This window comes from uncultured Fibrella sp. (assembly GCF_964250085.1).
In the GTDB taxonomy this organism is placed as follows: domain Bacteria; phylum Bacteroidota; class Bacteroidia; order Cytophagales; family Spirosomataceae; genus Fibrella.
Genome location: NZ_CAXUEC010000004.1, coordinates 403,474 through 461,144, shown reverse-complemented (window position 1 = coordinate 461,144; position 57,671 = coordinate 403,474). Strand labels below are relative to the sequence as shown.

Annotated in this window: 46 protein-coding genes (1 of these 46 running past the window's edge); 28 read left to right on the top strand and 18 right to left on the bottom strand. The window is 52.6% G+C overall.

Going from position 1 to position 57,671, the window contains the following annotated elements; translation table 11 throughout:
• Positions 1-344 precede the first annotated feature (344 nt).
• A complete protein-coding gene (locus ACFE8Q_RS15455; protein ID WP_375446308.1) occupies positions 345-959 on the top strand; it encodes an SGNH/GDSL hydrolase family protein in 615 nt (204 codons plus the stop codon).
• 96 nt (positions 960-1,055) lie between these two features.
• Here the strand turns inward: ACFE8Q_RS15455 and ACFE8Q_RS15450 are convergent, their stop codons facing one another.
• Positions 1,056-1,931 carry a transglutaminase-like domain-containing protein gene (locus tag ACFE8Q_RS15450; RefSeq protein ID WP_375446307.1) on the bottom strand — a complete coding sequence of 292 codons (876 nt, stop codon included), beginning with the start codon at positions 1,929-1,931 and terminating at the stop codon, positions 1,056-1,058.
• Positions 1,932-2,108: 177 nt separating this feature from the next.
• Here ACFE8Q_RS15450 and galE point away from each other — a divergent pair, with 177 nt between their 5' ends.
• The 6 genes from galE to ACFE8Q_RS15420 all read left to right on the top strand — a co-directional run bounded on the left by galE (position 2,109) and on the right by ACFE8Q_RS15420 (position 7,366).
• The gene (galE, locus tag ACFE8Q_RS15445) at positions 2,109-3,110 is read left to right on the top strand and encodes a UDP-glucose 4-epimerase GalE (protein ID WP_375446306.1); all 1,002 of its coding nucleotides are present in this window, start codon (positions 2,109-2,111) and stop codon (positions 3,108-3,110) included.
• Positions 3,111-3,196: 86 nt separating this feature from the next.
• On the top strand, positions 3,197-4,264 hold the full coding sequence (gene rfbB / locus ACFE8Q_RS15440) for a dTDP-glucose 4,6-dehydratase (protein ID WP_375446305.1): 1,068 nt from the start codon (positions 3,197-3,199) through the stop codon (positions 4,262-4,264).
• 81 nt (positions 4,265-4,345) lie between these two features.
• The gene (gene rfbA / locus ACFE8Q_RS15435; RefSeq protein ID WP_375446304.1) at positions 4,346-5,200 is read left to right on the top strand and encodes a glucose-1-phosphate thymidylyltransferase RfbA; all 855 of its coding nucleotides are present in this window, start codon (positions 4,346-4,348) and stop codon (positions 5,198-5,200) included.
• A gap of 388 nt (positions 5,201-5,588) precedes the next feature.
• Positions 5,589-5,999: a hypothetical protein gene (locus tag ACFE8Q_RS15430; RefSeq protein ID WP_375446303.1), complete on the top strand. Its 411-nt coding sequence runs from the start codon at positions 5,589-5,591 to the stop codon at positions 5,997-5,999.
• Positions 5,899-6,690 carry a hypothetical protein gene (locus tag ACFE8Q_RS15425; RefSeq protein ID WP_375446302.1) on the top strand — a complete coding sequence of 264 codons (792 nt, stop codon included), beginning with the start codon at positions 5,899-5,901 and terminating at the stop codon, positions 6,688-6,690. Before ACFE8Q_RS15430 ends, ACFE8Q_RS15425 begins: the two co-directional genes overlap by 101 nt.
• 100 nt (positions 6,691-6,790) lie before the next feature.
• Positions 6,791-7,366 carry an acyl-CoA thioesterase gene (locus tag ACFE8Q_RS15420; protein ID WP_375446301.1) on the top strand — a complete coding sequence of 192 codons (576 nt, stop codon included), beginning with the start codon at positions 6,791-6,793 and terminating at the stop codon, positions 7,364-7,366.
• Positions 7,367-7,445: 79 nt separating this feature from the next.
• Here ACFE8Q_RS15420 and ACFE8Q_RS15415 read toward each other — a convergent pair whose 3' ends face one another.
• Positions 7,446-9,032, bottom strand: a complete 1,587-nt coding sequence (locus tag ACFE8Q_RS15415) for a S8 family serine peptidase (protein WP_375446300.1) — start codon at positions 9,030-9,032, stop codon at positions 7,446-7,448.
• 171 nt (positions 9,033-9,203) lie between these two features.
• Between ACFE8Q_RS15415 and ACFE8Q_RS15410 the strand changes: the two genes are divergently transcribed.
• Entirely contained in the window at positions 9,204-9,443 is a 240-nt protein-coding gene (locus ACFE8Q_RS15410; RefSeq protein WP_375446299.1) for a hypothetical protein, read from the top strand.
• A gap of 17 nt (positions 9,444-9,460) precedes the next feature.
• Here ACFE8Q_RS15410 and ACFE8Q_RS15405 read toward each other — a convergent pair whose 3' ends face one another.
• Together ACFE8Q_RS15405 and ACFE8Q_RS15400 are read right to left on the bottom strand one after the other, a co-directional pair.
• Positions 9,461-9,895, bottom strand: a complete 435-nt coding sequence (locus tag ACFE8Q_RS15405; RefSeq protein ID WP_375446298.1) for a hypothetical protein — start codon at positions 9,893-9,895, stop codon at positions 9,461-9,463.
• 60 nt (positions 9,896-9,955) lie between these two features.
• Positions 9,956-11,284 (bottom strand): MATE family efflux transporter, encoded by a 1,329-nt coding sequence (locus ACFE8Q_RS15400; RefSeq protein ID WP_375446297.1) that lies wholly within the window; start codon positions 11,282-11,284, stop codon positions 9,956-9,958.
• Positions 11,285-11,429: 145 nt separating this feature from the next.
• Here ACFE8Q_RS15400 and ACFE8Q_RS15395 point away from each other — a divergent pair, with 145 nt between their 5' ends.
• The 8 genes from ACFE8Q_RS15395 to ACFE8Q_RS15360 all read left to right on the top strand — a co-directional run bounded on the left by ACFE8Q_RS15395 (position 11,430) and on the right by ACFE8Q_RS15360 (position 24,135).
• The gene (locus ACFE8Q_RS15395; RefSeq protein ID WP_375446296.1) at positions 11,430-12,200 is read left to right on the top strand and encodes a DUF4290 domain-containing protein; all 771 of its coding nucleotides are present in this window, start codon (positions 11,430-11,432) and stop codon (positions 12,198-12,200) included.
• A 136-nt stretch (positions 12,201-12,336) separates the two neighbouring features.
• Positions 12,337-13,635 (top strand): UDP-N-acetylglucosamine 1-carboxyvinyltransferase, encoded by a 1,299-nt coding sequence (gene murA, locus ACFE8Q_RS15390; protein WP_375446295.1) that lies wholly within the window; start codon positions 12,337-12,339, stop codon positions 13,633-13,635.
• Between the two features lie 66 nt (positions 13,636-13,701).
• Positions 13,702-14,523, top strand: a complete 822-nt coding sequence (locus ACFE8Q_RS15385; RefSeq protein WP_375446294.1) for an endonuclease/exonuclease/phosphatase family protein — start codon at positions 13,702-13,704, stop codon at positions 14,521-14,523.
• 4 nt (positions 14,524-14,527) lie between these two features.
• Positions 14,528-14,938 (top strand): hypothetical protein, encoded by a 411-nt coding sequence (locus tag ACFE8Q_RS15380; RefSeq protein WP_375446293.1) that lies wholly within the window; start codon positions 14,528-14,530, stop codon positions 14,936-14,938.
• A 200-nt stretch (positions 14,939-15,138) separates the two neighbouring features.
• A complete protein-coding gene (locus ACFE8Q_RS15375; RefSeq protein WP_375446292.1) occupies positions 15,139-18,939 on the top strand; it encodes a T9SS type A sorting domain-containing protein in 3,801 nt (1,266 codons plus the stop codon).
• A gap of 134 nt (positions 18,940-19,073) precedes the next feature.
• Positions 19,074-19,775: a DUF2306 domain-containing protein gene (locus ACFE8Q_RS15370; RefSeq protein ID WP_375446291.1), complete on the top strand. Its 702-nt coding sequence runs from the start codon at positions 19,074-19,076 to the stop codon at positions 19,773-19,775.
• A gap of 53 nt (positions 19,776-19,828) precedes the next feature.
• Positions 19,829-20,560: a metallophosphoesterase family protein gene (locus ACFE8Q_RS15365; RefSeq protein WP_375446290.1), complete on the top strand. Its 732-nt coding sequence runs from the start codon at positions 19,829-19,831 to the stop codon at positions 20,558-20,560.
• Between the two features lie 164 nt (positions 20,561-20,724).
• Positions 20,725-24,135 (top strand): M36 family metallopeptidase, encoded by a 3,411-nt coding sequence (locus ACFE8Q_RS15360; protein WP_375446289.1) that lies wholly within the window; start codon positions 20,725-20,727, stop codon positions 24,133-24,135.
• Positions 24,136-24,250: 115 nt separating this feature from the next.
• Here ACFE8Q_RS15360 and guaB read toward each other — a convergent pair whose 3' ends face one another.
• The 5 genes from guaB to ACFE8Q_RS15335 all read right to left on the bottom strand — a co-directional run bounded on the left by guaB (position 24,251) and on the right by ACFE8Q_RS15335 (position 29,716).
• Complete coding sequence (guaB, locus tag ACFE8Q_RS15355) at positions 24,251-25,723, bottom strand: IMP dehydrogenase (protein ID WP_375446288.1); 1,473 nt, start codon at positions 25,721-25,723, stop codon at positions 24,251-24,253.
• A gap of 113 nt (positions 25,724-25,836) precedes the next feature.
• Complete coding sequence (mnmE, locus tag ACFE8Q_RS15350; RefSeq protein WP_375446287.1) at positions 25,837-27,258, bottom strand: tRNA uridine-5-carboxymethylaminomethyl(34) synthesis GTPase MnmE; 1,422 nt, start codon at positions 27,256-27,258, stop codon at positions 25,837-25,839.
• Positions 27,259-27,364: 106 nt separating this feature from the next.
• Complete coding sequence (locus tag ACFE8Q_RS15345; RefSeq protein ID WP_375446286.1) at positions 27,365-28,372, bottom strand: oxygenase MpaB family protein; 1,008 nt, start codon at positions 28,370-28,372, stop codon at positions 27,365-27,367.
• A gap of 76 nt (positions 28,373-28,448) precedes the next feature.
• A complete protein-coding gene (locus ACFE8Q_RS15340) occupies positions 28,449-29,210 on the bottom strand; it encodes an MBL fold metallo-hydrolase (RefSeq protein ID WP_375446285.1) in 762 nt (253 codons plus the stop codon).
• Between the two features lie 125 nt (positions 29,211-29,335).
• The gene (locus tag ACFE8Q_RS15335; RefSeq protein WP_370730037.1) at positions 29,336-29,716 is read right to left on the bottom strand and encodes a response regulator; all 381 of its coding nucleotides are present in this window, start codon (positions 29,714-29,716) and stop codon (positions 29,336-29,338) included.
• A 234-nt stretch (positions 29,717-29,950) separates the two neighbouring features.
• On the opposite strand from ACFE8Q_RS15335, the gene ACFE8Q_RS15330 reads away from it, so the two are divergent.
• Positions 29,951-30,391 carry a hypothetical protein gene (locus ACFE8Q_RS15330; RefSeq protein WP_375446284.1) on the top strand — a complete coding sequence of 147 codons (441 nt, stop codon included), beginning with the start codon at positions 29,951-29,953 and terminating at the stop codon, positions 30,389-30,391.
• Positions 30,392-30,473: 82 nt separating this feature from the next.
• On the opposite strand, the gene ACFE8Q_RS15325 is transcribed toward ACFE8Q_RS15330, so the two are convergent.
• Both ACFE8Q_RS15325 and ACFE8Q_RS15320 read right to left on the bottom strand, forming a co-directional pair.
• Entirely contained in the window at positions 30,474-34,181 is a 3,708-nt protein-coding gene (locus ACFE8Q_RS15325) for a PAS domain S-box protein (RefSeq protein WP_375446283.1), read from the bottom strand.
• A 129-nt stretch (positions 34,182-34,310) separates the two neighbouring features.
• Positions 34,311-34,685: an MGMT family protein gene (locus tag ACFE8Q_RS15320; protein WP_375446282.1), complete on the bottom strand. Its 375-nt coding sequence runs from the start codon at positions 34,683-34,685 to the stop codon at positions 34,311-34,313.
• A gap of 260 nt (positions 34,686-34,945) precedes the next feature.
• Here ACFE8Q_RS15320 and ACFE8Q_RS15315 point away from each other — a divergent pair, with 260 nt between their 5' ends.
• Positions 34,946-36,208, top strand: coding sequence for a glycosyltransferase family 4 protein (locus tag ACFE8Q_RS15315; protein WP_375446281.1), 1,263 nt, complete (start codon positions 34,946-34,948; stop codon positions 36,206-36,208).
• Between the two features lie 32 nt (positions 36,209-36,240).
• Here ACFE8Q_RS15315 and ACFE8Q_RS15310 read toward each other — a convergent pair whose 3' ends face one another.
• A complete protein-coding gene (locus ACFE8Q_RS15310) occupies positions 36,241-38,079 on the bottom strand; it encodes an ABC transporter ATP-binding protein (protein WP_375446280.1) in 1,839 nt (612 codons plus the stop codon).
• A 76-nt stretch (positions 38,080-38,155) separates the two neighbouring features.
• Positions 38,156-39,211, bottom strand: coding sequence for a glycosyltransferase family 4 protein (locus ACFE8Q_RS15305; RefSeq protein ID WP_375446279.1), 1,056 nt, complete (start codon positions 39,209-39,211; stop codon positions 38,156-38,158).
• A gap of 252 nt (positions 39,212-39,463) precedes the next feature.
• Here ACFE8Q_RS15305 and ACFE8Q_RS15300 point away from each other — a divergent pair, with 252 nt between their 5' ends.
• The 4 genes from ACFE8Q_RS15300 to ACFE8Q_RS15285 all read left to right on the top strand — a co-directional run bounded on the left by ACFE8Q_RS15300 (position 39,464) and on the right by ACFE8Q_RS15285 (position 45,181).
• Positions 39,464-40,534: a glycosyltransferase family 4 protein gene (locus tag ACFE8Q_RS15300; protein WP_375446278.1), complete on the top strand. Its 1,071-nt coding sequence runs from the start codon at positions 39,464-39,466 to the stop codon at positions 40,532-40,534.
• An 88-nt stretch (positions 40,535-40,622) separates the two neighbouring features.
• The gene (locus ACFE8Q_RS15295) at positions 40,623-43,655 is read left to right on the top strand and encodes a glycoside hydrolase family 3 N-terminal domain-containing protein (protein WP_375446277.1); all 3,033 of its coding nucleotides are present in this window, start codon (positions 40,623-40,625) and stop codon (positions 43,653-43,655) included.
• A 222-nt stretch (positions 43,656-43,877) separates the two neighbouring features.
• The gene (locus tag ACFE8Q_RS15290) at positions 43,878-44,483 is read left to right on the top strand and encodes an RNA polymerase sigma factor (RefSeq protein ID WP_375446276.1); all 606 of its coding nucleotides are present in this window, start codon (positions 43,878-43,880) and stop codon (positions 44,481-44,483) included.
• A complete protein-coding gene (locus tag ACFE8Q_RS15285; RefSeq protein WP_375446275.1) occupies positions 44,480-45,181 on the top strand; it encodes a hypothetical protein in 702 nt (233 codons plus the stop codon). The genes ACFE8Q_RS15290 and ACFE8Q_RS15285 overlap by 4 nt, the downstream gene beginning before the upstream one ends.
• Positions 45,182-45,209: 28 nt before the next feature.
• On the opposite strand, the gene ACFE8Q_RS15280 is transcribed toward ACFE8Q_RS15285, so the two are convergent.
• Positions 45,210-46,388, bottom strand: a complete 1,179-nt coding sequence (locus tag ACFE8Q_RS15280; RefSeq protein ID WP_375446274.1) for an acyl-CoA dehydrogenase family protein — start codon at positions 46,386-46,388, stop codon at positions 45,210-45,212.
• A gap of 323 nt (positions 46,389-46,711) precedes the next feature.
• Between ACFE8Q_RS15280 and ACFE8Q_RS15275 the strand changes: the two genes are divergently transcribed.
• The 4 genes from ACFE8Q_RS15275 to ACFE8Q_RS15260 all read left to right on the top strand — a co-directional run bounded on the left by ACFE8Q_RS15275 (position 46,712) and on the right by ACFE8Q_RS15260 (position 52,042).
• Positions 46,712-47,440, top strand: a complete 729-nt coding sequence (locus tag ACFE8Q_RS15275) for a porin family protein (protein WP_375446273.1) — start codon at positions 46,712-46,714, stop codon at positions 47,438-47,440.
• Between the two features lie 103 nt (positions 47,441-47,543).
• Positions 47,544-48,260, top strand: a complete 717-nt coding sequence (locus ACFE8Q_RS15270; protein ID WP_375446272.1) for a porin family protein — start codon at positions 47,544-47,546, stop codon at positions 48,258-48,260.
• Between the two features lie 746 nt (positions 48,261-49,006).
• Positions 49,007-51,511, top strand: a complete 2,505-nt coding sequence (locus tag ACFE8Q_RS15265) for a hypothetical protein (protein ID WP_375446271.1) — start codon at positions 49,007-49,009, stop codon at positions 51,509-51,511.
• A 39-nt stretch (positions 51,512-51,550) separates the two neighbouring features.
• On the top strand, positions 51,551-52,042 hold the full coding sequence (locus tag ACFE8Q_RS15260; RefSeq protein ID WP_375446270.1) for a hypothetical protein: 492 nt from the start codon (positions 51,551-51,553) through the stop codon (positions 52,040-52,042).
• Between the two features lie 80 nt (positions 52,043-52,122).
• On the opposite strand, the gene ACFE8Q_RS15255 is transcribed toward ACFE8Q_RS15260, so the two are convergent.
• The 3 genes from ACFE8Q_RS15255 to ACFE8Q_RS15245 form a co-directional block, all read right to left on the bottom strand.
• Positions 52,123-52,704 carry a TetR/AcrR family transcriptional regulator gene (locus ACFE8Q_RS15255; protein WP_375446269.1) on the bottom strand — a complete coding sequence of 194 codons (582 nt, stop codon included), beginning with the start codon at positions 52,702-52,704 and terminating at the stop codon, positions 52,123-52,125.
• A 116-nt stretch (positions 52,705-52,820) separates the two neighbouring features.
• A complete protein-coding gene (gene ychF / locus ACFE8Q_RS15250; protein ID WP_375446268.1) occupies positions 52,821-53,921 on the bottom strand; it encodes a redox-regulated ATPase YchF in 1,101 nt (366 codons plus the stop codon).
• Between the two features lie 166 nt (positions 53,922-54,087).
• A complete protein-coding gene (locus ACFE8Q_RS15245) occupies positions 54,088-54,411 on the bottom strand; it encodes a DUF3276 family protein (protein ID WP_375446267.1) in 324 nt (107 codons plus the stop codon).
• A 271-nt stretch (positions 54,412-54,682) separates the two neighbouring features.
• Here ACFE8Q_RS15245 and ACFE8Q_RS15240 point away from each other — a divergent pair, with 271 nt between their 5' ends.
• Both ACFE8Q_RS15240 and ACFE8Q_RS15235 read left to right on the top strand, forming a co-directional pair.
• Entirely contained in the window at positions 54,683-55,129 is a 447-nt protein-coding gene (locus ACFE8Q_RS15240) for a septal ring lytic transglycosylase RlpA family protein (RefSeq protein WP_375446266.1), read from the top strand.
• Positions 55,130-55,393: 264 nt separating this feature from the next.
• On the top strand, positions 55,394-56,317 hold the full coding sequence (locus tag ACFE8Q_RS15235; protein ID WP_375446265.1) for a DUF58 domain-containing protein: 924 nt from the start codon (positions 55,394-55,396) through the stop codon (positions 56,315-56,317).
• Between the two features lie 137 nt (positions 56,318-56,454).
• Here the strand turns inward: ACFE8Q_RS15235 and ACFE8Q_RS15230 are convergent, their stop codons facing one another.
• Positions 56,455-57,671, bottom strand: partial view of an amidohydrolase gene (locus ACFE8Q_RS15230; RefSeq protein WP_375446264.1) — the 3' portion only. The gene runs 439 nt beyond the window's last position; the window shows 1,217 of its 1,656 coding nt (coding positions 440-1,656); its start codon lies off the right edge, out of view; the stop codon is at positions 56,455-56,457.

Genomic DNA, 57,671 nt, shown 5'->3' with positions numbered 1-57,671 from the left:
TTGGAGAAAGTACAGAGCTTAATTCGGCTGTTTGGTGTACCCAATGGGCAAAATCATCTATTGCTAGTCGGCCAACTAAATAGGCAATGAATTGAGAACTAATTTGGCGACTGGTAGCAATGGACTGATCAGGCATACGGTGAGTGGGGCTGTGTGAACAACATAAGTAGCATAAGGTTATACGTCCATCAAACGGTAACTACTGTTTGAGTGAGCCAACCAAAAGAAACGCTATGGTATCCAACCTTCACATAGAGCAAACACCCGGCCATTCTATACGACTTGGTCTTTTTTTTGTCGTTTTTCTTTTGTTTGGTGGTGCTTCCTCACCAATAAAACAACCTATGGCTCAAAGGCGTAACATTACTTTTCTATCACTAGGGGATTCGTATACAATTGGTGAAGGCGTAGACGAAAAAGACCGTTGGTCGGTGCAATTGGCAGGGTTATTGCTAGAAAGGGGGCTCGGAGCTGACAAGCCGACAATTATCGCCCGCACCGGTTGGACAACCGACGAGTTGATAAGTGCCATTGATGCCTCAGGTAACCGAAACCAGTATGACCTTGTATCACTGCTCATTGGCGTGAATAATCAGTACCGGGGACAGAGCGTTGAGCGGTACCGAACCGAATTCAGGCAGCTCGTACAGACGGCCATTCGGTATGGAAAGAACCAGCCGACTCATGTAGTGGTGCTATCTATTCCCGACTGGGGGGCGTCGCCGTTTGCGGCCAACCGTGACCGGCCAACCATCGCCAGGCAGATTGATAGTTTCAATGCGGTAGCCCGTCAGGAATGCGAGAAGGCTGGTGTCGCTTACATAGATATTACCCCCCTGACCCGCCAAGCGGTCAGCGATGCCACTCAGTTCGCGTCTGATGGCCTTCATTATTCAGGAAAACAGATGAAAAAATGGGCCGAAAAAGCCCTGCCCGTCGTAGAGGGGATTTTGAAGTGAGTGTCAAGTGTTCAATGTCTAAAGTTCAATGTTGCTCCGCTTAGTGGCTAGCTGGCGGAGCAACATTGAACTTTAGACATTGAACACTTGAGACACTTACCGCTGCGTAAAGTCGGAAAGCGGCAGGTTATCGGCTTCGTCGTTGAGCGAGTTAAGCATCTGCTCTACTTCCTGCATCCTGATCTTGTCGCCATTGCGATCGAAAGAGAGCATCAGGTTACGCAGCATCCGGCGGATGATGTCGACGTTGGAACAGGGCTGGTAGAAAATCGGCGCGGGTTTCAGGTTCAGTTGCCCAATATAATGGTCAATGTCTTTGGTCGAGAAGATCAGCCCCCGATTGAACACGTTGATGTAAAACTGCACGCCATTGGGCGCTTTGTAGGTTAGCACAAACAGGTTGGGCAGATTGACCCCGTAGATGGGCAGGCCCAGTTTCTGGGCGATCATCATGTAGATCAAACAAAGCGAAATTGTATTGCCCCGCCTGGTTTCCAACACCTGATTGATCATCGAGTTGGCGGGTGAATGAAAGTTTTTGGTGTTGGGCGCAAACTTCATTTCGTTATAAAACACGCCATTCAATCCCTTCACCTGATCGGCCGGGTGAACGTCGGTCTGCACTTTCAGCCAGGCATCGTAATAAAGCTGATCCAGGTCTTGCCGAAGTTTATCGATAGATAAATCAGGATACTGGTAGGTGGCTACAATCCAGAGCCCTTCGAGCAGGTCCATTGCCCCGCCTTCTTTCCAGCCGTAGAGCCGGTCGAGGACGGAGGTATATTGCAAATCATGGATGATTTCTTCGATCCTTTTCTGCAAAAGCGGGTTAAAACTGCCTTCCCACTCGGTTTCCAGAAAAGGAATAATTGAACTGCCCAGTTGCCGGATGCGCCCTTCCACATGCGTGGCTATTTCGGCGTCGTCATCATCGAGCAAAGAGATCAAGGCTTTGATTTCGTTGTCGTTCATAAGCGTTGTCACGTGAAGCGGCAGGTAATAAGCTAATTAATTGATTGAGAAACCAGACTGATTTGGTTAGTTTTGCCCGGTTTTTATGAGCCAGACTTTACAGGCCCTCTTTGCAAGTAACAACAAAAAATTACAAAAAACGATTTGGACGCGAACCCAATCACCCCCCTAAAAATATTGGTTACTGGAGGAGCCGGTTTCATTGGCTCACATACCGTTGTCGCCCTGGCAGAAGCGGGTTTTGAACCAGTCATCGTTGATGATTTTTCCAACTCTGAGCCAGGCGTACTCGACGGACTGAAAACGATACTGAACCGGGAGATACGTACCTACCAAATCGATTGCAACGACCACGCCGCCATGAGCGACGTATTCAGTCGGGAGCAGGTGGCGGGTATCATCCACTTTGCGGCGTCTAAAGCCGTGGGTGAATCGGTTGAGAAACCACTGAAATATTACCGCAATAACCTGGATTCGCTGATGCTACTGCTGGAACTGATGCCAGCCTTTGGCGTGAAGAATCTGGTGTTCTCGTCATCCTGCACGGTTTACGGGCAACCCGAGAAGCTTCCGGTCACAGAAGAAACGCCCCGCCTGCCCGCTATGTCGCCCTACGGGAACACAAAGGCGATCTGCGAAGATATTATTCGGGACTGTGTGACGGCGACCATGCCTGTTCGGGCTATTTCGCTGCGTTATTTTAACCCGATCGGTGCGCATCCGTCGGCGCTGATTGGTGAGTTGCCCCGTGGTGTGCCTGCCAATCTGGTGCCTTATCTATTACAGGTTGCCTCGGGCCAACGCGCCAGCCTGACCGTTCACGGCAACGATTATAACACGCCTGATGGAACCGCCATCCGCGACTACATCCACGTGATGGACCTGGCCGATGCGCACGTAAGCGCGGTTAAACTGCTGGTAGAGAAAACCGAAGCTTCGTTCTATGATGTATTTAATATCGGTACAGGGCATGGCGCTTCGGTGCTGGAACTGATCAATACCTTTGAAGAGGTCAACGGAATTAACCTTCCTTATACGCTCGGTGCCCGCCGGGCGGGCGATATCGAACAGATTTACGCCGACGTAACAAAGTCAACCCAGGGGCTGGGTTTTAAAACAAAGCGTACCCTCGCTGATGCCCTGCGCGATGCCTGGCGCTGGCAGCAGAAAATCAGTTAAAAAGTTTACTGCTCGCCGTTTTCTGTTGCACTACTTGGCTACCGTAACGTACCTGAGCAGCGAACGGCGAACAATAAAATTCCTCTATGAAAACCATCATCATTACTGGCGGGGCCGGATTTATTGGATCACACGTGGTCCGGTTGTTCGTAACTAAGTACCCCGACTACCGAATCATTAACCTTGATGCGCTCACCTATGCGGGTAACCTCGCCAACCTGACCGACATCGAAAATGCGCCAAACTACACATTTGTTCGGGGCGACATCACCGACGCCGCCTTCCTGGACGAGTTGTTCGCCGAGTACCAGCCGGAAGGTGTTATTCACCTGGCCGCTGAATCGCACGTTGACCGGTCTATTACCGATCCGATGTCGTTTGTGCTGACAAACGTAGTGGGTACGGTTAACCTGCTCAACGCGGCTAAAAAAAGCTGGCTGGCATCAGGTACGTCTGGTTTCGAGGGAAAACGATTCTACCACGTCTCGACCGACGAGGTGTATGGTTCGCTGCATAACCCCGATGAGTTTTTCACAGAAGATACTCCTTATGACCCGCAATCGCCTTATTCAGCGTCGAAGGCGGCATCCGATCATTTCGTTCGGGCGTATGGCAATACCTACAAAATGCCCGTTGTACTGAGCAACTGCTCGAATAATTACGGCCCTAATCATTTTCCGGAGAAGTTGATTCCGTTGATGATTCACAACATTCAGCAAAACAAACCGCTGCCCGTTTATGGCAAAGGTGAGAATGTGCGCGACTGGCTGTTTGTGGTCGATCACGCCCGCGCTATCGACACGGTGTTCCACAACGGAAGATTGGGCGAAACGTATAATATCGGCGGCTTCAATGAGTGGAAGAACATCGATATTGTGCATCTGCTTTGCCGCGTGATGGACGAAAAGCTGGGTCGCCCCGCAGGTACGTCGGCGCAACTGATTACTTACGTGACCGACCGCGCCGGGCATGATCTTCGCTACGCCATTGACGCCAACAAGATCATGAACGAACTGGGTTGGGAACCGTCGCTTCAGTTCGAGGAAGGCCTGAACAAAACTGTCGACTGGTTTTTAGCCAACCAGGAATGGCTTAATAATGTGACTTCAGGTGCCTACCAGGGTTATTATCAGGGTATGTACGCAAATAGATAATTAGTAAATGAGCGACTGAGTGAATGTTTGGCAAGACGTACAAATCGATCTAACTATTCGCTCATTCGCTCATTCCAAAATATGAAAGGAATTATACTCGCCGGGGGATCCGGTACCCGATTGCACCCGTTGACGCTGGCTGTGTCGAAGCAACTTATGCCGGTATATGACAAGCCGATGATTTATTATCCGCTGTCGATTTTGATGCTGGCTGGTATTCAGGATATTCTGATCATTTCCACGCCGCATGATCTGCCGCACTTCGAAAAGCTGCTTGGGGATGGATCTCGGATCGGTTGCCGGTTCACCTACGCTGTGCAACCAAGCCCCGACGGGCTGGCGCAGGCGTTTATCATCGGTGAAGAATTCATTGGCAATGATAAAGTAGCGCTGGTACTGGGCGATAATATTTTCTACGGTTCCGGCCTATCGAAATTGTTACAGGCCAACAACGACCCTGACGGGGGGGTTGTGTACGCTTACCAGGTGCAGGACCCCGAGCGGTATGGTGTGGTTGAGTTCGATGAGGCATTCAATGTGTTGTCGATCGAGGAGAAGCCGGAAAAGCCCAAATCACATTACGCAGTGCCGGGCCTTTATTTCTATGACAACGATGTGGTAGAGATTGCCAAGACCATTCCGCCGTCGCCCCGTGGTGAATTGGAAATCACCGACGTCAACCGGGTGTATCTGGAACGGGGCAAGCTGAAAGTAGGCGTGCTTGACCGGGGCACTGCCTGGCTCGATACAGGTACGTTCGCTTCGCTGATGCAGGCTGGCCAATTTGTGCAGGTAATTGAAGAGCGGCAGGGTCTGAAGATTGGCTGTATTGAAGAAATTGCTTATCGGATGAAGTTCATCACCAAAGACCAACTGATCGAGATCGCTAAACCATTGGTGAAGAGCGGGTACGGGCAGTATCTTTTAGGAATATGATAACAGGTTGGTTTACTAATACGTAGCCAGACGAAAATAAGCAGTTCATAAAAAAAGCCGGAGCAATGCTCCGGCTTTTTCTTACCTAACCTATGAGATGAGAAAACTTAATACGTTTGAAAACTTGTGTGTGAACACCGTCGGAAAACTAACCTGCGTTGATAGCCTCAAAGGTAGTGGCTGCATAGTAGGCTGGTAAGCGCAAAATCACCCTTTTTACAGCGCCTTTATTTAACAGGCGAAAACCCGTATCCGAATACGTAGAACTACGTATTTGATAGGTCAAAGGGCAATAAAGTTGCCGATAAATTAATACAAACGAGCAAGTGAGTGCTATGTAAAGCGCCTTTTAGTAGCTTTCCGGTCAAATTGAAACATTCCTTAATCAATGACTGACAAGAATAAATTCCACGGAGACGTGGGCCGTTTCCTGAGCGGGAGTGATGCCCGTTCCCGCACCGCCCGTTACAAACGATACAAACAGGAGCAGGGTCATAAACCAGACTCATTCACCCGGGGTGAGTTTTTCGGTATCAACCGCATCAACAAACTACTGGGCCGGAAAGACTGCGTGGGCATCCGTGTCTACTACGGCAAAACGTTTGAAGATGCCGACGGAAATATCATCGCCGATGAGCGCGGAGAACTGACATCGCGCCTGGTGATCGTTGGTGTGCGCGAAGATGGGACCGATATTTTTGACGATCCTACTGGCAGGAAAGACGCTGGCGACGGCGACGCACTGGGCGATGGGCTGTCATGCCCACGGCAATGTGGAAATCCACCCAGCACACTCTAAGCTAATGTGGGATGATATAAAGCGGTTGATACTAGCTTTTCCATTAGACTTTATTGCTTACCTCCTCTTACTTCTGCCTGTATTTATTTCTATCTACAGGCAGAAGTTCCTGACACGCAATCTTGTGGCAGTAAGCGCTCTCTTTCTTGCCCGGTTCCTGGAAGATACCGTTCTGAATTATTATGCAATGCTCAATAAATTCAACCTGGACCAGCAACGGGGTTTCTTTATCATAGACGTTATTTTACTTACTGTAATTTATTACCTATCGTTTTCAAGGAAAGATATGGTTACCCGATTTGTTCTATTTTTTGCTTTCGTTGCCGTTAGTTTTCTGACACTAAACTGTTTCTTTTACAAGTCGTTATCTGGTGGCTCTTTCTTTAGCAGACTTACGTACATTATTTTTTCATTGCTTTATTTTAATAATATATTAGCAGAGAACAGAATTAAGAATGTCCTTAAGCATCCTATGTTTTGGGTCAGCGCTGGTTTTCTTTTCTTCGGGATGGGCACGTTTATGACCACCCTGTTTACAGATTATTTGCTGGATGCATCGAAGACGCCATATGCCACCTATGAGTTGTTTATGAATATGAATCAGATCGTTATCTGGATTCAATGTATACTGGTTGCTGTAGGTTTATGGGTTAGCAAATGTGATAAGAACAACTATATACAGTTTACCTGATTCGTTTAATTCGTGAATCGATTACGAGAAAGGGTGCAATGACAGGAGCCGTTTAGCTTACTTTTGTATTGACCACCAATACAATACCCGTCACCACCGAATGGCTGAACTTTCTACCAACGTACCTGCAAAATCTGTAAGTTACTCGCGCACCACGTTAACCGAACTGATGATTCCCGCCTACGCCAATTTTGGCGGTAAAATCCACGGCGGCACGTTGCTGTCACTGATGGATAAAGTGGCCTACGCCTGCGCGGCCAGGCACGCAGGTGAATACTGTGTCACGGTGTCGGTCGATGGCGTCAATTTTCGGCAGCCGGTCGAGGTTGGCGAACTAGTGTCACTGATGGCGTCGGTTAATTATGTGGGTCGTACCTCGCTGGTGATTGGCATCAAAGTGATTGCCGAAAATGTGAAAACGGGAACCGTGAAGCACACCAACACGTCGTACATTACAATGGTGGCCAAGAATGAAGCGGGCGTGCCTGCGGAAGTGCCGCCACTGCTACTCGAAACGGCCGATGATGCCCGGCGTTTTCTGGAAGCGATCAAGCGTAAAGAACTCCGGGCGGCTTACAGCGAACATTTCGATAACGAACGTACCCGGATGCTGTTGGCTGAAAATATAGCTCAACTAAAAAATGAGCGTTGCGTGCTGGGAACAGGTATTCTCTAGGTACGTTATTTATGGATGCTGGCTACCAGATAGCAGACAAATCAGCACTCAACGTCTGCTATCCGGTAGCCAGCATCTACTAAACTGTTACCCCTAGTTTTGCGGCTAATTTTTGCCCGTCAACTACGCCAAGGCCAGTGCAGGCATCCCAGCCTGTTTTGGCTTTATACCCTTTATTGCCCGTTACCGTACTATTGTCGCCCTGGGTAATGTCGCGGCAAACCGTTGGATTAGCGTATAGAATTGGGTGCAGAAAACCTACCGGCTTACCGCGTTGCTGGTTGAGCAGGGCTACCAGACCAGCCATGAGCGGAGCCACCGCACTGGTGCCACCGATAACAAAGTTCTGCCCGTCGACCCGTACGTTGTAGCCCGTTGTGGGGTCGGCCACACCCGCCACATCAGGTACACCCCGCCCCACCCGTTTACCATCGTTGACCGACTTGGGTACGCTTGCATTGGTCTGGTAATCAGGCAAATCGAAAGCGTCACTGATGCCACCGCCGGTAGCGCTGTTGTTGTCGACATGCCATACCGTTTCTGACGTAATCTGATTGCCGTTCGCCTGCAGGCGTGTGCCACCGCAAGCCAGTACGTACGGGCTCGACGACGGAAAGTCAACATGCGCTTTGCCGTCGCCGATACTATCGCCCGACCCTGTATCGCCTGCTGCCGCGCAGATTGTAATGCCCAGCGCGGCGGCTCCCTGAAAGGCCTGATTGAAGGAAGCCAGTGACTGCGGCGTCCAGTTTTTTTCGGCCGATCCCCAACTGATCGAGATCACCGAGGGCTTGTTCACTGTGTCGTGCATAGCGGTGGTGATGGCATCCAGAAACCCTTTGTCGGTATTGGGGGCGAAGTACACGATGAGTTGCGCGCCCGGTGCCACTGCGCCGGCTACCTCAATGTCGAGCATCACTTCGCCATCGGCACTGTTGGCATTGCTGGGGCTGTTGGTGCCGCCATCGACTGATACTGCTTTCACAACGGGCGGCGTCAGGCCCAACCCTTTGAAATAAGCGGTGATATCAGCCGTACGAAAACCGCCACCCAGTTCGATAATGGCAATTCGCTGGCCTTTGCCCGTTACACCGGTTGGGTAATTATAAAGCCTGGCCAACTGGTTTGGATTGAACGATGTACTAACGGCTCGTGGGTCGGCAACACCACTTTTCGACGGTTTGTAAATCTGGAAATGGGTTCGGGCGACCGGGCGGTTATCAAGGCCAAAAACGCCTTCCAGCAGGTCGACCAGTTCGGTCGGTACCATCACCGGGCCGCTACGCCCCCGGAAAATGGTGCCGTTGGCGTCTTTGTAATTGGCCAGCACTACGCCGAAAGCGTCGCTAAACTGCTCAACGGTACCCCGAAAAATAAGGCTTCGCCGCGCCGGGCTGATCAAGACCGTGGTGAGGCCCTGACTGAGGCCGTAGGCTTCTACCTGCCGAAGCGAGGCCGGGTCGGCTCCGTACCGATTCTGGTACTGTTGTTGGGTGAGCGGCTCAATCGGGTCACCGGTGTTCACCAGCGGTTCAATGGGCTGGCGGCGCCGTACGCGCACGGTTATATCAAATGAATCAGTTGGTTTTAGGGTCTTGAGTGGCGTTGCATCCGGGGCGTCTTTTTCGCTGCCGGGGAGTGGAACAAGCGTGTCGAATCGGGCCATATCGTGTTGAAAAGAGCGTTAACGTTGCGTCACCAATATGCAACCGGAAACCGCTATTGGCCTAGTCCAGTAGATTAATTTTTACTTAATGATTGGGCTCAGTGGCTGCTGAATGAGCCTATTGGACTGGTTGGACGCCAACTAAACGACTCAATGACTGGTTACTGCACTATGTGGTATTTCATTCTCAAGCAAGACGACCTGAAGCCTGAACCGTACCGGGCATTACAGCAAAAGGCGGTGCAAACCGAGGTAGAGCCTTTCAACGAGCCTTTCGACAACCTGTGCCTGTTCACCGTTGCCGATTACGCTGCGTTTGTAGATGCCCTTGATCTGGAAGGGCTACGCTACGACGTACAGAGCCAGCGCCCTAGTCGCGACCAGCTACTCGAGCAGTTGCGGGCAGCCTAGGTACGTGTCAATCGGGACTATTTTGCCTGATACTGGTGGTTGTACGTATCTTTTGAACCTGGGAAAGCCAATAAATAGTCGGTGCATTCAATACGGCGTATGTTGTTGGCATAGGGCAGGTTGTGGACTTTCAGGAAAGTGCCATCGCTGAGCGAGAAGATGATGGTGCCTTCTGCTTCATTGATTACGGGTCTTGATGTCCAACGGGCCGATTTAACAACCACGCCATTCACTTGCTGAGATATAACTTCGCCGCTGTCGTCATTGAAAAAATGGATTGCCCGTGTTTCGCCAGTAGAGGCCGGTGTTTGTGTACCCGAAGCTGTCCACTGCCAGCTTGCGCCGTAGAGTAACGATTCATAAGGTATTGGTACTGGACATCCGCATTTCTGTGTACAGCTTTGCAGTATAAGAATAGTCCCTATGAGCAGGAGGCGAATGGAGAAACGCATTGACTGGGAGTTGGTTTAAGTACCATAAATGCAGGAATTTATTGACAAAACCTAATCTGGTCATCGATTAGCCAGCCGGAAGAAACGAATGGTGAGTAGAAGGGCCGCTACGCTGAGACCAACCAGCAGGCCAATCCAGACACCGGCGGCATCGTAGCCGAAGGTGAAACCCAGCAGGTAACTGGTTGGCAGGGCTACCAGCCAGTAGGAGAAGAGCGTAATCAGCGTAGGTACGTTCACGTCAGACAGGCCACGTAACACACCGATGCCAACCGCCTGAACACCGTCGGAAAGCTGGAAAAACCCGGCCATGAATACCAGCGTAGCCGCAATACGCGCTACTTCGGGCGCATTGGTGATGTACAGATTGACGAGTACATTATTGAAAAGCAAAAAGATAGTCCCGGCAAAGCCCATCAGCAGAGCAGCCAGCATGAAGGCTGCAATGCCCGCCCGGCGGATGCCGTCACGGTCGCCCCGGCCCAGCGCGGCACCCACCCGAATGGCCGCCGCCGACGAAATACCCGTTGCCATCATATACGTTGACGAAGCCATGTTGATGGCGATCTGATGCGCCGCCAGCCGGTCGGCCCCCAGCCAGCCGATGATGACCATCGCAGCGGTGAAGAGGGCAATTTCAAAGAAGAACGTCAGGCCGCTTGGCAGACCCAGCTTCAAAATGGTGCGCACATCATCGGCAATGGGGAGGCGGGCAAATTCGGCCTTGAAATAGGCGGTGAAGTTCACCGACCGACGGATGTACCACAGCATTGCTAGTGCCATGAACACGCGCGACAGTAACGTTGCCACCGCTGAACCCTGAATGCCTAACTTAGGAAAAGGCCCAATGCCCAGAATGAACAGGTAGTTGAAGAGGGCATTTACCAGCAGTGCCGCAATGGTAATGGTCATGGCTACGCGGGGAAAACGAAGGCCATCGCAGAGCTGACGAGCGGCAATGAATATAAACAGGGGTACGTTCGAGGCACTCAGAATCAGCATGAATGGCCGTGCCAGGCTGTTTACTTCTGCCGTTTGCCCCAGCCATTGAAAATTGATCGCCACCACGGCCACTACGGCACCCAACGCCAGGCTCAACAGCAACGCCACCCGAATACCCGCCCGATAGCTGCGGTGCACGTCGGCGGCACTGCCCCGCCCGTTTGCCTGCGACACCAAGGCCGCCACCACCGTCAGCCCGCCGATGCCGACACTGGATAGTAGAAACGACATGGAATTGGCCAGGCCTGCAGCGCCCAGCGGAACAGCGCCCAACAATCGCCCAACAAACAGGTTATCTGTCAAACCCATCAGCACCGTGCTGAGTTGAGCAATGATGATGGGAATACTGAGGCGAAGTGTATCGGATAAGTCGGCGCGGAGGTTCATTTGGCGTGGGGCCTGGTGCTTAGGGCCGACAAAGGTACGGTTTTGGCCGAATCGCCATTCTTCGCCACATGCCCCACGCCACAGGCCCGTAGCCCATACGCCTTTTTCACCTATCTTTGTTTTTACACAAGAATCAGACGTTCGCTTGAAAGAATACGGAAGTAGTATCGAGAAGATGGTCAAGTACCTGCTGACCATCGAAGATCGCGAGAAGCGCACCCGGCAGGCGCATATCTTAGTGGAGCTGATGCGGCAGATTCACCCCGGCATGAAAGACGGGCAGGATTACTATAATAAACTGTGGGATGACCTGTACATCATTTCGGAGTTTAAGCTGGACGTAGATAGTCCTTTCCCGCCTCCCTCGCCGGAGGTGCTTGGCAAGAAGCCCAAGAAGATGGACTACCAGTACCATAACCTGAAATACAAGCACTTCGGACGGAATATAAACCTGCTTGTTGAGCGGGCTATAAACACGGAAGATGCCGAAGAACGACGAGCATTCGTGTCGTACCTGACACGCCTGATGAAGACGTTCTACATGGCCTGGAACAAAGAGACCGTCGAGGAAGAAACGATCTACCAAAGCCTGCTCGACATCTCGAAAGGGAAACTTGCCGACGACATTCAACTCATCCGCGACGAGGGTTTGGTAGAAGGCTCACCCCGCGAACGTACGGAAGATCAGCCGCAGAAGCTGGGTCGTCAGCCGCAGTTGAAACCGTATGCGGGTAATTACCAGCCGCAGCAACAGCGTAACCGGCAAGACCGCCCCAACAACAATAATAACCGCAATCCATTCCGGGGGGGAAATAATACCGGCGGTGGTAACAACCCGAACAGAAACTTCCGGGGGGGCAATAATCCAAACAACAACAACGGCGGCGGTGGCAATAACCGTCGGCGAGGGAGATAGGTCAATTATCAATTGTCAATGATCAATTGTCAGGCTTCGCCAGATTGACTATAGTCGTCGACGAAGCCTGTAGTTGTTCATTGATTCGTGGTAACTGATTACTGATAATTGATCATTGTTAATTGATAATTGAAGAATGGCATCTTTTAAAATTACCGGTGGCCGTCGGCTTTCGGGCGAATTAGTGCCGCAGGGGGCCAAAAACGAGGCGCTGCAAATTCTCTGTGCGGTACTGCTGACGAAAGAACCCGTCACCATCCACAACATTCCGAACATCCGTGACGTCAACCAACTGATTGAGTTGTTGGGCGATATGGGCGTTTGGGTGACCAAAATCGGGGAGAGTTCATACCGGTTTGTGGCCAGCGACGTAAACCTCGATTTCCAGAATACCGATGCCTACAAGCGTAAAGCGGCGGCCCTGCGTGGCTCTGTCATGCTGCTTGGCCCCATGCTGGCCCGCTACAAACAGGGACGGATTCCCCGGCCGGGAGGCGACAAAATCGGTCGCCGCCGCCTGGATACACACTTCCTGGGTTTTGAAAAACTCGGTGCCAAGTTCCACTTCGACGGTGATTTTTACCGCGTGGAAGGCGATCAGTTGAAGGGAGCCTACATGCTGCTCGATGAAGCGTCAGTGACCGGCACGGCCAACGTACTGATGGCTGCCGTCATGGCCGAAGGAACTACCACGATCTACAATGCTGCCTGCGAGCCGTACCTGCAACAGTTGAGCAAAATGCTGAACCGGATGGGCGCGAAGATCTCAGGCGTGGGGTCCAATATGCTCATCATCGAGGGTGTAGAGGAACTGAAAGGGACCGAGCACACCATGCTGCCCGACATGATCGAGATTGGTTCGTTTATCGGTATGGCCGCCATGACGCAGTCGGAGGTGACGATCAAAAACTGTCAGATTCCTGAACTGGGCATTATTCCCGACGTCTTCAAGCGGCTGGGTATTCAACTGGAGTTCCGGGGCGACGATATCCACGTACCTGCGCAGGAGCTGTACCAGGTCGAGACGTTTCTGGATGGCGGCATGATGACCGTATCTGATTCGCCCTGGCCCGGTTTCACGCCCGACCTGCTGAGCATTGTGCTGGTTACGGCTATTCAGGCAAGCGGAACGGTGCTGATTCACCAGAAAATGTTTGAAAGCCGCCTGTTCTTCGTCGACAAACTGATTGAGATGGGCGCGCAGATTATCCTTTGCGATCCGCACCGGGCTACGGTAGTGGGGCTGGGTCGGCATCAGCAATTGCGGGGCATCCGCATGTCGTCGCCGGACATCCGGGCGGGGGTTTCGTTGCTCATCGCCGCCATGTCGGCTAATGGAACCAGCATCATCGACAACATTGAGCAAATTGATCGCGGCTATCAAAACATCGACACCCGCCTGAACGCCATCGGCGCTGATATTGTGCGGTTGTAGGTACGTTGTATAGGTGATTTTAATGGAGCGCGGGTAACTTTCCCGCGCTTTTTTTATATTACGGCCATGCCGTCACTAAACGTACTATTCTGGAATGTAGGTAAGAAGAACCTTACTACTCAATTAGTCAATCTTGCACGAGATAAGGATGTTGATATATTGGTATTGGTTGAAAATGTTGTGAGTTCAGAGCAGTTGGTTCGGGCATTGAATCATCAACTTACAGGCTATCATTCTAATCATCCAATCTCTCAATGCGATAAGGTGACGATTATCACCAGATTCCCTCATGCATTTATCCCTCCAGTTTATGAAACAAACCGGCTGACAGTTCGCAAAATGCAAGTGCCCATGTACCCACCGTTTTTACTTACTGCTTTACATTTGATTGATAAGGGGAATGCGTCGGTGGAAAGCCAAACTTCTGAAGCATATGTCACTGTCCGAGAGTTAATAGGTGAGGAGAAAAAACACTTACTTGATGCTATGATTGTAGTTGGTGATTTTAATATGAATCCCTTTGATGCAGGCATGGTTTCAGCGGCAGGCTTTCATGGCACCATGTCAAGCGAGTTAGCCATTGAGGGATCACGAAAGATACAAGAGAGGGATTATGCCTATTTCTATAACCCGACTTGGGGGCTTTTCGGCGATTTGATTAAGGAAGCGTCGGGTACATATTATTACCGGAATGCGGAACAGGTCTGTCTCCAGTGGAATATGTTCGATCAGGTATTGATTCGCCCTGGCCTTATTCCCAATTTTGTGAAAGAGAGCCTGACGATAATTCAGCAGGATGGCGTAACTTCACTTTTGACGCAAAAAAACCGGCCGAACCAAAGCCTTTATTCAGATCACCTACCTCTGTTTTTTACTTTGAAATTCTAAGCATATGGAAACGCAAAACCTTTGGCCTGATTTCCCGACTCAAGAGATCAAAGGCCCAAAAGTGATCTTGACTGAGCAGGCACAGTATCTAATGGAACGGACAAATAATGTATTATCTGCGGCTGTAATACCTAGTTCTGTACCAAATAACGAGCGTATTCTATATAGCTTGTTTGTTATAGCTCCACTGTTAAATGGATATCGCTACAAACTTTTGACTATCTCATTCGATTTAGCAGTCAACTATCCTCTTGATTTGTCTTGGCGGTACCCAGGAGATATGAAAAAAATACTCTATGATGAAGAAGAATTCATTGAAGAACTGAGAATGATATTCAATGACAAAACGACGATAAGCGTTGTCTCATCCCTTCTGTCACAAAGCATTGCTGAGCAAAATGATGACCCCGCCTGAACGCCATCGGCGCTGATATTGTGCGGTTGTAGGTACGTTACCATTTTATCTGTTAAGGTCATCTTCTTCTGAAGATGGCCTTTTTTTATGGAATTGGCAGTGCTGAGAGTGACGCATAAGGCGGTTAATCAACTTAACAGTAGCATATTGGTAGTTTGATTAACTTTCGATTTTACCGAACCGACTATCCATACATGTTTATGAAACACGCTTTACTCAGTCTACTTCTTATTCTCACTGGTATTAGTGCCGTACAAGCGCAAAAGAAACCTTACCAGGCCCTGATGCTGGACGACAATGCCCGCTATCAGGATGTCAAAGCCGAGTTTTTGAAAGTTCGCGAGGCGGATGAAAAAGCCAAAGAAAAAGCCGTTCGGAAAGCGCGCCGGAAAGGGCTGCCGGATCCCGAGTTTGAAGAAGATGAAGAAGAATCTAAATTCTACCGGTGGGAACAGTGGCGATTAAGGCACCTTGGTCCCGATGGGACGTATGATCCTTCTTTTGTACCAAAAGAGCTGGACCGGTTCAACAAAAGTCAGCTTGGCGGTGATAACAAGGCTCGAAAAGCAGCAAACCCTGCCTGGAAAGAGCTTGGCCCTTTTGCCACACCAACAACGGCACAGGGGAACGATAATTTTCTGTTGAGCGGCTACAATGTTGGTCGCGTGGGTTCGGTTGCTTTTCACCCAACCGATACAAAGACGTTCTATGCTGCTTCGCCAGGCAAAGGTTATAGCGGCAACAACGGGGGGGTCTGGAAAACAACGGATAATGGGGTGTCCTGGACGCCGCTCCTCGACCAGGCCGCCAACATGGTGGTTACCGACGTTGCTGTGTCAACCCTGAATCCGCAGGTTATTTACACGACCAGTAATCAGTTTGCGGCTGCTACGGTGGGTGGGGGCACAGTCGGCTACGGCGTGCAGAAATCGACCGATGGGGGCGCTACGTGGGTGCATCTCCCTTTCCGGGTACGTTACGAAACCAATGCCAGCGGTAGTTTAGCTGCCATTGGTCGGGCGGGCAATATCCTGATCGATCCAACTGACGATAACCACCTTGTGGTAAGCTGTGTGAACGCCATTCTGTATTCGACAGATGGTGGCTTGACCTGGACAAAATCCACTACGCCTGTTGCCGATCGCCTGGCCGACTATTGGGATATCGAGTTCAAGCCCGGTGACGCCTCGGTCGTGTATGCAGGCGGGGCGGGCCGTGACCAGTTGCTGACGTCGGCAGACGGTGGGAAAACGTTTACCCAGATCACGCTACCCGCCACCGTAGAGGTAGGATCGACCGGCCATATCGAGCTGGCCGTGTCGGCAGCCGCACCCAACTCGCTTTATTTGCTAACCTCACTGAACACGGACAAACAGGGCGGCTTGTACCGACTCAATATGGCTACCAAAGAGGTACGGGTAATTGTTAAAAGTGGCCAGAAGTTTACTACCCAGCAGCAGGACCGCGACGATACCCAGTTGAAATGGTGTTTGACGATGGGCGTTTCGCCGGTCGATACAAACGAAATTCATGTGGGTATGGTGGCGCTGATGTCGAGCTACGATGGCGGACGTACCTGGGAATATCGCCACGGGTGGGCAACGGGGAAGGTCGCCGATGTTCACTCGGATGTGAGCAGCTTTGGTTTTCAGCCCGGCACAAACCGGTTTTTTGTCACGTCTGATGGCGGATTGAGCGGGGCTACCGGCAAGAAAGGAGCGGCCTTTCAATTCTTTAACAACATTGCTGTGTCGCAGATTTATTTCCTGGCCCAGTCGGCATCACAGTCTGACCGGATGGTTATTGGTTTGCAGGATAACGGGTCGAAAGCGTTTATCAACAACACCTGGCAGCAAATCAGCGGCGGCGATGGCATCAGTTGCATCATCGACGATGCCAACCCGAACGTCTATTATTCAACGGCGCAGAATGGAGTCATCTACCGGGTCGCCAACGGCTTTCAAACGTACCTGACACCCACCGGTGTTACCAGCGAGAATACCAGTTTTTACAGCCCGGTCGATTACCATCAGGCTACCAAAACGCTGTTTCTGGGGTCGAACAGCTTATGGCGGAAGAACGAGCAGAATTACCTGTCGCAGTGGGAAAACGTGAAAACGTTTGACACCGGCGAAACGATTCAGGATGTGTTTGTGGCTCCTTCTGATGTGAGAACGATCTACGTGAGGACCTACCAGCTCAATAACTCGGTATCGAACTACAAACTGTACGCCAGTACCGATGCGGGCGTAACCTGGTCGAAAGTGCTCGGCGATGGCTTCGAGGCGTATATCACCGCCATGGTTGTGAGCCCCACCGATCCGAAAACGATCTATGTATCGCGTTATGTAACGGCTGAATCCACGTATCACGTCATGAAATCGGTCGATAACGGTCGGACATGGATTACCTTAACCGGTAACCTGCCGCGCATTGCCAGCAACGCCATTGCCTTTCAGGAAGGAAGCGACGAAGGTATTTATGTGGCGATGGATCAGGGCGTTTATTACAAAGACAACACCATGAGCCAGTGGATACGCTACGGTACAGCCCTACCCAATGCTACGGTATATGACCTGGATATTGACTATATGGGTGGCAAAATCAAAGCAGCTACCCACGGCCGTGGTGTGTGGGAGGCTACACTGGCCGTTCCGGTGGGGCAAGTGACAGCGTTAACGGCGGCTAAACGGGAGGTGTGTGCTGGAGCCAGTATGCCTGTCAGCTTTCAGGTAACAAAAGGCAACACCGGCGCTAGTACGTACGCTATCCAGTTGTCTGATGGCAGTGGTTCGTTCGCTAATCCGCAGTTGCTGGCTTCTGTGAGTTCGTTGACGGCCAACGTAACCATTCCGGCCAGTGCGTCGATTGGGACGGGCTATCAACTTCGTGTGTTGCGCAACAATAACATCAGTACCGCCGACTCGTCGGATACATTCTCAATTCTGACCTTGCCCAAAGTAACGGTGAGTGCCCCCGCCGATGTTGTTTTTGGCAATCCGGTCAGCGTTACGCTGGCCTTTAGTGGCTCGGGGCCGTGGCAATACAGCCTCAATGGCGAAGCGGCTCAAACCGCTACCACTAGCCCGCAGGTACGTTCGTTATCCATTGCCCAGGGCACTACTTACCGGGTGGGCAGCCTGAGTAACGTGTGTGGGGCTGGTGTGGCTACGGGTACGCCGGCCGTGGTGGTTATTCCCACGCTGGCGGTACAAAGTTTCACCACTACGGCCCTGTGTGCCGGTCAAAGCGGGTCACTGGCGGCAGTGCAGGGTGGGGCATTCAATGGCTCGACGGGGTATGTGGTACAACTTTCTGATGCAACCGGCGGATTTGCTACACCGCTCACGATAGGTGCCGGTACACAGAACACGCTGAACTACACCATTCCCGCCAGTCAGTCGGCGGGGAGCGGCTACCGGGTGCGGGTAGTGGGTAATACGGGCGAGAAAGTGGAAACAACCCCCGGACCTGCTTTTACGGTAAATGTGGTACCCACTGCCTCTATCGTAGCCGCTGGCGATACCAGTATTCTGCAAACTACGACCACCCGCCTTCGACTGTCCTTTACGGGTACACCTCCCTATAACTTCACCCTGACCGATGGGCAAACGGGAACGGCATCCGCCTCGCCGTTTGACGTCACCGTAAAACCCGACAAAACCATCACATATGGAATCAGCGGCCTGGCCAATGGGTGCGGCGCAGGTACGTTCTCGGGCAAGGTAGCTATCAACGTAATACCCTTACTGGCTGTTGACCCCGCTCGCGGCCCGGTAGTGACGGTACTGCCTAACCCCGCCACTGAGCAGGTGCGGGTAGAAACCGGACTGGGTGGTTCGCATACTATGCTTCTATACGATGTGCTGGGTCGCGAACAACTTCGGCGCACCTTCGAGAAAAGTACCGATGTGGGCCTGCGTAACCTGATGAAAGGCGTGTATATCTACCGTGTCATTACGCCAGTGGGTGCCGTTGAGGGCCGACTCCTGGTAAACTAAATGCCTTGGGGCATTCTGCACGGTTTCGGGAGGTTTGTCAAACGCCCCAAACCGTGCAGAATGCCCCAAAAACAATGTTTTTGCTGACGGGTTGCGCTACGTTTGTTCCATCAATTCTAACAACGTATCGCGCCATGAAAACGCTGCTGACCCTGCTTCTCGTCACCCACATTGCCACCGGTTTCATCGCCTTGCTGGTTGGGCTGATTCCCATGTTTTCGCAAAAAGGAAGCCGCCTTCACAACCGTGCCGGGCTGGTCTATATCTACTGCATGATCACGGTGGCCGTCACTGCCTTGCTGCTTTGCGGGCTACAACCGTTTAAAATGATGCGCCTCTTTTTAACGGGTATTGCCGTTTTTAGTTTTTATCTGTGTTTCACGGGCTGGCGGGCAACCAAAAACAAGAAGGGACAACACACAACGATCGATACAGCGCTCACATACGGTACGCTACTGGTAGGAGCGGCCATGATTGGGTTCGGAACGTACCTGCTCGTTCAGCGCGGCTTGTCATTCATGCCCATTGTCTTCACTTTCTTTGGGGGACTAACGAGCCGCTTTGCCTGGCAGGACTACCGCAAGCAACGCGAGCCAGCCCTGAAAATGGGTTGGTATTTCCAGCATTTTATCCGAATGGGCGGTTCTTACATCGCCACGTTCACTGCCGCCGCCGTTACCAACGTACCCAGACTTTTACCCGCCAACGCGCCGGAATGGACAGCTACGCTTATCTGGATTGCCCCCTCTTTATTGGGCGGAATGCTGATTGCACGGACGGTCCGGTACTATAAAGGCAAATTTGCCGCTAAATCGTCGGGGATGGCTATTTCGTAGGTTCGCCCTGTCCGTTACCTTTACAATTCACTCGAAGGGTAGGGACGCCGATCATGAAGATTGCATTTATCACGGATATACACATTGCTGGTGAAGGAGAAACACCGGCTGGCATCGACGTTCGGGCCAATTTCCTGAAAGCACTCGACGCGGTTCGATCTATGAAACCCGATTGCCTGGTGATTGGGGGGGACCTGTGCTTCGATGTGGGCGTACGGGAAATCTATCAGTGGATTTATAAGCAGCTACAAAACGATCTGCCCTGTCAGTGGTATGCCATTCCCGGTAACCACGACGATTCGGTGATGATGGCCGAAGAACTTCATCTATCCCGGCACCTCACCGGCACCGAACTCTACAGCGCCATTCCCCTCGATGGCTACCCCGCCCTGTTTCTGGATTCATCGAAAGGCAGCTTCTCCGATACCCAATGGGCCTGGCTCGCCGACGAACTGGCCGTAATCAGCTACAACGTGCTGATCTTCTGTCACCATCCGGTCTTGCCCGCCAACGCCCAGTTTATGGACACAAAATACCCCTTCCGGCAGCAGAACCAGTGGGTTGAAACCACCGAAGAATTGCCTTGCCGCATGCAGGTCATCAGTGGACACTACCATACCGAAGCAACGGTTATGCGGGGCAATACCACCGTGCTGGTGACCCCTTCGACCTACATTCAGCTCGACCCGCATACGCCGGAGCTGAAACTGGTGAACACGGGTCCTTACCTGCGCGAAATCGACGTGACAACCAACGGCGTGAGTAGCCGGGTAATCAGTTTGTAAGTAGCACGCGAATCAAGATGATACGGATATTGAAAATGTGACTACTACTAGTGGTCGCCTGAGTATATTATACGCTATATTGTCTAAGTACAGGTTGACTTTGTTAAGGATGAAGGGCTACTTTGTGGGAATACGTAAACCCCACCAGTATACATTCACCAGCTATGAGCCATGTGCACGCTTCCCTTCTCCAGATAACGGGAAGCAGGGTTGCCCTTTTTGCGTTATTCTTTTTCGTATCCGCACAGATGTATGCGCAGAATGCCATAGAAACGGCTAAGCAATACCTCCTGAAGAACACCGACAAACAGAAATTAACCCAGAGTGACGTTAGCGAGGCGAGTATATCGAGTGCTTATCTATCACCAACTACGGGCTGGTATCATGTCTATTTCAACCAGACCTATCAGTCGGTGGATGTGTATAACCGCTTGATGAATGTTGTCATGAAGGACGGGCAGGTGACGTATGTGACCCATAATTTCATCCCCGACCTGGCATCCACGAAATCGATAAGTTTAGTAAAATCAGTGTTAACGCCGGTCGACGCGTTGCAGAAAGCGGCCGTTCACCTGGCGTTGCCTAGTGTTACACCCTCCCGGGTTCAGGAGCTAAGCGCAACCAGGCTGGCAAACGGGATCATTGCGAAAAGTAATTACCTGGTGCCCGAGCTATCAAACGAAACGGTTGACGTTCAACTTTACTGGCTTCCTGTAGAGCAGACCAACGAAGGACCAAAAATTGATCAGCGGCTTGTGCTGGTCTGGAATGTCCGTTTCCTCACGAAGGATAGCAGGAATGGCTGGAATGTGCACGTGGATGCCCTTTCGGGAACCGTTGTACGAAAAGCTGACGATGTGATTCACTGCGAATTCGGCACTCACGACCAGTTGTCTTCTGCGCACAGGTGCCAGGATAAAACGGAACACCTTGGCTTACTTCAGGCCCGGAGCCGCTTCGATGCGAATAGCTATACTGTGTTTGATTATCCACTTGAAAGCCCTAGCCACGGCACACGGTCGACGGTGGTAAATCCGTATAACCGGTTTGCCACTGGGGCTGGCCCCGGAGCTACCAACGGCTGGCACTACGACGGAACCACGACATACACGACCACGCGGGGCAACAACGTGTGGGCGCAGGAAGATGCCAACAACAACGATGGCGTAGGGGCAAGCCCTGTTTCGCCTACACTGGAGTTCTCTTATCCATACACGTTCGGTTTAAACACCGCAACCGGCAACCAGAATGCGGCGATCACCAACCTGTTTTACTGGAATAACCTCATTCATGATGTTCTCTGGAAATTCGGCTTCGATGAACCGAGCGGTAATTTTCAAAATAACAACCAGAATCGGGGTGGGCTTGGCAATGATTACGTCTTTGCCGACGCCCAGGACGGAGGCGGGTCGAATAATGCCAACTTCTACACGCCAACCGACGGCAACAGTGGCCGAATGCAGATGTATCTCTGGAATGGCCCGTCGACCTACCAACCGGATGGTGATTTCGATAATGGTATTATTGCACACGAGTACGGCCACGGCTGGTCGACCCGGTTGACGGGCGGCCCGGCTAATTCCTCCTGCCTGTATAATGCAGAACAGGGGGGCGAAGGCTGGAGTGATTACCTGTCTTTGATGTTGACGACCAACTGGTCATCATTGAGTGCCAACGTAGCCAGCGCCAACATTCCACGTGGTATAGGTACGTATGCGTTAGGGCAGTCGACCTCGGGCGTGGGTATTCGGCCTTATCGGTATTCGTATGACATGACCAACGTCAATGGAGCCGTTACCTACGCGAAGGTGGGCGATTATAATTTCTCCCAGCCACACGGTATTGGTTCGATCTGGGCGACGATGCTGTGGGATATGACCTGGGAGATCATTATGCAGGACAATCAGATCGTGGCCAACATCCACAATACGCCCGCTGCTATCACTGATTTCAGGGGTAATTTGGCCGCACTCAAACTGGTGAACGAGGGGTTGCGCTTACAGGCGTGCAGCCCTAGTTTTGTTCAGGCGCGTGATGCCATTCTGCAAGCCGATCAGTTGCTCTTCGGTGGTCGCTACCGCTGCGCAATTGGCCGGGCCTTCGCCCGGCGTGGCCTGGGGGCAAATGCGTCGACAGGTACGTCGTCGGATGATCGGGTTGTGGTTGAAGATTTCACGCCGTTGGGCGGCAACGTGTTGAGTTCAGCGCTGGTGGCTGCTTCCTGTTCTGGCAATGGATTTTCCTATACAGCTACGTCGGCTACGGCCAATGTAGCCTTTAGCTGGAGCCGGGCAGCCGTTGCCGGGATTAGCAACTCCGCCGCCAGTGGAAATTCCGCCACCATCAACGAGACACTGATCAATACGTCGGGCGCTCCCGTTTCGGTGGTTTACGTGTTTACCCTAAATCCCGACGGTTGCGGTGGTGTGCCTAGTCCCCAGCCCGTCAGAGTAACGGTGTCGCCGCCCGTAAATCCCCCGCTTGTTGAGTCGTATAGTGTTTGCCAGAATGCAACCGTTCCCCCTGGTGGTGGTCTGGTATCATCGCTGAGTACCACCAGCGCAGTGAGCGGCACCTTAACCGGTAGTTCGCCCACTTTTGTCAGGTCAACTAGCGGACCCGTGTATTCTGCCGGGCCTACGGTCTATTATAGCACCTACTCGTTTGTGGCTACGGCTGGTGGTTCCCAAACGTTTCGAACTACCGGGGCAACCTTCGACACGTACCTGTCGCTTTACCAGACGTCATTTAATGCTGCCAGTCCGGCCACAAACCACTTGTACAGCGATGACGACAGTGGAGGCGGGTTTATGTCGAGTATTACCTACACGCTTACGCAGGGGACAACCTACATACTGATTGTCGGTACGTTTTCCAGCGGTTCTATAGGTACGTTTGGGCTTCAGGCAACTACCTCTGGTTTCGGGAACGTTGCCAACTGGTATGCCACGCCCAACAGCGGTACTCCGCTGGCAGTTGCCAATGTGTTTAATCCGGTTGGTATAGCGGGTTCAGGCATTCCGAATACGGCAACACCGGGAACCACAACATTTTACGTGGCCAGTTCCGATGCCCCCGCCTGCCGCCGGGCCGTTACGTTCACCATCTCGGCGCAACCGCCGGCTCCTATTGCCACCGGGGCAATTGTCGTATACGGCAATCCCGTTAGTCTGAGTGCCTCTGGCTGTTCAGGCCCAAATACCGCTTTAAGTTGGTATCAGGCGGCCGACAATGCGCTGATCACAATGCCCGTATCTGTTACACTCACAGCCCGTTACTATGCCCGATGTACTGGATCGGTAGGCACGAATGGCTGTTTGAGCCTGAAAAGTGATGACGTGATGGTTTGGGTAAGCCCACCAGCAGCTTACGAGTCAATTACGTCGGGGATCTGGAATACGCCCTCAACCTGGAATTGTAATTGCGTTCCCGATGGTTCACTACCCGTTCGGATCATGAACGGGCATACGGTGATAATGCCCACTGCCTATGTCGGGCAGGCAAAGGGTATTCGGTTTGTTGGCACCGGGAAATTAAGTGCGCAGGGCACGGGCCGGGTAAAGTTGAGCCAATAAGGTAAAATAGTCTGGAAAGTCGTCTAACAAAAAGTCCTGAGCCCAGGGAGTCATTACCGACATGACTTCACAGACTCAGAACTTTTGGTTAGACGGGTATTCAACCTGATTGACCTTATTTTGACGAATAGTTTGGGGCCTCTTTCGAGATCTGGATATCGTGGGGGTGACTTTCTTTAGAACCGGCCGTGGTGATCTTTACGAATTTGGCTTGTTGTAGCGCAGGTACGTCGGCCGCGCCGCAGTAGCCCATACCGGCTTTCAGGCCGCCCACCATCTGGTAAATGATCTCCGATACCTTGCCTTTCACCGGCACCCGGCCCACAATGCCTTCCGGCACGAGTTTCTTGATATCGTCTTCGGCATCCTGGAAATAACGGTCTTTCGACCCGTCTTCCATCGCCTCAACAGAGCCCATTCCCCGGTAGCTTTTGAACCGGCGACCTTCGAATAATACGACCTCACCGGGTGCTTCTTCAGTCCCGGCCAGTAACGAACCAATCATAACGGTGCTGGCACCACCCGCAATGGCCTTTGTGATGTCGCCGGAAAAGCGAATACCGCCATCAGCGATAACCGGAACACCCGTGCCCAGCAACGCTTTGGCCGACTCGTAGACGGCCGTTAGTTGTGGCATACCGATACCGGCAATAATGCGGGTTGTGCAGATGCTACCCGGTCCAACGCCGACTTTAACGGCGTCGGCACCCGCATCGGCAAGGGCTTTTGCTCCTTCACCAGTGGCCACATTACCCGCAATGACCTGTAATTTCGGGAACTGCGTTTTGATCTGGCGAACGGCGTCCATGACGCCCCGCGAATGACCGTGGGCTGTATCCAGGCTCACCACATCGACACCGGCTTTAACCAGCGCTTCGATGCGCTGAATGAGGTCGGGCGTTACGCCAACAGCAGCGCCCACGCGCAGGCGACCCAATTCGTCTTTACAGGCGTTGGGGTGACTTTTTCGCTTTAGAATGTCTTTGTAGGTAATCAGACCGACAAGTTTATAGGCCTCGTCGACGATGGGGAGCTTCTCGATTTTGTATTCCTGAAGCATATTCTCGGCATCTTCAAACGACAGACCCACCTTGGCTGTGATCAGGTTATCGCGCGTCATGATGTCGGTCACGGGCAGGGTGAGGTCGCGCTGGAAACGCAGATCCCGGTTGGTCAGAATGCCGATCAGCGTGCCATCTGCATCGACGATTGGTATACCGCCGATCTTCGATTCGCGCATGATCCGGTGCGCATCCGACAGCTTCGATCCTTCTGTGAGGGTAATTGGGTCGATGATCATGCCACTTTCCGAGCGTTTCACCTTGCGGACCTGTTCGGCCTGCCGTTCGATGCTCATGTTTTTGTGGATCATGCCGATGCCACCTTCCTGCGCCATAGCAATGGCCAGGTCAGATTCGGTGACAGTATCCATAGCGGCTGAAACGAGCGGAACGTTCAGGCGGATGGTGCGGGTAAGTTGGGCGGTTGTATTGGTGTCTCTCGGCAGAACCTCCGAGTAGGCGGGGAGCAACAGTACGTCGTCGTAGGTAAGCGCTTCGTACAGAAACTTGCTGGCGTCTAAGCTCATGGCAAATTAACAGGGGATGTTATTTGCCGGACAAAAGTACTACTTTTCTTCGGAACTTAGGTAATGGAATTGTTAAGTCGCTAATACGAATGATACCGCCTCATGCAGATTACCTACTTTCCGATACAAAACCGGCCGAAAATCGAAGCCAGCAGATCGTCGGTGGTAACTTCGCCGGTTAGCTCGCCCAACTCGCGGAGGGCGATGCGGAGGTCCATCGCGATCCAGTCGGCCGACGTACCTGTGTCGATGGCGGATATGGCGTGGGCCAGGGCGTCGTCGGTGGCGGTGAGGTGCTGCAGGTGTCGGGCGTTGGTGACAACGGAACTGCCCGCCTGCATGGCTGAATCGGTGCGGGCACGGACAGAGAGAACCGTTTTCAATGCCTCGATCTGGGCATCTTTGGCCGAAATCCAGATGATGGCCTGGGTGCTGGGTACGTTGCCGGGTGAGGTGATTGATGATGCAATTGCCCGCAAGCCACCGTCGAGCGTTTGGCGGGTTTCAGCCGAGACTGCATCGGCTTTGTTGCCGACCAGTACGTAGGGCTTACCCGACTCATCCAGTTCCGCGATCATTTCCTGTAGCTCGTCGGGCGTAGTCGTGGTACCGTCGAAGAGGTAAACGACCAGCGCGGCTTTGTCCATCTGCTGCCGGGTACGGGCCACGCCAATGGCCTCGATGGTATCGGTGGTGTCGCGCAGGCCGGCGGTGTCGATTAGGCGGAAGCGCACACCGTCGATAAACAGTTCGTCTTCGATTACATCGCGTGTAGTGCCGGGGATATCGGAGACGATAGCCTTTTCCTCGTTCAGCAGCGCGTTCAACAGGGTCGATTTACCCGCGTTGGGCTTGCCCACAATTACCGTTGGTACGCCGTTTTTAATCACGTTGCCGGCCGTAAACGACTCGATCAGCGGTTGAATGACGCCCCGGATTGTTTGCATGAGTCCGCGTAGCTGATCGCGTTTGGCAAATTCGACGTCTTCTTCGCCAAAATCCAGTTCCAGTTCAACAAGGGCCACAAAATCAATGAGTTGCTGGCGAAGCTCTTTCAGTTGCTTCGAGAAACCACCCCGTAGCTGACTCAACGCCGCGCGGTGACTGGCGGCCGAATCGGCAGCGATGACGTCGGCTACCGCTTCAGCCTGGACCAGATCGAACTGGCCATTCAGAAAAGCGCGCTGGGTAAACTCACCGGGCTTAGCCAGTCGCGCACCAGCGTTGGTTAGCTCAGTCAGAATTTGCCGGATGATGTACTCGGAGCCGTGACACGAAATTTCGACGCAATCTTCTTTGGTAAATGACTTCGGGCTGTGAAAGACCGTAATCAGTACTTCGTCGATTACCGCTCCGTTGGCCGACCGGAGTAGGCCAAAATGGGCCGTATGGCTGGGTTGATGCGTCAGGTCTTTACCGCGAAACAGCTTATTGGTCAGCGCAATAGCGCCTTCGCCCGACACCCGGATAACGGCTATTGCACCAATGCCAGGTGCCGTAGCCAACGCCGCGATAGGTTCAAGTTGGTGGATCATAACACTGTCCACTGTCCACTGTCTTCCGTCTACTGTTGCGCTGCCAATACCCAAAGATTGTTAATCAGCAGCGCAACAGTGGACGGAAGATGGTGGACAGAAGACGTTAAACTATTGTCGGTATCAATTTCGGAAAAATGGGCAGGCGGCTAACTACGCTCATCAGGCGGCTTTCGACAGGTACGTCGGGAATGCCCAAGGCGTCGGCGTGGTCGTTACCCAGAAAGAAACGCATCTGAGCGGCTGCGAGGTTCCGGGCGTTTTCGCTGCCAGCCTGTTTGCCGATGGTATCGAGCAGTGATCTGGTGAGGCCAATGCCTGCTTCGGAGGGTCTGAACTGCCGACGAACGATCAATTTGTCGAGGTGGTAGGCTTCGCGCAGGTTATGGGGTAGCAATTCTTCATCGACGCCATTTAGATAACCGACCACGTTGATGTGGTGCATGTAATCGTCCTCTTCCCGGCTGGTCATTGTTACGCCCATTTTGCGCAGGCCACGCAACACAATATAGCCAAACGAGCCAATGGTTCCCAGCATATCTTCCTGACAAACAGGCATTCCCCACTCCATATTCCAGCGCCCGGTATGCAGCCCAAACCACCGCGAAGCCGCATGGATGAGGCGGATTTTAAGGGTATACAGGATGCCTTTGCTGGAGGTGCCCCAGTTTTTGGGATCGTTCACGGCAAAGACCCATTCGCCGGTTTCCTGTAATCGCCGGGCGGTATCGGTGCGTATCCGGTCGGTGAGCCAGAGCAGTTGAACGCCGTTGGCCCCCAGGTACGTATACGGAAGCGAAAACGTACCGAGTACCAGCCCGATAACACCCGCATGTTGTTGATAAAAAGCCATACCCCGGCGCATCTGGTCGGGGTTGGCCCAGGCGGGTAGGTGGGCATAGTCCGTAAAAAATTGCTGCACCAGGGTGGGTTGGCCGCTGGTATCAAAATCGGTATTGCTGGCCAGCCAACGCATCAACGCGGCAACACCGTCACGGCCCTGTTGGGCCACCACGGCGGCAATAACGGCATCGGCGGGGGGGTCGCCAACGAGTCGGGCCTGGGCCAACTGGGTATCGGTAAATGATCGGGTAGGGGTAACTGCGAGTGCCATAACAGTAAAGCTGTTTGACGAACAACAAATTATTCGTCAAAACGGTTGGCCCGCAGCACCGCTCGATGGTGCGGCTCTACAAGTTGATTACCAGGCCGTCGTAGCCCAGTTGCACACCGGGCGGCAAGAGTTGATTCACCTCGCGGTGCAGGCCCATCTGATGGCTGATGTGGGTCAGGTACGTTCGTTCGGGGCGAATACGGTCGATCAGCGCGAGTGATTCGTTCAGGGCAAAATGAGACAGGTGGGGCTCCTGCCGGAGTGCATCGAGCACTAGCACACGCGTGCCGGATACCTTTTCCAATTCACTGTCGCTGATGTGGTTAAGGTCGGTCAGGTACGTGAAATCGCCGATGCGGAAGCCAAAAACGGGCAACTTATGGTGCATCACCTCAATCGGGATGATGGGTACGCCCATGACCTCAAACGGCTCACCGGTGATCGAGTTGGTGTTGATGCGCGGAATGCCGGGGTATTTAAATTCGGCAAAGATGTACTCGAACTCACGCTCCAACTGCCTGATTACGCTATCACGGGCATAGATCGGCATGTCCTGTCCGGTGCGGAAATTGTAGGCGCGTACCTCGTCCAGACCCGCCGTGTGGTCTTTATGCTCGTGGGTAAACAGAATGGCGTCGAGGTTGAGCAGATTCAGGCGGAGCACTTGCTGCCTGAAATCCGGGCCGGTGTCGATAACAAAACTCTTGCCGGCCACCTGGATATGAGCCGATGTCCGCAGCCGCTTATCGCGAAAATCCACAGAACGGCAAACGGCGCATTGACAGCCAATCATCGGAACGCCCGACGACGTACCCGTGCCGAGAAGGGTAACGATCATAAACCTAGTTTACAGTTTTCTGTTTGCAGTCTTCTGTTGCGCCGATTCGTCGGACCGTGCTCAGGTACGCATTAGTTCATAGCGAGCGGAGCAACAGAAGACAGAAAACTGAGACAGGAGACTTTTTATTTATCCGTAAGCTGGTTAACAACTTCAACGAGGCGATCGAAATTGAGGGGTTTCACGAGGACATCGTTGAAACCGGCCGATTTAAATTCCTCTTCGGTATAGTTACGGGCGTTGCCCGTGATGGCTACGATAGGTACGTTGGCTTTTGTTTTATCAGATAAAGCACGGACTTGCTTCACGCATTCCATACCATCCATGATGGGCATATTGATATCGAGCAGCAGAATCGAAAAGTCTTCTTTATCAAGAATCTGCAGTACCTGCTCGCCGTTTTTTACCGCCGTAATATCGTAGTTCTGGAATTCCAGGATCTTACGGGCGAGGTTTTGAATGACGGAACTGTCTTCGGCAATCAGGACACGTTTTGAGGAAGCCATGCGGTTCGTAGGGTCTGTTTTCGGTGGGTGAAATTAGCGTAAAAAGCCCAGCCTACTTCACCGGAGCCTAAAATCGCTTCGAGAAATTTTAAGAACAACTGTAGGGAACGTACCTACTATTTAATAGCTTTAAGTGATAGAACTATATTATCCATAGGCTTTGGCGGGTTGGCCGTGGGTGGGTGTGGGTGGCAATCCGGTTCAGAACTTTCTATAGATCTTTAATCAGAAGCGATGAAACTAACAGGGCCACAAGGCGATTTTGAGTTGAATATACTGGATTATGAATACAGTGATTCTGGTGATTTTTTGGACCGCAACTGGCTCATTGTGAGCATGATTACCAAACAGGGCACGCAACAGTCGACCCGCACGCTTACGTTCCTGTCGACCTGGGAAATTGAACTGCTGCACGACTGGATGCAGTCGGTTATCGACAATGCTGAACTAGCCCCCAAATTGACGTTTATTGAGCCTTCGCTAAGTTTCTGCAACCTGTCGGATGGTAAAGAACATTATGTTTTTCGCATCAGTATGACCAGAGACGCAACGCCGAAATGGCATGATGACCAGACAAAGCCCTACTGGTTGCCTGTAACACCCGATAAAGAGGAACTGAGACAAGCCATTCATGACCTGGCTAAACAGTTAAATAAATTCCCCGTTCGGGCGTAGGCTAGCAGTATCAGACAATTGCAGGCAGGTGTAACACGGACCAGGCGTTCCCGACCAAAGTCCGTGTTACACCTGCCTGCAATCAGGGTTTCGGGACAGCCATGAACTCGGCGAAGGCGGCTTCCAGTGCGTTCAGTTCCTGCGCTAACTGGCTGGTATCCTGAACTTTCAGTTTCCCTTCGGCCTCGCGGGCAATACGCGCCAGGCGGGCCACGCCCACCGTACCCGCACTACCTTTGAGCGTGTGGAGGTGACTTTTTACCGTCGGAATGTCACCCGCAGCGAAAGCTGTCAGCGACTCTCTGACCAGCTCGGTTGCTTCTGTCACAAAATCATCGAATACGCTCTCGACCAACTCGGCACCGCCAATATCGCGCAGTTGTTCCAGAATGTCATTGTCGATCACAGGTACGTCGGCGTAGGGTAGGAGCAGGCTGGCGTCGTAGGTAGTGGTAGCTGGCTGGTTATCAGGTACGTTGGTGTCAGGCTGGGTACGTTGCTCAGCGACAGGTACGTTGTTGATGGGGTTGGCTGCCGTTTCGGCAACGGGCTGTGCGGCAGGTGGTGCACTGGCTTTACCTCGCCCGGTTCGCTTCAGAATATCACTGACTTTGGTGATGAGTCCCTGGGCGCGGATGGGTTTGGCAATGTAATCGTCGAGGCCCTGACTCAGAAAACGCTCCCGATCTTCGCGCATTGAATAGGCGGTCATGGCTACAATTGGCGGCAACAACGCCGGGTAGTGCTCGCGCAGGTGGCGCGTTGCTTCCACGCCGTCCATGTCGGGCATCTGAATGTCCATAAAGATGATATCGAAGCGATTGTCGCCCTGACCGCTTCCACTGGCTACCTTCTCGATCGCCTCGGGGCCGCTGGAGGCCGTGGTGACCACGCAGCCCGACTTTCGAAGGATCTCGCTGGCTACTTTTCGGTTCACGGCGTTGTCATCGACCAGCAGAATAACGGGGTGGTAGTCGGTGAAAAAGTCGGTCACTTTCATGTCGGCGGCGGCTTCGCTGGGGCTTTGCGTGGGGCTGATTGTCGTTTCCTTCAACTCAAGGGTGAACCAGAACGTACTGCCCATGCCCACGGTAGATTCCACGCCAACTTCCCCCTTCATCAGGGCGGCCAGCTCTTTCGAGATAGACAAGCCCAGCCCTGTACCGCCAAACGATTTGCGCGACGACGTGTCGACTTGGCTGAAGGAGTTGAACAGTAAGCCAATGTTTTCGGCCGAGATGCCAATGCCCGAATCGCGCACTTCGACCTTGATGCGGTTGAACTTTCCGCGTTTACTAACCAGCGAAGCGGCTACTTCAACGGTGCCATCTTCGGTGAATTTCAGGGCGTTAGACGTGAGGTTCGACAGGATCTGGAGCATCCTGGTCTGGTCGGCAATGACGTATTTGGGCAGGTCGGCACTGAGCGTGTAAAACAGCCGGTTACGCTTGGCGTTGGCCTGCTGACCGAACAGAGCGATCAGCTTTTCGAATACTTCGCCGAGGGCTACCGGCGCTTCGTGGAGCACCATCTTACCCGCTTCTATTTTCGAGAGGTCAAGAATGTCGTTGAGAATATTAAGCAGCGTTTCTGATGACCGGCGGATCGTGCGGACGTAATCGCGCTGCTCGTCGTTGAGCACAGTGTCGTTGAGCAGATCAACCATGCCGATTACACCGTTCATGGGGGTACGTATCTCGTGGCTCATGTTGGCCAGGAACCGCTCTTTTACCTTCAACGACCGTTCGGCTTCGTCTTTTGCTTTCACCAGTTCAGCCGATTGCCGTTTAAGCTCGGTGATGTCGCGGGCCAGCGCGGCCACTACGGAGTACCGTCCGTCTTCGTCTTTCAGCAACAGCATGTTAAACATGAACTGCCGCTCAGAGCCATCTTTCCGGCGTAGGGTTGCCTCGAAATTCCGCACCGATCGGGTACGTACCAGCTTGAACAACGCCCGGCGAATAACCCCTGGATCGACGAAGTACTTGAGCGCGCTTTGGTCCAGTACCTCATCGGGCGTGTAGCCACTGCGTTTGAACACCGACGGGCTGATCATCGTGATTTTTCCCTGCCGGTCGACGCGGACGTAAATATCCTGCAGGTTTTCAAAAATTCCCCGGAATTTTTCTTCGCTTCTCTCCAGATTCAGTTGAGCGCCTTTCCGGTTCGTAATGTCGCGGGCAATACCCGACACCTCTTCGATTACGCCGCCCGTCAGCAGGATCGGGTTCAGGTGCAGTTCGAGCCAGGCCTCTTTTCCGGCGAGGTCAAACCGCATCTCGAAGTTCTGCGGCTGGCCTTTGAACGCCAGTTTGTAGCGGTCGTCGAGCAGGCGTTTATTGTCGTCGCCAATGCCACGCCAGCCCTGTTTTTCAGCCGTGATGAACAGCCGGGGTGCTTCGTCGGTGAGTTGCTGGATCAGACCGGCATAGTTCTGGTTGAATGACGTGAGCTGCAACGCCTTATTGACCGACCAGATCAGGTACGTGCTGCTGTTGAAAATGGCGTTTAGTCGGGCAGTCTGTTTGTTTAGTGCGGCTTCGGCCTGTTTGCGGGCAATGGCGAGGGCTACCTGACCCGAAATGAATTCGAGCAGTTCCAGGTCGCGGGGGCCGTAGAGGTTTGGGTCGTTGTAGGATTTAACGCCAATGATGCCGGTAATCTCGTCGCCGATCCGCAGTGGGGCGGTCAGCATCAGTTTGGGTTGCTGCTGGCCATACAGGTCGATCTGGTTTTCTACGGCCAGGTGCAGAATGTCGGTATCGCGCAGGAAAAGCGGTCGGTTGGCCTGGATGGTGTACTCGGTAAGGCCGCTGCCCAGGCGCTTTTTCGTGAACCGCATATTGCCCTGAAACGAGTCGTCGACGTAATAGGGGAAAGTCAGGTATTTTTTGCTCTGGTCGTAGAGAGCGATAAAGAAGTTGCTGGCGTCGATGATGTTGCCCAGTTCGCGGTGTACACGCTGGTAGAAATCGTCGAGGTTGGGCATGTTCAGCGTCCAACTGGCAATGCTGTAGTAGAGCCGCTGTGCTTTTTCGGCCCTGATCTTCTGGGTGATGTCGCGCAGGATGCACCGAAACGCCGTTGGTTTTCCCTGGTCGTACCGGCAGTTGACGCTGCCCGACAGAAACAGTGTCCGGCCGTCGCGGCTCCGAAAAACGGTCTCGAATGAGGGGTTTGGTTCCCCTTCCTGCACCCGTTGTAACCGGTCGAGGGTGCTTTTTACATAGTCGGGATGGAGTACGTCGCCCAGTGTGAGCGAGGCGATCTGGTCGGCCCCGTAGCCCAGCAATTCGCGCCAGGCTTTATTGACGAAAATGAATTTGCCATCAAGGGTAATGAGCTGAATGAGGTCGCTGGTATTATCGACCAGGTCCTGCAACTGGGCATTGGTATTGCTCAGTGCCGAAGCCACCCGCCGTTTGCTGGTCAGGTCTTCGCCAATGATGGTGAAGGCATCCGTGCGGCCACCGGTTCCGCTGGGAATGAAGGAGTTGAGGTGAACATTTCTGGTCGATCCGCTTTTGGTTAGTAGCTGGATTTCACGCTGTTCAGGAAAGCTGCCCCGTTTGAGGGCTTCGCGGAATAGTTCTTCGAGTACAGCCCGGTCGGCGGGGGGAACCAGGATATCGAAGAAGTTCCGGCCAACGATTTCGTCGATTCCCCAGGCCGTAACGCGCAGCGCATACGGATTTACGTACGATACCGAACCGTCGTGTTCAACGGTCAGCCCGATCAGGTTTAGTTGGTCAACGGTTTTGCGAACGTCGAAAGGTTGGGTGGTGGTCATGGAGGATAAAGTTAATCGGGGGATTGGTTAATTGGGCAATTAGTTGAGTGGGGATTGGCTAAGTAGTTGACAGGTATCAAGCTATCTAATTACGCAAGTGCTTGGTCAACCAATTAGCTAATCAACCATTCAACCAATCTCCAAAGAAGGGTCCCACAGGCGGGATTTGACATCGACAACGGTATCGTCTGTGACGGATACGCCTTCGGCTTCAAGCAGTTCCTGCATGCGCGTGGGCGAGCCGAAAAAATTCTTGCCGGAAAGTACACCCAATCGGTTGATAACCCGATGCGCAGGTACGTCTGGGCGGGCGTGGCAACCGTTCAGGGCCCAGCCTACCATCCGGGCACCGGCTCGCAGACCCAGGTACTGCGCGATGGCTCCATATGTAGTGACGCGCCCTGCCGGTATCTGCCGAACTACGGCGTACACATCCTCGAAATAATCGCGGGGTGGGTCGGCTACTGAGCCGTCGGCGGTGGTGATGGTGCGTTTTGTGGCCATACGTAAATATACAACGGAACGCCCGTTCGGCGAAGTCTACAAAGACAGGCCGAACGGGCGTTATATGAATGACTACTAATTTTCTAAACAGGCGTGTTTGCTCTGCCAGAGTCCAGGATATTAACAAAAGTCTTCAATCTTGTGATCAACCCTGGTTGGTCACCTTTAATCACTACTTACCCGGCCCACATACTCGACTTGTTCGCGTACCGACCGGATCAATGCACCGGCAGGTACGTGTTATCCGTTAGCTTTGTTATATGAAGAGAATAGCGTTTGTTGTGCAGCGTTATGGCGTAGAGGTCAATGGAGGAGCGGAGTATTATTGTCGCATAATGGCCGAGCGATTGGCGAACACCTATGACGTAGACGTGCTGACGAGTTGCGCGCTGGAATACGTTACCTGGGCCAACTGGTATCCGGCCGAGGTCGTAACAATCAATGGCGTACGGGTGCACCGGTTTGCAACGAAGCATGAACGACTGGTTAAACAGGCGTCGCGTACTGAACACAAACTTAAAAAGTGGTCTCGCCCGGAGGAGTGGCAGGGGTTGGGTCGGCTCAAGATGTGGGGCCGGGCGCTGGTTGGCAAGAGTATTCCGCGATATAGCCGCTTGTGGGCGCAGTTTCAGGGCCCCTACACGCCCGACCTGATCACTTACCTGAAGCAAAATCACCAGCAGTATGAGGCCCTGATCTTTATAACGTACCTGTATTACCCCACCATTGCGGGCCTGAAGGTAGCACCCCACAAATCAATTTTTATACCGACGGCGCACGATGAGGTGCCAATTTATCTGCCTGTTTTCCGGCCGCTGTTTCAGAAGCCCCGCACCATCTTATTCCTAACGCCGGCCGAACGCAGCTTTGTCCATCAGCTTTTTCAGAATAAATCAATCCGAAGTGATGTCGTAGGCGTGGGTATCGAGCCCCCCACATCAATGTCTGAGAAGCCTGTCGCCGAACTACTGGCAATCAGCGCGCCGGGTTCGTCGACGCCCGATGGTAATCCAGATTACCTGATTTATATCGGACGGATTGATACGGCAAAGGGTTGCGATACGATGTTTGAGTTCTTCATACGCTACAAAGCCGTGCGGCCATCAGGGCTGAAACTGGTGTTGGTTGGCCAGCCGTTTATGCCCATCCCGGAGCACGTCGACATACTGCCGGTTGGGTTTGTCGATGAGCCCACAAAGGCGACGCTTCTGCAACAGGCAAAGGCACTGGTGATGCCATCGCCCTACGAAAGCCTGTCGATGGTGACGCTGGAAAGCTTCGCTATGGGCATTCCCGTTATTGCCACCGCCGAATGCGCTGTGCTGCGTGACCATATCATGGGTAGTGAAGCAGGGCTTCTATTCTGCAGTTACGATGACTTCGAACTCGCTGTCGATCAGCTTTTAAGGCAGGACTCAACTGTAATGGCCGCTAACGGTCGCGCCTATGTTGACCAGTATTACACCTGGGAAACCGTGCTGGCGAAGTTCGATGAAGCCGTCAGGTACGTTGCTGGCGGATAGGGGACGTTCAACTGACAATCAATAGACAAAGGCTACTGAAGAACTTCCTGCATGCTATTCAGGCGTTTATAAACACTGTCGGTGCGATTGATGAGGTCATAATGGTTGCCGCGCTCAATAATCTCGCCGCCTTCCATGATCAGAATCTCGTCAGCTTCCCTGATCGTACTCAGCCGGTGGGCGATGACCAGCGTTGTTCGGCCTTCCATCAGGTTGTTCAGGGCCTCCTGAACCGACTTTTCAGACTCAACATCCAGTGCTGAAGTAGCTTCGTCGAGGATCAGAATAGAGGGTTGCTTGAACACGGCACGGGCAATACTCAGCCGCTGACGTTGCCCGCCACTCAGGCGCACGCCCCGATCGCCGATGTTGGTGTTGTAGCCGTCTTCGGTTTCCATAATGAATGAGTGCGCGTTGGCCACTTTGGCGGCGGCCATCACATCGTCGAGGCGGGCATCTGGCTGGCCGAGCGCAATGTTATTGAAGATGGTATCATTGAACAGAATGATCTCCTGCGTCACGAAACTCATCTGCCGGCGCAACGATTCCATCGTGTAATCGCTGACGTCGATGCCGTCGATCGTGACGCGCCCCTGAGTGGGTTCGTAGAAGCGGGGAATCAAATCAGCAATGGTGGATTTACCAACGCCCGACGGGCCAACAAGCGCAATTTTCCGGCCTTTCTCCATCCGAAAACTGATGTTTTTAAGCACGGGGCGATCGCCATACTGGAAGCTGACGTTCTCAAAAACAACGTCTTGCCGAAACTGCTTGAAGACCAGGGCATTCGGTTTGTCTTCGATCTCAACCGGTTTGTCGAGCAGTTCCAGAATGCGCTCACCGGCGGCCTGTCCCTGTTGAATATTCGTCAGGGCCACCACAATTGCCTTGGCGGGCCGGATCACCTGGGAAAAGATGGCGATGAACGCGATGAATGAGCTGGCCTGTAGGTTGCTCTCGCTGCTCAGCACCAGACTCCCCCCGTATACCAGGATGCAGGCCACTACAAAGACCCCCGACGCTTCAGAAAAGGCCGGGGCCAGTTCCCGCCGTTTGAACCCTTCCAGACTGGCCTTACGGTAGAAGTCATTTTCGAGGCTAAACCGCTGGAGCACGAATGGCGTTGCGTTGAAGGAGCGGATGATGCGCATGCCCATCAACGTTTCGTCCATCAGCGTGAGCATCCGCCCCATCGATGACTGCACGTCTTTAGCTTCCTTTTTCAGCCGTTTGGTGACGGCCGCGATCCCGACTGCCGATATAGGAATGATGACGAGTGTAAACAGCATCAGCCTGGGCGAGATCAGGAAGAGTGCCGCGAAGTAGCCGATCAGCATAGATGGTTCCTTGAAAACAACCTCAATTGAACTACCGGCCACTCCCTCGATCGCGTATACGTCGCCGTTGAGCCGGGAAAGCAGGTCACCTTTGTGTTCCCTGGTAAAATATCCCAGATGGAGGTGGTTGATTTTGGCAAACAGCGCTTCCCGTAATCGTTTCACCAGCAGCGTCCGGGCTCCCAGCAGGCATTGCTGGGCCAGAAACCGGAACAGATTGGTCATGACCACGGCCACTACAATCATCCCCGCCAGAAAATAAAGTGCATGAACGGGATTGGTCGTTTTGAACTCGTAGATCAGGTGGTAAAAAATCGTCTTGAAATAATCCCCGGATACGTGAAATGTAGGCATCGACGCATACTTGGCTGCATCGGCGGTGTTGATGGGATCGAACAGGAAGTTGAGCAGCGGGATAATCAACGCAAACTGGAAGACGTTGAAAAACACGCTGATAATCGTGAAAAAGAAGAAGGGAATGATAAATTTTCCATAAGGCCTGGCAAATGCCATCAGCCGACGATACACGTTCATTCGTTGAGTGTCAGGTGAATAAATCCATTTATTCGTGTCTGGAATAGATGGTTCCGGTTGGCTTGTCAGTGGTTGTTCACCCAAGTATGGATCGATAAACAGCCAGATAGCGACGGGCCGTGTCTTCCCAGTTGAACGTAGCGCTATACGCTTTCATTGCTTCCTGGATGCGGCTGCCAGCCTTGTTATAGTGCGACATTCCGGCTTTGAAGTCGCTGTGCATGTTGTTGAAATCCTGAAAGTAAAAGGCCAGGTCTTTACCGATTTCTGTCATGGCCGTGTGTTTCGATAAAAATACGGGCTTGCCAACAGACATGGCTTCTGTGATTGGCAAGCCAAACCCTTCGGCCATTGATGGCATGACCAGAGCCTGACAGTTGTGGTAATACCACGATTTCTCGCCTTCCGTCACCTCGTTGATCAGGTGAGTGCGGTCGTCTACGTTTAGTTTAGAGGCCTGTTGCCGGATGAAATTTGCATAGGTTTTATCCTCATGCCGACCTGCCAGTACCAACTCCATCGATGGATTGCTTTGCAGCAGGGGCAAAATGCGATGCTGGTTTTTCTTACGGGATATGACGCCAATGTTGAACAGAAAAGGCACCTTGGGCCGATACGATTTTTCTTCCAGGATAGGCGTGGTTAATCCGTTGGTGCCGTTGTAGATCACGTGTACTGGCCGGTTACCCACGTCGCAGTAGGTGAGCACATCCTTACGCGTAAACTCAGAGATACAGACAATGGCATTGCTCCGGTTGATGTTCTCCTGCAAGTGTTTAAGGCATCGGGCTTTTCTCCGGTCCGACTTATCCTCATAGAGGAAATTAAGGTCGTGAATGGTCAGCAACACCTTAATCTTCCTGTTCCGAAGCGGTACATAGCTCGAGTTCTGGTAGGTACAGTGCCATAACTGATAGTTACTGACCGACGGCATAAAGAATTTTTGCAGCGAGTGTTGTGGGAGGCTGACTACCGTTGGCCCAAACGTAGCGGGTACGTGGCTTGGCATGAAAACCGAGAGTTTCTCCTGATCGATAGTTTTCACAAGGGCTCTTCCCAGATTGAGGCAAAAATAATACAGGCCCGTATTCGCGTATTTCATTCGCTCGCAATCGAACATGATTTGGTTCATAACGGAATCTCGTTGCTACGTTGGAAAGCTGATTAGAAAAGTCTGGAACGAACGCCACAGCGAAAAATAAACGCGCGTTCACAAGAGTTCTGTAGATAAAACAGTTTATCTATAGAACAAGAGTACAAAATCTGATGGAAGGGTTGGAAAAGAGCTGATAGTGTCAGGTAGAATACCAGCTCAACCCGTATAATGTTGCATTAATCAGCAGTTTATGAGGGTATTTGCCCTTCATAGCTGTAGGCTCAACGTATGTCCCGTATTATTTTAGATTGTAACCTGATGAAGTATGGTCATTCCGGGTTGTACCAGTATTGTCAGCAACTTGGTGATCACATCAATCAGGTACTTGAGGCAGAAGGCGAGCCATTGATGCAGATGTATTTACCCCCCCGGCGAAAACTGACGATCCCTGCCAGGCCCTATCACCTGGTCGAGCAACGATGGCACAAGCTATTTCAGCCTTTTCTGGCGGACTGCAACGTGTGGCATGCGCCCTTCCAGTCCGGGCGTATTTTGCCCGATAAGAAGCGCTACCCCCGCATCAAGGTTGTGCTCACCATCCATGACCTGAATGTACTCCACGAAGGGAAACCGGAGGCTGAACAGCAAAAAAGCCTGGCTCATACGCAATCGCTAATCGATCAAAGCGATGCCATTGTCTGTATTTCTGAAGCCACGAAGCGCGATGTACTGGCGCATTGTGCTATTGGCAACCGGCCGATGCATGTCATCTATAACGGGGTCAATAAAGCCCTTGAACAGGTGGAAGAGCCAGTTGCCTATAAACCCACCCGGGCGTTTTTGCTGGGAATTGGGTACCAGAACAGGAAGAAGAATTTTCACGTTCTGCTGCCTTTGCTTCTGTCCAACCCCGACCTTGAACTCCTGCTGATCGGCCATCACGACGACCCGGCCTATGTTGACCAGATGAGGCTGTCGGCCCAAACGATGGGCGTGGCTGACCGGTTACACCTGCTCGGCACAGTGTCTGATGCCGACAAGGAGTGGTACCTGAAGCATTGCAGGGCGTTTTTGCACCCTTCACTGGCAGAAGGCTTTGGGCTAACCGTTATCGAGGCGATGCGGTTTGGGAAGCCCGTATTTCTGTCAACGGCGACCTCGCTGCCCGAAATAGGCGGGGAGTTCGCGTTTTATTTTCCAGGCTTCGAGGCCGGCGTTGTCCAGCGCGTATATGAACAGGGCATGAATGCCTACGAACAAAATCCGGGAACCGAGGCCATCATGCAACATGCTGCCCGCTTCAGTTGGGAAGACAGTGCCCGTCACTACGTTGCCGTTTACAAGTCCCTTATGAGCTGAGAAGCCAGGTGCTATTGGATGCCGAATGCAGGGTAAGTGTCTGACTTTTGTGATTACTTTTGAAGTAGCCAATTTCATCATCTTCTGAATGACTGCCTTCCGCCATACTCTGCTGAGTGTACTTTTTCTGCTATCGATCACTTCTCAACTGCTTGCCCAAACGGCTGTGGCACCCGTCCGACGAACGGTTTCACTACCCGCCGCCGCCGTCCCGATGTTTCTGCGCAACACCGACCGGTCGGGCCGGTGGGCTGATTCGCTAATGGCCGACCTGCCGCTCGAACAGCAGATCGCTCAACTCATCATGGTGGCGGGCTACTCGAACCGGACACGTACCTACGAAGATTCACTGACCGACCTGATACGTACCTGGAAACTCGGTGGCGTGGTGTTCTTTCAGGGCGGGCCTATGCGGCAGGCCAAGTTCAGTAACCGGTTGCAGGCTGCTTCGCAGATTCCGCTGCTGGTGGCGATGGATGCCGAGTGGGGCATAGCCATGCGCCTCGACAGCACCGTGAGGTATCCGTATCAGATGACCCTGGGCGGTATGCCACAAGCCAGCGAAGGGCTCATTTACCAGATGGGGGCCGATCTGGCCCGGCAGGCCCGGCGGCTGGGAATGCACGTCAACTTTGCGCCCGATGCCGACGTGAATAACAACCCCAATAACCCGGTGATCAACTTCCGGTCGTTTGGCGAAGATAAATACGCTGTTACCCGCAAAGCATTGGCGTATTTGCGTGGCATGCAGGATAACCGGCTGTTAACCAGCGTGAAGCACTTTCCCGGTCATGGCGATACAGGCACCGATTCGCACTACGACCTGCCATTGATTGCCAAAAGTCGCGCCCAGCTAGATAGCCTCGAACTCTACCCGTTCCGCGAGTTGATCAAGGCCGGGGCGGCGGGTGTGATGGTGGCCCACCTGAGCATTCCGGCACTGGATACCACCCGCAATCGCCCCTCGACGCTGTCGCCGGCTATCGTGACGGGTTTGCTAAAGAATGAAATTGGCTTTGGTGGACTAATATTCTCCGATGCCATGAACATGAAAGGCATGACCAAATTCTTCCCCTCTGGCCTGGCCGACCGGCGGGGCCTCGAAGCAGGCATGGATATTCTGGAGTTCACCGAAAATATTCCCCGCGCCATCGCGCAGATTTGCCAGGCCTACGACGAACGTACCCTGTCGGCTCAGACCATTGCCGAACGGTGCCGCAAAATGCTCATCGCTAAACACTGGGCGGGCCTGAATCAGTATAAACCAATTGTCCTCGATGGGCTGTTGGCCGACCTGAACCGTCCCGAATCAGAAGTACTGAATCGTCGCCTGACGGAGGCCAGCATGACGGTGGTGACCAACAACCGCAGTATTCTGCCCCTGCAACGCCTCGACACGCTCCGGCTGGCGTCGGTATCGGTAGAGGCCAACGTACCTACGCTTTTCCAGAATCGGCTGGGTGATTACACCACGGTAACGCCCTATCAGATTTCGTCGAAATCGACGGATGCGCAGATTGCCGCGCTGATGGATTCGCTGACCCGGTTCAACGTGGTGCTGGTGGGCGTGCATCTGAACAACATACGCCCCGGTGCCAATTACGGCGTACAGACCCGCACCGCCGAACTGGTGCAGAAACTGGCCAATACCGGCAAAGCGGTGATCTCCGTTTTCGGAAACCCCTACGTGCTCGACCGCCTGCCCGATCTCGAAAAAGCGCAGGCTATCGTGATGCCCTATCAACTGACCAACCATACCGAAGACCTGTCGGCCCAACTGATTTTTGGTGCCATCGGCGCAGCAGGACGCTTGCCGGTGACGGTCAATCAAACGTATCGCCTGGGCGACGGCGTGACGGTGCAGCCTATTGGCCGCCTGAAATACACCATCCCTGAGGAAGTGGGCATCAGCAGCACGTACCTGGCCCAACAGGTGGATTCGGTGGTGAACATCGGACTACAGGCCAGGGCATTCCCCGGCTGTGTGGTGCAACTGGCAAAAGACGGCAAGGTGATTTTTCGCAAAGCCTACGGCAAACACACCTACGATACCAGCCTCGGCGGCGACGCATTGCCCACCCAACTCGATGACCTGTTCGACTTTGCCTCTGTCACGAAAATAAGCACGTCGACACCCGCCCTGATGCGCCTCGTCGACGCCGGAAAATTCAATATCGACGGAACGATGGGTGAATATCTGCCGGGCTATAAAAAGTCAAATAAAGACACGATCCGCTTCCGCGACGTGTTGACGCATCAGGCCAAACTGAAAGCCTGGATTCCGTTCTGGCAGGATACCAAGAACCCGGATGGGACATTCAAGAAGAACACGTTTAGCACAGAACGGTCGAGCAAATTCCCGGTCGAGGTGACGGATAGTCTGTTCCTGCACCGGAAATATGCCAAAACGATTTTCAACCAGATCAAAGACTCGCCATTGAACGCGAAACGCGAGTACGTCTACAGCGATCTGTCATTTTACCTCTACCCGCAGATCGTGCAGCGCATTACGGGTCTACCGTTCGAGACATACCTGAAAGACAGCCTGTACCGTCCCATTGGGGCCACCACACTGACGTATAACCCGCGCCGGTTCTACCCGCTCAGCCGGATTGTGCCGACGGAATATGATTCGCTTTTCCGCAAAACGCTGATCTGGGGTCGGGTTCACGACGAAGGTGCGGCGATGCTGGGTGGTTTGTCGGGCCACGCCGGTCTGTTCGGAACGGCCAACGACCTGATGAAGCTGACGCAACTTTACCTGCAACATGGTACGTTTGGCGGCCAGCAATTGATCAGTTCAGCTACCATCACTGAGTTTACGCGCTACCAGTTTCCTGAACTGGGCAATCGGCGTGGGCTTGGCTTTGAGAAAGCGGCCTACAAATACAACGGCAACGCGCCCCGGCTTGCCAGTCCGTCGAGTTACGGGCATTCGGGCTACACAGGTACGTTCACCTGGGTTGACCCCGCCGTGGGCCTGAACTACGTGTTCCTCTGCAACCGCGTATATCCCACGCGCAACAACAATAAAGTCACCGAACTGGGGATCCGCACCGGTGTCGCCGACGCGTTCTACCGCGCCATCCGGAGAGGCAATACTGCGCCAGGCGTTCTATGAAGAATGTTTTTTGACAGGATGAACCGGTTTTTTTTGACAGGATTTACAGGATGAACAGGATTTTTATTTTGCTGTAGAGCAAAACGAATCCTGTTCATCCTGTAAATCCTGTCAAAAAAATCAGTTTAAAATCTTATCAGGAGAAGACTCTTTATGGAATTATTCCGGTCGCGGCATCAATGAGTTGTCTTTGTTGTTCAACAGGAAAACAGCTCCGTTTGTATGTTTTTTAAACGATTCAGGAGGTCGCGCCCCACTACCGATGCCGAGTTTGTTGCGGCCTATAAGGCTACAGGCAACCTCGACCTGCTGGGCGAACTGTATGAACGACATATGGACCTGGTGTATGCCGTATGTTTCAAATACCTGCGCGATGAAGCTGAAAGCAAAGACGCCGTCATGCAGTTGTTCGAGCAATTGATCGTTGATCTGCGGCGGCACGAGGTCACAAATTTTAAAAGCTGGCTGCACTCCGTTGCCCGAAACCATTGCCTCATGCACCTGCGTAGTCAGCGGGTGCGGGTTGGCGAAGGCGGCGATACCGATTGGCTCGACGATGACCGATCAACAAACGAAGCGTTGACCGTTTGGCCTGGCGCGGCCCGGCCCGAAGAAGAGGAAGCCGCCTTGGATGTGGAACGACATCTGAACCGCCTACCCGATGCGCTGCACCGCCTGCCCGACCCGCAACGCGTGTGCATCGACCTGTTTTATTTGCAACAGAAAAGCTACGCCGACGTAGCCGATCTAACCGGATATGACCTTAAGCAGGTGAAAAGTTACCTGCAAAATGGGCGCCGTAACCTGAAATTGATTTTACAGAAATGAACCGCCATTCGTCAACATATACGTTACACGATCCGCTTTCGCTGGATGATCTCCGCGCCTATCAGGCCGATAAACTCAGCGGCGCCGATCGCCACCAGGTTGAGCGATTGATGCTTGAAAACCCGTTCTACGCCGACGCCCTCGATGGCCTCGATGCCCTGCAACAAGTGGGCGGAAGCCTGAAAGCACAAACCCGCGATTTGCACCTCGCCTTGCAGGAACGCGTACACGAGTCGGCAACAACCCGGCGGTTGATGCCCCTTTGGGTAACCAGCCTGGCTGCGTCGGTGTTGCTCGTTTTATCGGTGTCTATCTACCTGATTTTTAGTAATGCCGCCAATCAGCAGAAAGCCACGCAGTCGGTGCGGGTTAGTCCACAACCCATCGAGCCGGGTACCGTTTTGATCGACCCTGCTGACCTGGGTACGTCGGACGTTGTTGTGGCTAAACCGGAATCGTTGTCATATGCTGTGAAGAGCAAGCCGCAAAAATCATTGGGTCATCTACGGAATGCCGTGGGAAAACGGCGTCTGCCCGGTACGAAACGGTCTTCCGTAGTTGTTGACGATGTTACGCCCGTTACAAAGGAATGCACTTTCTGTGCCCATATCGACGATATGCCTCTCTTACCGCACCTTGATTTAGAGGTGCCTACCAACCGCCGCTGGGTCAATACCGAGCGGGCATTTCTGAACTAGTGATGGTACGCGGACAAGGCGGATGCCCTCACGCGCTATAAGCCGGTTTGTACGCTACGGCGTCGATCACGATTTTGGCAATGATCTCGCGCATGATCTCCGACGTACCCCCCGCAATGGTGCCCACGCGGGCGTCGCGGTAGGCGCGGCAGATGGGGTAATCTTCGATATAGCCGTAGCCGCCAAAGAATTGCAGGCAGGTGTCGATGACCCGTTTCTGCATTTCGGAGGTGTATAGTTTGGCCATCGAACATTCTTTCACCACGCTTTCGCCCTGCGCAAACAGCCAGCAGGTGTGGTACACAAACTGCTTTGCCATCTCTACTTCGGTGGCGATGTCGGCAATTTTGTGCCGGATGGCCTGAAACTTCCCGATGGGTTTGCCAAACGCTTCGCGTTCCTGTAGGTACGTTAGCGTCCAGTCCAGCGCCAGTTCGGCACCCGAAACAGCCATGATAGCCGCCACCAGGCGTTCGAGTTGCAGGCTCTCCATAAGGTAATAGAACCCCGAATTCTCGACCCCAATCAGGTTGTTGGCAGGTACATGTACGTCATCGAACCGGATTTCGGCGGTATCTGACGAGTGCCAGCCCATCTTGTTCAGCTTTGTTCGTGTTATGCCCGGGCTATCCAGATCAACCACGATCAGGCTAATTCCGCCGGTGCCCCGTTCAGCGTTTGTCTTTACCGCCAGCGTGACAAAATCGCCGTATGTGCCGTTGCTGATGAATGTTTTAGCCCCGCTGATGATGTATTCGTCGTTTACGCGGCGGGCTGTGGTGCGGATCGCCGACACATCTGAACCGGTATCTGGCTCGGTTATGGCCAGCGCGGCCACTTTCTGCCCGGCAATGGCGGGGGCCAGGTACGTTTGCTTCAGGTACTCACTGCCTGCTTTGGCAATGTGGTTGATCGCCATGTACTCGTGAACGCTGACGGCCGTTGTGAAGCCGCCCATGCCGCAGCGGGCCAGTTCTTCGAGAAAAACGACTGAGAACCAGAAATCAGCGTCTGAGCCGCCGTATGCTTCGGGGAAGGGCAGGCCCAGAAAGCCGAGGTCACCCATCCGCTGAAATGCCGAAACGGGAATGCGTCGCGCTGTTTCCCAGGCTTCTGTGTTGGGCACTACCTCGTTGGCAATAAACTGCCGAACACTCTGCCGGAATAAGTCGTGTTCGTCGGTGAAATAAAGAGAGGGTCGTTTCATGCGTTTTATTGATGAATGTTGGCCTTGTAGAACAGGTATTTAGACCAGAATAGCGCGTGGACGTTTGGTTATAAACCTGCTGGATAAACATGGCGGATAGCTGTCAACGAAGGCAATAATCAAAGCTACGGAATCGGGGCCATTCACAAAAACTATTCATCCTTTTGAAACAATGCCTTCGTTGCGCCGTTATCCGATCAATCAGTCAACGTAGAATTTTCATAGTTCATGTCTGGCATTATTTAAAATATTAAATTTAATTGACTGATTAACAGAGATTTGTAAAAATTAATTGTCAGGCTAAAACCATCAATCACTTTATTATGCAAAACGCACGTTTCGCTCTACTCATCGTTTCACTTCTTTTTGTTCAGTCTGTCGGCTACAGTCAATCCCGGCAGCGCTGGAGTTTCGGCCCACGCGTAGGCCTTAATCTGGCCAACTTCGCGGGTAATGATGCAACCACTTATGGCACTGGCGATTTGCCTGCTAATGCAGGTAGTGTAAGTGTTAATCGGTTTCTACCGGGTGTCGAAGCAGGGGTAGGCTTCATGTATAGCGACATCAGCCGCTTTGGCTTTGCTGTCGATGTGCTCTATTCACAGCAGGGAAATCAGACCAAATTCACTTCGAATAACGTGGAGACTACCCGGAATACCCGCCTCAATTACCTGGCGGCTCCCATTACAGCCCGCTACTTCCTGAATCGCTCCGGCGATTTCCGCCCTAATATTTATGCCGGTATTGTACCTGCTGTTTTGCTCAGTTCAAAGCAGATCGACAAGCCGGAGAATGCAACGAACACAGGTAACATTGACGATCGGTTCAAAAAAGGCGATATAGGCTTGACGGCTGGTTTTCAGGCTAACTTCCGCACCGGGGACCGGCAGCGATTTACGATCGATGCCCGGTATACGTATGGCGTACCGAACGTATCTGTGTACACCAGCAACCTGCACAATCAACTGATTACTGTTGGCCTGGGTTACAACTTTGGCATTGGGCGTCAGTATCAGCCTGGTGATCGTAAACTGCCAATCCGGCCCCGGTAAATCATAATTCGGGTTTTGTAGTAACCGGGATTGACCTTACAAATCCATGATTGCCAGTTAGCCGTAAGGTTAACTGGCAATCAGGCTAAAACCATCACTCATTATGCAAAACGCACGTTTCGCTTTACTCATCGTTTCACTTCTTTTTGTTCAGTCTGTCGGCTATAGCCAATCACGGCAGCGCTGGAGCTTTGGTCCACGCGTAGGCCTTAATCTGACCAATTATGTGGGCAGCGATGCGAAAAATCCGCAACTCAATGTGGTTGACCCGGACTCCAGAGACAACCAGTTATTGCCGGGCATATCGGCGGGTATTGGTCTTATCTACAGTGACGTCAGCCGGTTTGGTGCCGCCGTTGACCTGCTATATTCACAGCGAGGAGTTCAATCACATACTTATTTGGGGTCAGTTGCCACTACCTATACCAATCGCGTGAATTACTTGGAATTGCCCATTACGGCTCGTTACTTCTTGAACCGGTCGGGCAATTTCCGGCCCAACGTGTTTTTTGGCGTCGTACCTGCATTGCGGCTTAATGCTTATTCTCGCCAGAAAGCCGATAATATGGATGTTAAGACGGTTACCACCGATTCCTTCCGTCCCGCCGACCTGGGGCTTACAGCCGGTTTTCAGGCTAATTTCCGGGTGGGTGACCGCCAGCGGTTTACGGCCGATGCTCGGTATACCTACGGTATTGTCAATGTCGGCGTGAACAAGACTGATCTCCGCAACCAAATGATTACTGTTGGTCTGGGTTACAATTTCGGCATTGGCCGCGAGTACCGCCCCGGCGACCGCAAATTGCCCATTCGCCCATAATAAACGGGTGGCTGGCTACCTGTTGACACGGTTCGTGTGCTGAAGGCTTACCAGCCGCTACAGTCAGTAGAGGTTTAAGTAAAATCAATCAGGGAGCAACGGATTCAAAAAAGCTGGGTACGTACCCGGTATATGGTATAACGAGTGGCTACGATTGGCCACTGGAGTTAAACAGAAAAGCCAACCGCCAGTTTCGTAGTGAAACTGGCGGTTGGCTTTTCTGTTTAACTAGATATGTTACTACTTATTGACTATCAGATCGTTATGAGAACCGGGGGTTTCGATCGACCGAATAAATTTATTTGAGCATAGAGTCTAACAATTATGTTAGTGTGGTACGCTTTTTGGTAGCGAGCCGTGCGTAATGCACTTTATATATGAAATAGTTATAATGTGTACATGCTAGTTAATACCAGTTTACCCCCTGTTTAAGCACAACAAACGGATATCATTACCGATTACTACTTGTTGAGTAAATCGTTTATTAGTTAAGTGATTGATAAACAGATATTAAAGGCCTTACACTACAGGTGTAAACTACACATCAATTATCGATACAAATGTTATTAATACTTTACTTATATCGATAAGTGATAACTAAAAATACTGTCCTTATTCGATTGGTATAAAAATTGACCTTAGCCGCTGAGTATATTATCACATTCGCTGCCGTAAGAGATAGCTGTGTTGAACGCAGCCTACAATCGCCTTATCTGACGTAGTCAATGAATTAACTTAAGCATGCTATGAAATCACAACTACGGGGCCTTTTCACCATTAGGTTGGTAGCGTACTTGCTGCCAGATTCTCCCAACAAAAGAGCAACGACACAGGGGCTTTATGGCTCTATTTTCTGGACGCTCTTTCTGCTGGTGCCTTTATGGGTGATCCTGTCTAGCCAGTCAGCACAGGCGCAGACCTGCAATTGCTCTGACTACGTTTATCTCAACGAACCGATAGGAACAAATGGTGGAATGGTTCACAAGTTTCGGATCAATCCGAATGGAACGTTCTCGGAAATATTCTCTAATTCACCAACCAATACACTGCCCTGGTTTCCGGCTGGGGCTGGCCTGCCACGCCCACACGGGTTGGGGCAAGACCTGAATGGTAACCTGTATATAGGCAGTAATGAAACAACGGGTCCTATCCAGAAACTGAGCTGTTCGGGGCAAGTGTTGAATGCCAACTTTATTCCCACTACCGGGTATAACATCGTGTCGAAAGATGGCTACCTCTACGTGAATCCAACCGGAATATCGTCAGAGCGTAACCGTATCCGCCGGTATTCGCTATGCGATGGCTCTGACCAGGGTTATATACTCCTGGCCGAAATTCCTGCTGTAGGGAGCCTCATCGACTGGGGGCTTTCCCTTGATGCGAACGGAACATTTTATGCGTCGGCTGGCTTCAACAACGGGGCCGCAAGTCGGTACATATGGCGCTTTACCCCTACCGATACCGACTTCACCAACCATACCACCTATACAGCCTTTGTTGATAACCCGACACTCAATTCGTCGATGCGCACACCCAACGAGGTGTGGGGGATTACAAGCGACCCCGCAGGAAATATGTATGTGGTTGCCACAGAAGGAGAAAGCCTAACCAATCCGCAGACATTTATCCTTAAGTACAACAGTGCTGGCCAGCTAGTTGCCTCAACGTCTACGCCACTCGTAAGCACGGCCTTACAAGGTTTTGGCGGTGCCCGTGGACTTGTTTATTATGCTCCTTTGAACGTTCTGTATTTAGCTTCTGGCCCCACTGGCGACTGTATATCTATCGTGAACGCCGGTGATTTATCGTATCAGGGCGCTGCTATTCCTAACGTACCTGGCCAAAATCCGAAAACGATCGCCCTGACTACCGAATGTTGTCCCGTGGCTGCCTCACTGAAGGTAGACACCACTATTTGTGGAGCGACCGTAGGCCAGAAGATATTTCTAAGTCAGATTACCGGCTCCTGTAGAAGTCCTATATGTGGAGGCGCGTGGACAGCCGATGCGGGCAACACGGGAATCGTATTCAACCAGTGCGATCTCAGCTTTACGGTGACAAACCTGGCAACGGCCTGTGGTAAATTCACCCTCTCGAACACGGGCGGAACATGTGGCGACTTTAACATCGAAGTGAAAGTCGATTTTGCCAGTGTAACCCCGCCGGTAATTGCTGGCAATCAAACGGTGTGTGCGGGCACTCAGATTCCCGGTGCCTTCACGGCAGTTACCCCGGCAACGGCCAGTAAAAACCTGAGATACCAGTGGCAGCGGAGCACAATCTCCTGTTCAGACGGTTTCACAGACATTACGAGTGCCACCGCCGCTACTTATACACCAACTTCGTCGCTGTCGCTAACCACCTATTACCGGGTTGTGGTTTCGGGCGATGGTAGCTGTACCTCGCCTAACGGGTCGTGCACGGCGGTTAGCAACTGTGTAACCGTGACGGTAAACCCCTTGCCTACGGTTAGCATCATCGGCACAAACACAGTCTGCGCAGGCCAAAGCACGAGCTTAACGGCAACAGGTGCCGCCAGCTACCGGTGGAGTACGGGTGCTACAACGGCCTCGATCTCGGTAAGTACGGCGGGGCCTTACTCAGTCACAGGTACGTCGGCGGCAGGGTGTTCGGCTACGGCGACAACGGCGCTGACTGTTACCCCGCTGCCCGATGCCGGATCGGCTCAGACGTTGGTTTGTAATGCGTCTGGTATAACACCGACCAGCACTACCCTAACGGCCACCGGTGCCAGTAGCGGCAGTTGGAGCGCTCTGCCGGGAAACCCGGGCAGTACCAGTTTTGTGAACGGCAGCAGCCTGAGCACGACGGTTAATGGCCTGACTGCGCAAGGTACGTATACGTTCGTTTTCACCACGCCCGGCAATTGTTCAGACCTGGTAACCGTTACGGTACCGGTCTGTCCCTGCACCCTGAGCCTGGTAGCCGCAGCAACCAGTTCAACGGTTAGCGAAGGGCAGTCGGCTACACTCACTGCGGTAGCCAGCGTGCCAGGTACGTATACCTATGTCTGGAGCGGACCCGCAGGCATTACCTTCAGCGGAGGCAACACGGCTACAGTTATCACCTCCGGGCTACCGTCTGGCGTATACAACTTTACCGTGACCGTTACAAGCCAGGCGGGCTGTACGGCTGTTGCCACAACCTGTGTGTCGGTGCCGTTCATTACGTGCGCCACCAGTAGCTTCGCCTTCAGCTTATCGGCCGAGGCGGGGCTGGGTACGTATTAGTGGACCTATACGGCTCCCGGTTCGGCAACGAGTACGGTGGTGCAAAGCGGTACTGCGAACGTCTACCTGGCAATCTTGCCCGGCGAATATCGTGTCACGGCTGGTGGTTTAAACTGTCCGAACAACACGTGTTGCCCCATTATTATTCAGGAGATTCCCGGCCCGGCTCCGCTATCGGTGAGTGCCATTGCCGCTACCTGTAGCAGTACAGCAGCCACCGCACTGAGTAATGCCCAGCTTGTGTTGAGTAGCACGGTAGTAGCTGGCCTGAGTTTCAATATTAGTCCGGGCAACTCCTTCTCCGCGTCAACGGCGCTCTTTGCCAATAACCTGCCCACAACCGGGCTGGTCGTGGGCAGTGTAATCGCTTCGGGACTAGCGAATCCGGCCACGATCGCGGGTGACACATATACCGTACGGGTGTTTACTACCGACGAATGTTTTACTGATACAGTAGTGACCGTACCGCGCACCGAGTGCGCCTGCCCACCCGTTAAGTGCGCCCCATTCACGATACGGAAAGTTCGCTAACTTCATAACCTGGAAAAGACAGCAGCCGACTACTTGATCAAGTAGTCGGCTGCTGTCTTTTCCAGGTTATGCCAACCAAATCAGGTCAATACAGATAAAGCAAGAGTAACCACCTGGTGGAGCAGGTTCGCATCGGGATTTGCCTTGCCCAGTACACGAATACCGGATAGCTGGCTCATCAGGAAAGGGACCACCTGATTGGAAACCAGTTCAGCTTTGAATTCGCCGGTCGAGATGCCAGTTTCCAGCAGTTGCCGAAACGTGGCGTCTAACTGGCTGTAATTATCGGCTACAATGGTCTTCACGTCGGCGTAGTGCGGCAGCATCTCCAGGGTGGCGTTGGTCATAAAGCACCCCTTGTGTTCCTGGTCGTCGAGCGTTTCGGCGATGGCCCGGTCAAAGATGGCCCGAATCCTGGCCTGCGCTGTATTGGCTCCGGCAATGGCCTCAGCCATATCGGCGCAGTTCAGATCGCGATACCGTTCCAGGGCGTTCAGATACAGTGTATGCTTATCGGTGAAGGTATCGTAGAGGCTGGCGCGGTTGATACCCATCGAATCAACGAGGTCCTGCATCGACGTATGGTGATATCCCTTCCGCCAGAAGGTTTCCATCGCCGCATGTAGGGCATCCTGTTCCGCAAATGCTTTTGGTCGAGCCATGTGTTTCTGTCTTCTGTTTTCTGTCTACTGTTTTCTGTTGCGCTGCCAGGCAACGTACCTAACGTTAGTAAGCAGCGCAACAGAAAACAATAGACAGAAAACAGAAGACTTATTTTTTATGCTCCGTGCAGGAATTCCATGATGTCGCCGTCCTGAACGACGTACTCTTTGCCTTCGACTGATAGTTTTCCGGCTTCGCGAACGGCTGCTTCCGATTTCAACTGCTCGAAATCAGACAGTTTGATTACCTGCGCCCGGATGAACTTCTTCTCGAAATCGGTGTGGATGACCCCAGCCGCCGCCGGTGCTTTCCAGCCGCGACGGATGGTCCAGGCACGTACCTCTTTTACGCCCGCGGTGAAATACGTGATCAGGCCCAGCAGTGAATAGGAAGCTCTGATGAGTTTGCTCAAGCCCGATTCGGTCAGGCCGTACTCGCTCAGAAACAGTTCGCGCTCTTCAGGATCTTCCATTTCGGCAATCTGCGACTCGATACCGGCCGAAATAATAACGACTTCGGCACCCTCGGCTTTGGCCGCTTCGCGAAGCTGGTCAGAATACTTATTGCCATCGGGCAGTGATCCCTCGTCTACATTGGCAACGTACAGAACGGGCTTCACCGTCAGCAGGTCGATGTCGCCAATAGCTTCTTCCTGCTCGTCGGGCGTCACCTGAACGGTACGGGCACTTTTACCTTGCTCCAGTGCCGTTTTATACTGCTTCAGTACTTCGAGTGACGCTTTGGCCTTGGCGTCTCCCGATTTAGCATTCCGCTCGACCTTTTGAATTTTTTTGTCGACCGATTCCAGGTCTTTGAGTTGCAGTTCGGCGTCGATAATTTCTTTGTCGAAAACAGGGTTGACCCGGCCTTCAACGTGTACGATGTTATCGTCTTCAAAGCAGCGTACAACGTGCACGATGGCGTCGACCTCGCGGATGTTGGCCAGAAATTTATTGCCCAATCCGGCACCCTGACTCGCTCCTTTCACCAGCCCGGCAATGTCGACGAACTCAATGATAGTGGGCACCACGCGCTGTGGCTTCACCAGGGTTTCCAGCGAGTCGAGGCGTGGGTCAGGTACCGTTACCACGCCGACGTTCGGCTCTATTGTACAGAAGGGGTAATTGGCGGCTTCGGCTTTGCCGCTCGAAATCGCATTGAATAAGGTGGATTTACCAACGTTCGGTAAGCCCACGATGCCACATTGAAGTCCCATGAATTGTAGAGACGCAACACGTTGCGTCTATGATTAAATAAGCGAGCAAGACGCGACAGGTTGCGTCTCTACGATAGTCTACAAAAGTACAACCCTGGCGGCGGACCACAAAAAAGCCCCGGACAGGGTGCCGGGGCTTCGGAATGCGATGGTGTGTAAAATAGGATTATTCCCATTTAAGGCCGTTGTTCAGCCCGTCGCTCACTTCTTCCCGCTGGGCGAACTGGGTGAAATCAACGTCGGGCATCAACTCTGTTTTCACGTAGTCGATCGTTTCCTGAAGCGCCTCGATGAATTTGGCGAAATCTTCCTTGTAGAGAAACATTTTCTGTTTTTCGTAACTGAAGCTATCTCCCTGTAGAAGGCGGCGGCTCTCGGTCAGGATCAGGTAGTAGTCGTTGCCACGGGTGGCTTTAACGTCGAAAAAATAGGTTCTTTTGCCTGCGCGCACCCGTTTCGAGTAAATTTTCTCCTTATCTCTGTCCTCCACTGTTTGAAAAAGTTAAACACTCTACAACGCCAAAGTACACTGATTGGTATATAGGTCAGCAGGCAGATCGAAATTTATTTTACGGGCCGTTTAGGCTGCCAAACCGCACCGCTGCCATGTAACCATGAACTGCCTGCCAGCCAAGGCTTTGCTTTTTAAGTGGTTATGGCTATCTTTGTCTTAAGGGAATTGCATTTTTTGGTGAAAGAGGGCGTTATGAATCCTAGTTTAAATAGGTCTTCTTCAAATTGTTTCACTAACCAAAAACTGTATGAGTTTACTAATGTCCCTACTGCTGTTTTCGGGCAGTATCCATCCGACAGAGGCTCCTGAGAAGAGCCTCATACAGCAGGAAGGTAAAGCGTCGTATTACGCCAACAAGTTTGACGGACGCAGAACGAGTAGTGGTGAGCGCGTAAAGCAACACATTTTTACGGGTGCCCACCGGTATCTACCATTTAATACGCTGGTTGAAGTAACCAATAAGGCAAACCAGCAGTCGGTCATCATCCGGATCAATGATCGGGGGCCGTTTACAAAAGGCCGTGTAGTCGATATGACATACGCCGCCGCCAAAGCCATTGGCATGCTCGGACGAGGTGTGGCCAATGTAACCCTTCGGGTAGTGAACCCCACTAAGATGGTGGCTCTACTCGATTATTCGCTAACGCTGGATAGGCGTTCACCACTGCTGCCGGATTTAATGCCGGTGCTGTAAAAACGGTATAGCTACGAAGCGACGTAGCCTAACCTGTGCGGACGAGTACAGTCCGATTTTTTAAAACCTGATTCACGGGCTGGCCCCCTTTTTGCAATTCCCAATGTTGGGTGCCAGACTCACGAATCAGGTTTTTTGTTTGTGAACGATACCGGAATACGTGCTGGATTGTGGATATTAGACGTTGGAAAGTCGTCCGAAGCTCCAGCTTCGGTGTTTGCACGTTATACTACCACCGAAGCTGGAGCTTCGGTACTACAAGCTTTGGCAAACTCACTCAACTTATCGCAGGTACGTTCATTCGGGAACGTCGAATTTCTGGCTCGCCAATTAGTGGAGGGGTTCATCACCGGGCTACACAAATCACCTTTTCACGGCTTTTCGGTCGAGTTTGCCGAGCACCGCCTGTATAACCCCGGCGAAAGCACGCGCTACATCGACTGGAAAGTATACGGCAAAACGGACAAACTCTTCGTGAAGCGCTATGAAGAAGAAACAAACCTGCGCTGCCACCTGCTGATCGACACGTCGTCGTCGATGTATTATCCAGAGAAGGATTTCGGTAAGGTCACGTTCAGCGCGATGGGTGCGGCCAGCCTGGCCTACATGCTTCAGCGACAACGGGACGCGGTGAGTCTGTGCACGTTTTCGAGCGAGATAGAAATTCAGACGCCCGTGAAATCAACGCCAGGGCACGTACATAAAATCTTCACGCTCCTCGATCAGGTGCTGCAATCGCCCAAACCGAACCGGCGGACCAGCACCGCCGAGGTGATTCACGAGATTGCCGAGAAGATCAACAAACGGTCGCTGGTGGTTCTCTTCAGCGATATGTTCGATACGGCCGGGGCCGATTCTGCCCGGCAGGATGCGCTTTTTTCGGCCCTGCAACACCTGCGCCATAACCTGCACGAGGTGCTTATCTTCCACGTGACCGACCGCAAAACGGAGCAGGCTTTTGCGTTTGAAGACCGTCCCTACGAATTTATCGACCTGGAAACAGACGCCCGCGTGAAACTTCAACCCAATCAGGTACGTGAAGCGTATCAGAAAGCCGTTGGCGACTACTTACAGGACCTGAAAATGCGTTGCGCCCAATACCGCATCGACTTCATCGAAGCCGACATCGCCGAAGGATTCGAGCCTATCCTGAGCGCTTATCTGGTGAAACGGACGAAGATGCGGTAGGAGGAGAGGGGTTTTGCTCTCTAGTCGGCTTTTATCCCCAACCCCCTGAAGGGGGCTAATGCGCTGCCATATCAACTAGCGGAGCAAAAGCCCCCTTCAGGGGGTTGGGGGTAAAAGCCGACTAGAGAGCAAAACCCTTATTTCCCAGCCTCTACTTTCTGATCGTCGCGAAGGGTTGGGTATTTGATGCCAAGCTGTTCCAGGTACGTCTTGTACTTGCTGGGGTCGTAGTAGAAGGGTTGCAATTTTGGCTTGAAATCAGTCATGATCTTCTGGTTCAGGTACACGGCCGGATTTTCTTTGGCGGTGATGAGCGGCGTATATTTCAGCTCTTTCGTCTGCTCGTTCACGTAATAATCTTTCGCTTTCTGAATCAGATCGGGCTTCAGCAACAGGTCGAGCAAGGTCATTGCCTCGGCTTTGGCACCCGCCACAATGCCTTTGTGGGCAATAGGTGTAGCCATTGAAATGGCGTTGCTCCAGTGATGGCCGGGCAGGTCGGGAATATTGCTCGGATAACGGAGCACGATCGTCGGCACCGACCACGCAATATCGGCAATGTCATCAGAGCCGCCAGTGAGGGGCGCAAACGTTTGCCCGCCCATCATCATGGTGGGTGCTGTGTTGGCCGGTAAACTAAGGCTATCGAGTTTCAGGGCCAGCCCTTCGGTTTTGCGGGCCATCATTTCTTTCTGCGTTGCTTTAGCCAGCATCTGATCTTCAGGCGACCAGGTGGGGAGGCCAATTTTTTTGATGTTCTCCGTCATGGCTTCGGCAATAGGCTTGTTGAAATGACCCGGCCAGGCAGAGCCCAGAATATCGTAGGTAAACTTGGTATCGGTCATTTTTGCGGCGCCCTCGGCCATAGCCAGACCCGTTTCAAACAGCTTGCGAATCTTTGGGTAGCTCCGTTCGCGGAAATAGTACCAGACGGCTGCTTTAGACGGCACTACGTTTGGCTGGTCGCCCCCGTCGGAAATAACGTAATGCGACCGCTGAGTGAGTTCGAGGTGTTCGCGCCGGAAATTCCAGCCAATATTCATCAGTTCCACGGCATCCAGCGCCGACCGGCCCCGCCAGGGTGCACCCGCTGCATGGGCGGCCGACCCTTCGAAATTGAACCGTACGGAGATCAGGCCGTTGTTGCCGGCATCACCGTAGGAAGTAACGAGATTGTCGCCGACATGGGTGAAAATACAGGCATCTACGTCTTTAAAATAACCATCGCGGATGTAGAATGCTTTCGCACCAACGAGTTCTTCAGCCACACCCGGCCAGAGCATCAACGTACCGGGAATCTTGTCGCGCTCCATTATTTTTTTTACAGACAGCGCAGCCACGATGTTCAGCGCTT

What these genes read in the sequence shown, in the direction of transcription:
- ACFE8Q_RS15240 (WP_375446266.1), top strand. Translation starts at nt 54,683, where the DNA reads ATGAGTTTACTAATGTCCCTACTGCTGTTTTCGGGCAGTATCCATCCG.
- ACFE8Q_RS15380 (WP_375446293.1), top strand. Translation starts at nt 14,528, where the DNA reads ATGGAAACGCAAAACCTTTGGCCTGATTTCCCGACTCAAGAGATCAAA.
- ACFE8Q_RS15270 (WP_375446272.1), top strand. Translation starts at nt 47,544, where the DNA reads ATGCAAAACGCACGTTTCGCTTTACTCATCGTTTCACTTCTTTTTGTT.
- ACFE8Q_RS15345 (WP_375446286.1), bottom strand. Translation starts at nt 28,372, where the DNA reads ATGGCACTCGCAGTTACCCCTACCCGATCATTTACCGATACCCAGTTG.
- ACFE8Q_RS15370 (WP_375446291.1), top strand. Translation starts at nt 19,074, where the DNA reads ATGAAAACGCTGCTGACCCTGCTTCTCGTCACCCACATTGCCACCGGT.
- ACFE8Q_RS15340 (WP_375446285.1), bottom strand. Translation starts at nt 29,210, where the DNA reads ATGATCGTTACCCTTCTCGGCACGGGTACGTCGTCGGGCGTTCCGATG.
- ACFE8Q_RS15315 (WP_375446281.1), top strand. Translation starts at nt 34,946, where the DNA reads ATGAAGAGAATAGCGTTTGTTGTGCAGCGTTATGGCGTAGAGGTCAAT.
- ACFE8Q_RS15415 (WP_375446300.1), bottom strand. Translation starts at nt 9,032, where the DNA reads ATGGCCCGATTCGACACGCTTGTTCCACTCCCCGGCAGCGAAAAAGAC.
- ACFE8Q_RS15280 (WP_375446274.1), bottom strand. Translation starts at nt 46,388, where the DNA reads ATGAAACGACCCTCTCTTTATTTCACCGACGAACACGACTTATTCCGG.
- ACFE8Q_RS15265 (WP_375446271.1), top strand. Translation starts at nt 49,007, where the DNA reads ATGAAATCACAACTACGGGGCCTTTTCACCATTAGGTTGGTAGCGTAC.
- ACFE8Q_RS15310 (WP_375446280.1), bottom strand. Translation starts at nt 38,079, where the DNA reads ATGAACGTGTATCGTCGGCTGATGGCATTTGCCAGGCCTTATGGAAAA.
- ACFE8Q_RS15450 (WP_375446307.1), bottom strand. Translation starts at nt 1,931, where the DNA reads ATGAACGACAACGAAATCAAAGCCTTGATCTCTTTGCTCGATGATGAC.
- ACFE8Q_RS15305 (WP_375446279.1), bottom strand. Translation starts at nt 39,211, where the DNA reads ATGAACCAAATCATGTTCGATTGCGAGCGAATGAAATACGCGAATACG.
- ACFE8Q_RS15290 (WP_375446276.1), top strand. Translation starts at nt 43,878, where the DNA reads ATGTTTTTTAAACGATTCAGGAGGTCGCGCCCCACTACCGATGCCGAG.
- ACFE8Q_RS15255 (WP_375446269.1), bottom strand. Translation starts at nt 52,704, where the DNA reads ATGGCTCGACCAAAAGCATTTGCGGAACAGGATGCCCTACATGCGGCG.
- ACFE8Q_RS15405 (WP_375446298.1), bottom strand. Translation starts at nt 9,895, where the DNA reads ATGCGTTTCTCCATTCGCCTCCTGCTCATAGGGACTATTCTTATACTG.
- ACFE8Q_RS15375 (WP_375446292.1), top strand. Translation starts at nt 15,139, where the DNA reads ATGAAACACGCTTTACTCAGTCTACTTCTTATTCTCACTGGTATTAGT.
- ychF (WP_375446268.1), bottom strand. Translation starts at nt 53,921, where the DNA reads ATGGGACTTCAATGTGGCATCGTGGGCTTACCGAACGTTGGTAAATCC.
- guaB (WP_375446288.1), bottom strand. Translation starts at nt 25,723, where the DNA reads ATGAGCTTAGACGCCAGCAAGTTTCTGTACGAAGCGCTTACCTACGAC.
- rfbB (WP_375446305.1), top strand. Translation starts at nt 3,197, where the DNA reads ATGAAAACCATCATCATTACTGGCGGGGCCGGATTTATTGGATCACAC.
- ACFE8Q_RS15420 (WP_375446301.1), top strand. Translation starts at nt 6,791, where the DNA reads ATGGCTGAACTTTCTACCAACGTACCTGCAAAATCTGTAAGTTACTCG.
- murA (WP_375446295.1), top strand. Translation starts at nt 12,337, where the DNA reads ATGGCATCTTTTAAAATTACCGGTGGCCGTCGGCTTTCGGGCGAATTA.
- ACFE8Q_RS15300 (WP_375446278.1), top strand. Translation starts at nt 39,464, where the DNA reads ATGTCCCGTATTATTTTAGATTGTAACCTGATGAAGTATGGTCATTCC.
- ACFE8Q_RS15285 (WP_375446275.1), top strand. Translation starts at nt 44,480, where the DNA reads ATGAACCGCCATTCGTCAACATATACGTTACACGATCCGCTTTCGCTG.
- ACFE8Q_RS15330 (WP_375446284.1), top strand. Translation starts at nt 29,951, where the DNA reads ATGAAACTAACAGGGCCACAAGGCGATTTTGAGTTGAATATACTGGAT.
- ACFE8Q_RS15295 (WP_375446277.1), top strand. Translation starts at nt 40,623, where the DNA reads ATGACTGCCTTCCGCCATACTCTGCTGAGTGTACTTTTTCTGCTATCG.
- ACFE8Q_RS15325 (WP_375446283.1), bottom strand. Translation starts at nt 34,181, where the DNA reads ATGACCACCACCCAACCTTTCGACGTTCGCAAAACCGTTGACCAACTA.
- ACFE8Q_RS15360 (WP_375446289.1), top strand. Translation starts at nt 20,725, where the DNA reads ATGAGCCATGTGCACGCTTCCCTTCTCCAGATAACGGGAAGCAGGGTT.
- ACFE8Q_RS15335 (WP_370730037.1), bottom strand. Translation starts at nt 29,716, where the DNA reads ATGGCTTCCTCAAAACGTGTCCTGATTGCCGAAGACAGTTCCGTCATT.
- ACFE8Q_RS15365 (WP_375446290.1), top strand. Translation starts at nt 19,829, where the DNA reads ATGAAGATTGCATTTATCACGGATATACACATTGCTGGTGAAGGAGAA.
- rfbA (WP_375446304.1), top strand. Translation starts at nt 4,346, where the DNA reads ATGAAAGGAATTATACTCGCCGGGGGATCCGGTACCCGATTGCACCCG.
- mnmE (WP_375446287.1), bottom strand. Translation starts at nt 27,258, where the DNA reads ATGATCCACCAACTTGAACCTATCGCGGCGTTGGCTACGGCACCTGGC.
- ACFE8Q_RS15410 (WP_375446299.1), top strand. Translation starts at nt 9,204, where the DNA reads ATGTGGTATTTCATTCTCAAGCAAGACGACCTGAAGCCTGAACCGTAC.
- ACFE8Q_RS15385 (WP_375446294.1), top strand. Translation starts at nt 13,702, where the DNA reads ATGCCGTCACTAAACGTACTATTCTGGAATGTAGGTAAGAAGAACCTT.
- ACFE8Q_RS15455 (WP_375446308.1), top strand. Translation starts at nt 345, where the DNA reads ATGGCTCAAAGGCGTAACATTACTTTTCTATCACTAGGGGATTCGTAT.
- ACFE8Q_RS15430 (WP_375446303.1), top strand. Translation starts at nt 5,589, where the DNA reads ATGACTGACAAGAATAAATTCCACGGAGACGTGGGCCGTTTCCTGAGC.
- ACFE8Q_RS15320 (WP_375446282.1), bottom strand. Translation starts at nt 34,685, where the DNA reads ATGGCCACAAAACGCACCATCACCACCGCCGACGGCTCAGTAGCCGAC.
- ACFE8Q_RS15275 (WP_375446273.1), top strand. Translation starts at nt 46,712, where the DNA reads ATGCAAAACGCACGTTTCGCTCTACTCATCGTTTCACTTCTTTTTGTT.
- ACFE8Q_RS15400 (WP_375446297.1), bottom strand. Translation starts at nt 11,284, where the DNA reads ATGAACCTCCGCGCCGACTTATCCGATACACTTCGCCTCAGTATTCCC.